The sequence below is a fragment of the Deltaproteobacteria bacterium genome (genome assembly GCA_016875225.1).
GTDB lineage: Bacteria > Myxococcota_A > UBA9160 > SZUA-336 > SZUA-336 > VGRW01.
This window is the reverse complement of the sequence record VGRW01000017.1, coordinates 1-56,484: the sequence shown is the minus strand read 5'-3', so window position 1 is coordinate 56,484 and position 56,484 is coordinate 1. Positions and strand designations below refer to the sequence as shown.

General features: G+C 70.8%; 49 protein-coding genes, 1 tRNA gene and 1 pseudogene. 26 read left to right on the top strand and 25 right to left on the bottom strand.

Annotated elements, in window-relative coordinates; genetic code table 11:
- Positions 1-310: 310 nt before the first annotated feature.
- The 6 genes and pseudogenes from FJ108_06670 to FJ108_06645 all read right to left on the bottom strand — a co-directional run bounded on the left by FJ108_06670 (position 311) and on the right by FJ108_06645 (position 7,208).
- The gene (locus FJ108_06670; protein ID MBM4335582.1) at positions 311-1,291 is read right to left on the bottom strand and encodes a DUF748 domain-containing protein; all 981 of its coding nucleotides are present in this window, start codon (positions 1,289-1,291) and stop codon (positions 311-313) included.
- Positions 1,292-2,279: 988 nt separating this feature from the next.
- A pseudogene (locus FJ108_06665) lies at positions 2,280-3,200 on the bottom strand (DUF748 domain-containing protein).
- Positions 3,201-3,238: 38 nt separating this feature from the next.
- Positions 3,239-3,844 carry a hypothetical protein gene (locus tag FJ108_06660; protein MBM4335581.1) on the bottom strand — a complete coding sequence of 202 codons (606 nt, stop codon included), beginning with the start codon at positions 3,842-3,844 and terminating at the stop codon, positions 3,239-3,241.
- Between the two features lie 4 nt (positions 3,845-3,848).
- Complete coding sequence (locus tag FJ108_06655) at positions 3,849-4,895, bottom strand: LLM class F420-dependent oxidoreductase (GenBank protein MBM4335580.1); 1,047 nt, start codon at positions 4,893-4,895, stop codon at positions 3,849-3,851.
- 32 nt (positions 4,896-4,927) lie between these two features.
- Positions 4,928-6,085 carry a class I SAM-dependent rRNA methyltransferase gene (locus FJ108_06650; protein MBM4335579.1) on the bottom strand — a complete coding sequence of 386 codons (1,158 nt, stop codon included), beginning with the start codon at positions 6,083-6,085 and terminating at the stop codon, positions 4,928-4,930.
- A gap of 67 nt (positions 6,086-6,152) precedes the next feature.
- Positions 6,153-7,208, bottom strand: a complete 1,056-nt coding sequence (locus FJ108_06645; GenBank protein MBM4335578.1) for a hypothetical protein — start codon at positions 7,206-7,208, stop codon at positions 6,153-6,155.
- Positions 7,209-7,478: 270 nt separating this feature from the next.
- On the opposite strand from FJ108_06645, the gene FJ108_06640 reads away from it, so the two are divergent.
- Genes FJ108_06640 through FJ108_06630 form a run of 3 tightly spaced genes read left to right on the top strand, consistent with a single transcriptional unit; the run spans position 7,479 to position 12,163 of the window.
- On the top strand, positions 7,479-8,855 hold the full coding sequence (locus FJ108_06640; GenBank protein ID MBM4335577.1) for an MATE family efflux transporter: 1,377 nt from the start codon (positions 7,479-7,481) through the stop codon (positions 8,853-8,855).
- A 29-nt stretch (positions 8,856-8,884) separates the two neighbouring features.
- Positions 8,885-10,489: a Stp1/IreP family PP2C-type Ser/Thr phosphatase gene (locus FJ108_06635; protein MBM4335576.1), complete on the top strand. Its 1,605-nt coding sequence runs from the start codon at positions 8,885-8,887 to the stop codon at positions 10,487-10,489.
- A 33-nt stretch (positions 10,490-10,522) separates the two neighbouring features.
- Positions 10,523-12,163, top strand: a complete 1,641-nt coding sequence (locus FJ108_06630; protein MBM4335575.1) for a long-chain fatty acid--CoA ligase — start codon at positions 10,523-10,525, stop codon at positions 12,161-12,163.
- On the opposite strand, the gene FJ108_06625 is transcribed toward FJ108_06630, so the two are convergent.
- From FJ108_06625 to FJ108_06615, 3 genes are all read right to left on the bottom strand, one after another.
- Positions 12,160-12,831, bottom strand: coding sequence for a hypothetical protein (locus FJ108_06625; GenBank protein MBM4335574.1), 672 nt, complete (start codon positions 12,829-12,831; stop codon positions 12,160-12,162). The genes FJ108_06630 and FJ108_06625 overlap by 4 nt on opposite strands.
- 21 nt (positions 12,832-12,852) lie before the next feature.
- Positions 12,853-12,942: transfer RNA gene (locus FJ108_06620), tRNA-Ser, on the bottom strand.
- A gap of 10 nt (positions 12,943-12,952) precedes the next feature.
- On the bottom strand, positions 12,953-17,557 hold the full coding sequence (locus FJ108_06615; protein ID MBM4335573.1) for an NAD-glutamate dehydrogenase: 4,605 nt from the start codon (positions 17,555-17,557) through the stop codon (positions 12,953-12,955).
- Between the two features lie 413 nt (positions 17,558-17,970).
- On the opposite strand from FJ108_06615, the gene FJ108_06610 reads away from it, so the two are divergent.
- Genes FJ108_06610 through FJ108_06600 form a run of 3 tightly spaced genes read left to right on the top strand, consistent with a single transcriptional unit; the run spans position 17,971 to position 19,909 of the window.
- Positions 17,971-18,279 (top strand): hypothetical protein, encoded by a 309-nt coding sequence (locus FJ108_06610; protein ID MBM4335572.1) that lies wholly within the window; start codon positions 17,971-17,973, stop codon positions 18,277-18,279.
- Positions 18,276-19,220 (top strand): methionyl-tRNA formyltransferase, encoded by a 945-nt coding sequence (locus FJ108_06605; protein MBM4335571.1) that lies wholly within the window; start codon positions 18,276-18,278, stop codon positions 19,218-19,220. The genes FJ108_06610 and FJ108_06605 overlap by 4 nt, the downstream gene beginning before the upstream one ends.
- Positions 19,217-19,909 (top strand): ferredoxin, encoded by a 693-nt coding sequence (locus tag FJ108_06600; GenBank protein MBM4335570.1) that lies wholly within the window; start codon positions 19,217-19,219, stop codon positions 19,907-19,909. Before FJ108_06605 ends, FJ108_06600 begins: the two co-directional genes overlap by 4 nt.
- Here FJ108_06600 and ilvE read toward each other — a convergent pair.
- The 4 genes from ilvE to FJ108_06580 all read right to left on the bottom strand — a co-directional run bounded on the left by ilvE (position 19,897) and on the right by FJ108_06580 (position 23,480).
- On the bottom strand, positions 19,897-20,769 hold the full coding sequence (ilvE, locus tag FJ108_06595; GenBank protein MBM4335569.1) for a branched-chain-amino-acid transaminase: 873 nt from the start codon (positions 20,767-20,769) through the stop codon (positions 19,897-19,899). The two genes, FJ108_06600 and ilvE, sit on opposite strands and share 13 nt — an antisense overlap.
- Positions 20,766-21,557 (bottom strand): IclR family transcriptional regulator, encoded by a 792-nt coding sequence (locus FJ108_06590; GenBank protein ID MBM4335568.1) that lies wholly within the window; start codon positions 21,555-21,557, stop codon positions 20,766-20,768. Before FJ108_06590 ends, ilvE begins: the two co-directional genes overlap by 4 nt.
- Before the next feature lie 65 nt (positions 21,558-21,622).
- Positions 21,623-22,231, bottom strand: a complete 609-nt coding sequence (locus tag FJ108_06585; GenBank protein MBM4335567.1) for a class I SAM-dependent methyltransferase — start codon at positions 22,229-22,231, stop codon at positions 21,623-21,625.
- A gap of 16 nt (positions 22,232-22,247) precedes the next feature.
- Positions 22,248-23,480 (bottom strand): hypothetical protein, encoded by a 1,233-nt coding sequence (locus tag FJ108_06580; GenBank protein MBM4335566.1) that lies wholly within the window; start codon positions 23,478-23,480, stop codon positions 22,248-22,250.
- A gap of 403 nt (positions 23,481-23,883) precedes the next feature.
- Between FJ108_06580 and FJ108_06575 the strand changes: the two genes are divergently transcribed.
- The 5 genes from FJ108_06575 (at position 23,884) to purU (ending at position 29,609) form a co-directional block, all read left to right on the top strand.
- Entirely contained in the window at positions 23,884-25,974 is a 2,091-nt protein-coding gene (locus tag FJ108_06575) for a bifunctional aldolase/short-chain dehydrogenase (protein ID MBM4335565.1), read from the top strand.
- A gap of 65 nt (positions 25,975-26,039) precedes the next feature.
- Positions 26,040-27,296, top strand: coding sequence for a spore maturation protein (locus FJ108_06570; protein MBM4335564.1), 1,257 nt, complete (start codon positions 26,040-26,042; stop codon positions 27,294-27,296).
- Between the two features lie 30 nt (positions 27,297-27,326).
- Entirely contained in the window at positions 27,327-27,854 is a 528-nt protein-coding gene (locus FJ108_06565; protein ID MBM4335563.1) for a TIGR04211 family SH3 domain-containing protein, read from the top strand.
- Between the two features lie 46 nt (positions 27,855-27,900).
- Positions 27,901-28,755 (top strand): ATP-binding protein, encoded by an 855-nt coding sequence (locus tag FJ108_06560; GenBank protein ID MBM4335562.1) that lies wholly within the window; start codon positions 27,901-27,903, stop codon positions 28,753-28,755.
- The gene (gene purU / locus FJ108_06555) at positions 28,752-29,609 is read left to right on the top strand and encodes a formyltetrahydrofolate deformylase (protein ID MBM4335561.1); all 858 of its coding nucleotides are present in this window, start codon (positions 28,752-28,754) and stop codon (positions 29,607-29,609) included. Before FJ108_06560 ends, purU begins: the two co-directional genes overlap by 4 nt.
- Positions 29,610-29,644: 35 nt before the next feature.
- Here the strand turns inward: purU and groL are convergent, their stop codons facing one another.
- Together groL and FJ108_06545 are read right to left on the bottom strand one after the other, a co-directional pair.
- Positions 29,645-31,327 (bottom strand): chaperonin GroEL, encoded by a 1,683-nt coding sequence (gene groL / locus FJ108_06550; protein MBM4335560.1) that lies wholly within the window; start codon positions 31,325-31,327, stop codon positions 29,645-29,647.
- 3 nt (positions 31,328-31,330) lie between these two features.
- Complete coding sequence (locus FJ108_06545; GenBank protein MBM4335559.1) at positions 31,331-31,624, bottom strand: co-chaperone GroES; 294 nt, start codon at positions 31,622-31,624, stop codon at positions 31,331-31,333.
- Positions 31,625-31,795: 171 nt separating this feature from the next.
- Here FJ108_06545 and FJ108_06540 point away from each other — a divergent pair, with 171 nt between their 5' ends.
- Complete coding sequence (locus tag FJ108_06540; GenBank protein MBM4335558.1) at positions 31,796-32,578, top strand: hypothetical protein; 783 nt, start codon at positions 31,796-31,798, stop codon at positions 32,576-32,578.
- Here the strand turns inward: FJ108_06540 and FJ108_06535 are convergent.
- Positions 32,575-34,371 carry an acyl-CoA dehydrogenase gene (locus tag FJ108_06535; protein MBM4335557.1) on the bottom strand — a complete coding sequence of 599 codons (1,797 nt, stop codon included), beginning with the start codon at positions 34,369-34,371 and terminating at the stop codon, positions 32,575-32,577. The genes FJ108_06540 and FJ108_06535 overlap by 4 nt on opposite strands.
- On the opposite strand from FJ108_06535, the gene gspH reads away from it, so the two are divergent.
- Genes gspH through FJ108_06510 form a run of 5 tightly spaced genes read left to right on the top strand, consistent with a single transcriptional unit; the run spans position 34,370 to position 40,669 of the window.
- Positions 34,370-35,044, top strand: a complete 675-nt coding sequence (gspH, locus tag FJ108_06530; protein MBM4335556.1) for a type II secretion system protein GspH — start codon at positions 34,370-34,372, stop codon at positions 35,042-35,044. The two genes, FJ108_06535 and gspH, sit on opposite strands and share 2 nt — an antisense overlap.
- The gene (locus FJ108_06525) at positions 35,019-35,480 is read left to right on the top strand and encodes a prepilin-type N-terminal cleavage/methylation domain-containing protein (GenBank protein ID MBM4335555.1); all 462 of its coding nucleotides are present in this window, start codon (positions 35,019-35,021) and stop codon (positions 35,478-35,480) included. The genes gspH and FJ108_06525 overlap by 26 nt, the downstream gene beginning before the upstream one ends.
- A gap of 1 nt (position 35,481) precedes the next feature.
- Positions 35,482-36,516 (top strand): prepilin-type N-terminal cleavage/methylation domain-containing protein, encoded by a 1,035-nt coding sequence (locus FJ108_06520; GenBank protein ID MBM4335554.1) that lies wholly within the window; start codon positions 35,482-35,484, stop codon positions 36,514-36,516.
- A complete protein-coding gene (locus tag FJ108_06515; GenBank protein ID MBM4335553.1) occupies positions 36,516-37,049 on the top strand; it encodes a hypothetical protein in 534 nt (177 codons plus the stop codon). The genes FJ108_06520 and FJ108_06515 overlap by 1 nt, the downstream gene beginning before the upstream one ends.
- Positions 37,046-40,669 carry a hypothetical protein gene (locus FJ108_06510; GenBank protein MBM4335552.1) on the top strand — a complete coding sequence of 1,208 codons (3,624 nt, stop codon included), beginning with the start codon at positions 37,046-37,048 and terminating at the stop codon, positions 40,667-40,669. The genes FJ108_06515 and FJ108_06510 overlap by 4 nt, the downstream gene beginning before the upstream one ends.
- A 67-nt stretch (positions 40,670-40,736) precedes the next feature.
- On the opposite strand, the gene pyrF is transcribed toward FJ108_06510, so the two are convergent.
- A complete protein-coding gene (gene pyrF, locus FJ108_06505) occupies positions 40,737-41,417 on the bottom strand; it encodes an orotidine-5'-phosphate decarboxylase (GenBank protein MBM4335551.1) in 681 nt (226 codons plus the stop codon).
- Between the two features lie 34 nt (positions 41,418-41,451).
- Entirely contained in the window at positions 41,452-41,973 is a 522-nt protein-coding gene (locus FJ108_06500) for a PilZ domain-containing protein (protein MBM4335550.1), read from the bottom strand.
- Here FJ108_06500 and metF point away from each other — a divergent pair.
- Positions 41,873-42,724, top strand: coding sequence for a methylenetetrahydrofolate reductase [NAD(P)H] (gene metF, locus FJ108_06495; protein ID MBM4335549.1), 852 nt, complete (start codon positions 41,873-41,875; stop codon positions 42,722-42,724). The two genes, FJ108_06500 and metF, sit on opposite strands and share 101 nt — an antisense overlap.
- 12 nt (positions 42,725-42,736) lie before the next feature.
- Here the strand turns inward: metF and FJ108_06490 are convergent, their stop codons facing one another.
- Genes FJ108_06490 through FJ108_06480 form a run of 3 tightly spaced genes read right to left on the bottom strand, consistent with a single transcriptional unit; the run spans position 42,737 to position 44,838 of the window.
- A complete protein-coding gene (locus FJ108_06490; GenBank protein ID MBM4335548.1) occupies positions 42,737-43,525 on the bottom strand; it encodes a PAC2 family protein in 789 nt (262 codons plus the stop codon).
- A gap of 33 nt (positions 43,526-43,558) precedes the next feature.
- The gene (locus tag FJ108_06485) at positions 43,559-44,584 is read right to left on the bottom strand and encodes a diguanylate cyclase (GenBank protein ID MBM4335547.1); all 1,026 of its coding nucleotides are present in this window, start codon (positions 44,582-44,584) and stop codon (positions 43,559-43,561) included.
- A complete protein-coding gene (locus tag FJ108_06480; GenBank protein MBM4335546.1) occupies positions 44,527-44,838 on the bottom strand; it encodes an Hpt domain-containing protein in 312 nt (103 codons plus the stop codon). Before FJ108_06480 ends, FJ108_06485 begins: the two co-directional genes overlap by 58 nt.
- A gap of 125 nt (positions 44,839-44,963) precedes the next feature.
- Between FJ108_06480 and FJ108_06475 the strand changes: the two genes are divergently transcribed.
- From FJ108_06475 to FJ108_06455, 5 genes are read left to right on the top strand one after another with little or no spacing between them, the layout of a single operon-like run.
- The gene (locus FJ108_06475; GenBank protein MBM4335545.1) at positions 44,964-45,440 is read left to right on the top strand and encodes a hypothetical protein; all 477 of its coding nucleotides are present in this window, start codon (positions 44,964-44,966) and stop codon (positions 45,438-45,440) included.
- A gap of 9 nt (positions 45,441-45,449) precedes the next feature.
- Positions 45,450-46,205, top strand: coding sequence for an SDR family oxidoreductase (locus FJ108_06470; GenBank protein ID MBM4335544.1), 756 nt, complete (start codon positions 45,450-45,452; stop codon positions 46,203-46,205).
- Between the two features lie 54 nt (positions 46,206-46,259).
- Positions 46,260-47,762: a hypothetical protein gene (locus FJ108_06465; protein ID MBM4335543.1), complete on the top strand. Its 1,503-nt coding sequence runs from the start codon at positions 46,260-46,262 to the stop codon at positions 47,760-47,762.
- 2 nt (positions 47,763-47,764) lie between these two features.
- Positions 47,765-48,664 (top strand): succinate--CoA ligase subunit alpha, encoded by a 900-nt coding sequence (locus FJ108_06460; GenBank protein ID MBM4335542.1) that lies wholly within the window; start codon positions 47,765-47,767, stop codon positions 48,662-48,664.
- Between the two features lie 5 nt (positions 48,665-48,669).
- On the top strand, positions 48,670-48,915 hold the full coding sequence (locus tag FJ108_06455) for a hypothetical protein (GenBank protein ID MBM4335541.1): 246 nt from the start codon (positions 48,670-48,672) through the stop codon (positions 48,913-48,915).
- Between the two features lie 16 nt (positions 48,916-48,931).
- Here FJ108_06455 and FJ108_06450 read toward each other — a convergent pair whose 3' ends face one another.
- Together FJ108_06450 and tkt are read right to left on the bottom strand one after the other, a co-directional pair.
- The gene (locus FJ108_06450; GenBank protein MBM4335540.1) at positions 48,932-50,437 is read right to left on the bottom strand and encodes a hypothetical protein; all 1,506 of its coding nucleotides are present in this window, start codon (positions 50,435-50,437) and stop codon (positions 48,932-48,934) included.
- The gene (gene tkt, locus FJ108_06445) at positions 50,197-52,203 is read right to left on the bottom strand and encodes a transketolase (protein ID MBM4335539.1); all 2,007 of its coding nucleotides are present in this window, start codon (positions 52,201-52,203) and stop codon (positions 50,197-50,199) included. Before tkt ends, FJ108_06450 begins: the two co-directional genes overlap by 241 nt.
- Before the next feature lie 146 nt (positions 52,204-52,349).
- Between tkt and FJ108_06440 the strand changes: the two genes are divergently transcribed.
- Both FJ108_06440 and FJ108_06435 read left to right on the top strand, forming a co-directional pair.
- Positions 52,350-52,916 carry a diguanylate cyclase gene (locus FJ108_06440; protein ID MBM4335538.1) on the top strand — a complete coding sequence of 189 codons (567 nt, stop codon included), beginning with the start codon at positions 52,350-52,352 and terminating at the stop codon, positions 52,914-52,916.
- Positions 52,840-53,715, top strand: coding sequence for a histidinol phosphatase (locus FJ108_06435; GenBank protein ID MBM4335537.1), 876 nt, complete (start codon positions 52,840-52,842; stop codon positions 53,713-53,715). The genes FJ108_06440 and FJ108_06435 overlap by 77 nt, the downstream gene beginning before the upstream one ends.
- Here the strand turns inward: FJ108_06435 and FJ108_06430 are convergent.
- Positions 53,695-53,931, bottom strand: a complete 237-nt coding sequence (locus FJ108_06430; protein ID MBM4335536.1) for a hypothetical protein — start codon at positions 53,929-53,931, stop codon at positions 53,695-53,697. The two genes, FJ108_06435 and FJ108_06430, sit on opposite strands and share 21 nt — an antisense overlap.
- A gap of 63 nt (positions 53,932-53,994) precedes the next feature.
- Between FJ108_06430 and FJ108_06425 the strand changes: the two genes are divergently transcribed.
- Positions 53,995-55,425: a DUF1329 domain-containing protein gene (locus tag FJ108_06425; protein MBM4335535.1), complete on the top strand. Its 1,431-nt coding sequence runs from the start codon at positions 53,995-53,997 to the stop codon at positions 55,423-55,425.
- A 27-nt stretch (positions 55,426-55,452) separates the two neighbouring features.
- On the opposite strand, the gene FJ108_06420 is transcribed toward FJ108_06425, so the two are convergent.
- On the bottom strand, positions 55,453-56,367 hold the full coding sequence (locus FJ108_06420) for an LLM class flavin-dependent oxidoreductase (protein ID MBM4335534.1): 915 nt from the start codon (positions 56,365-56,367) through the stop codon (positions 55,453-55,455).
- Positions 56,368-56,484 lie beyond the last annotated feature (117 nt).

The following is a 56,484-nucleotide window of genomic DNA, read 5'->3' as shown; positions in this document are numbered from 1 at the left end:
TTTTCTTCTCGTGCGGGAGGGCCGCAGTCGGACTCATCGGCCTAGCGCGAGGAGATCCGGATCACCGGAAGCGGAGGCTTCACGGCCACCGCACCGCGCATTCGCGCTAGTTCGGCGCAGATCCGCGACAGCTCCACGAACGCGGCGACGCGCTCGGCATCCGTCGCTCCGGCCCACTCTCTCGCGCGCGCTCGTGCGTTCTCCGCGGCAGAGGCGCGGGCGAGTCTCTCGAGCAAGAGAGCGTGAGATCGAGATGGAGCTTGCGGGCTCGAGGGCGTCGACACACGCCGAGCTTAGCGCGCGGGCGCGGCTAGCGCTTCGGCGCGCCGAGCGCGATGGCGACGCCGGGCTTCGCGAGCGGGGGCTCGGTGCTCGGCGGGCCGATCACGAGCTGCCGTTCGGCGATGCCGTGCTCGCGCACGAGCAGGCCGTGCACCGCCGCGGCGCGCGTCGCGGCGAGCGTCTGGAGCGCCGCGGCGTCGATCGCGCTCGCGGCGACCTTCTCCTCGAGCCAGGTCTCCTGCTCCGGCTCGAGCGCCGGAGCCGGCTGGCCCGCGAGCTTCGCGCCGAGGTGGTTTCGCACGGCCCGGCGCGTGCCGATCTCGCCGAGCTGACCCAGAGCGCGCACGCCCGAGGTCGCCTCGAGCTCGGCCAGGAGCGCGCGCTCGCGGAGCACGCGCAGATCGCTCTCGGACGTGCCACCGGAAAGTGTCAGAGCGATTCCGGGCGAGCCGGAGAGCAGGCCGGCGATCTGCTCGATGCGCTCGGCGCCTTCGGGCGCGAGCTCCGAGTTCCCCGCCACGAAGACGACCGGCTCGGGCGCCAGGCTCTGAACCTTGCCGTCGGCCGTGATCGCGCCGAGGAGCGCGAGCGGCGAGGCGAGCGCGCCCATCAACGCGCTGCGCAGCGCCTGACCCGCGATGCTTCCCAGCCCGAGCTTCATGCCGCCGCGGTCGCCGTCGACCGGCACCGCGAGCGTGATGTTCCCGTCGAGGTCCTTCAGAAGCCCGAGCGCGACCGAGAGCGGGATCCCGAAGTTCTGCTGGAACAGCGACTCGCCCTCGGAGCCGCCCATTTCGAGCTTCGAGACCACGACGTCGGTCGACGTCCTGTACGCGTCCTTCTCGATCTTCGCCTTGGACTCGAGCGACAGCGCGCCATCCGCGAGGCCGTAGCCCGTCGGAGTCACGTACGGATTGAACTGCGCAAGCCCCAGCTTCACGAGCTTCGCGTCGATCACCGAGTTGCCGGGCCGGATGCTCCCCTGCAGGTCGAGCTTCGCCCCGTTCATTCCGAGCAGGGCGAGGGTCAGATTCTCGACGCGCGGCCCCGGCCAGCGGACGCCGCGCGCGCGCGTCGAGGCGGTCGATCCGGGTGGCGAAGAACGGCTTCACGGTGCGATCGCCGAAGCGCAATTTCGCGCGATCGATCCGGGCATCGGCGAGCTCGACCGCGACCTCCGTCGTCGGTCCCGCCTGCTCCGGCGCGGGCTCTACGGGCGCGGGCGCGCCCGGCTCGACGGCCGCGCTTCCGAAGGACGGAAGCACGATCCCGTCCGCCGTGCGCGTGATGGTGAACGCCGGCTCGACCCATCGGACCCGATCGAGCTTCACGCCGATCGTGCGCGCGGCCGAGCCATCCGTCGCTCCGATCAGCCCGGGCACGGACAGATCGCGGATGCCGAGCTCGAAGTCCTTCCACGCGACGCCGAACTCCTTCGCGGTCTTCTCCTCGCCGACGTCGAGACCGGCCAGACCCAGCGTTCCCGAGACGTGCAGATCCTTGGCCAGCCCGATCGAGAGCTCGGCGCGGGCCTTCCCCTGGCGCAGCAGTCCCACCGCCGGCGCTTTGATCCGCGAGAGCAGCGGCGCGAGCGCGAGCTCTCGGATCGCGAGCTTTCCGTCGAATGCGAGCGGATCGATCGCGAGCGTTCCGTCGACGGCGAGCGATCCTTCACCCTGCGCCACCCGCAGTGCGATCGGCCAGCGACTGCCCGGCTCGCTCGAGAGCTCGCCGATCTCGGCGTCCACGCCGATCGGCAGCGGCTCGGCGCCGCCCTCGAGCTCGACGACCGCGCGCTCGAGCCGCGCCTTGCGCACGCCCCAGGTCCACGGCTTCGCGGGCTCGGCCGCCTCCGCGGCCGCTGCCTCCGCGCCCGCGGGCCTCGCGATCGCGGGCACCGGCTCCTTGGACTTCGCGTCCACCACCAATTGCGCGCCGACCAGCGCGACCTCGGCGACGGCCGCGCTCTGCTTCTCGACGTCGATCGCGTCGAGCGCGACCCGCAGCTTCTCGAAGCCGAGCGCCGGCCGGTCGAGACCCGGAACGCGCACCGAGACTTCGGAGAGCGACACCGCGCCGCCGATCTGGTGCACGCCACCCGGCTCGAAGTGGTGCTCGATCGACGCGTCGAGCTTTCCCGAGAGGTCGCTCCAGCCGAACATCGTGAGGTACACGCGCACCTTGTCGATCGGCAGGTTCGCCAGCGTCACCGTCGAGACGGCGCCCGGCCCTGCGGCATGCTGCGTGACCTGTGAGTCGAGCCCGACCGATCCCTCGCCGATCTGCGCCACGATCGAGATCCGCCCCGGCACCTGTCCGGTGGGGTCGATGCGCAGCGCGATCTGCTTCGCCGAGAGATCCTTCACCGCCAGGTCGAAGCGGTGCGGCTCCACGCCGACGGTGTGATCCTGGAAGTGGATCTGCCCGTCACGGAACGCCACGTCGTCGGCGGCGAACGACCAGCCGAGCGGCTCCGCATTCTCGGGCTCCGGCTCGGGCTCCGGCGGCGTTTCGCTCGGCACCGGCCGCGGCAAGACCATGCCTTCCTTCATCCGGTCGAGCCGGACCACGAAGCCCTCGAGCTCGAACTCCTCGACCTCGATCGTCTTGGTGAAGAGCGCAAGCCAGCTGATCTGCGTCCACAGGCGCTTCGCCTCGAAGAGCGCGGGCGCACTCGATGGCAGCTCGTCCGTGTAGACCCCGAGCCCGCGCAGCGTGACACCGCCGCGGATCAGCGAGAGGTCGAGATCCTCGAGCGCGACCCGGCCGACCAGCGCCTGGTCGGCCTGAGAGACGATCACGGAGCGCAGCACGTAGGGCAGAGCGACGCGCACGATCGCGAGCAGGACGACGACCGCGAGCAGCAGCTGGACCCGCCGCTGCCGCAGCGCTCGAGCCAGGGATTCGCGGTCGACCATCGCCACGGGCGTAGCATAGCCGCCGCGCGGCGGTCGGCTCACGGTCGAGCGAGATCAGGGGAAGGCGATTCGCACCAGTCCGGCCGCGCGCGCGACCGACCTGCGGCCGGCGCCGACTCGCCGAGATTTCGCCGCCTCGTCGTCTCGCGCGGCGGCTCCAGCCGGAAGAACCAGGTAGCAAGCGCGTCGGGGTCGGCGCGCGTCCCTGGCTCGAGCTCTCCGAGCGCGAGCGCGAGCGGCTCGAGCTCCGCGGGATCGGTCACGCGAACCGCGCGCAGCGGGTAGAGCTTGCCGCTAACTCGCAGCAGCACGCGCTCGTCCGCCGTCACCAGTGCAGGCCAGGTCTTGCGCGCGCCGAGCAGCGCCGGCACGTACAGCCTGCCGTCGCGAACGACGTAGCCGACGGTGATCGAGCGCGGCTCGCCCGGCCACACCTGCAGCTCGACGCGCCCGCCGAAGTCGTCGTTGGGCGGCAGCAGCGCTCCCCAGTCCCGCACCGGCACGCGGACCACGTCTCCGGTCATCGCGCCGCCTGGAAACGGTCCGATCGGACCATCGTGCCAGCGGGCGGCGACGCCGATCGCGACGAGCAGCAGCACGCCCGCGGCGAGCCAGAGCGCGAGCCAGCGAGCGAGCCGGAACAAGCCGCTAGGCCGGCGCGCGGAGTCCGGCGATCTCGGCCATGAGCTCGAGCGTGCCCGGGGCGTCGCCGTTGATCGTGAGCCCCGTTACGGGGATCTGCGTCCACTCCTTGAAGCGCTCGCGAATCCGCGCGACCGGACCGACCAGCGCGCCGTCGTCGACGAATTCGTCGGGCACGGCGTCGGCGGCCTCGGCCTTGCGCCCGGCCAGGTACAGCTCCTGGATCCGCGCGGCCGCGTCGGCGTAGCCGCGGCGCACCATCATCTGGTTGTGGAAGTTGATGTTGCGGTGACCCATTCCGCCGACGTAGAGCGCGACGCGCGGCTTGATCCGCGCGAGCGCCCCGCGCACGTCGTCGGTCAGGATCACCGTCGACGAGGCCTGGATCTCGAAGTCCTTCCAGGATTTGCCGTTGCCCGCGCGCGCGAAGCCGGCCTCGACCCAGCCCTGGTAGAGCTTCCAGTTGCCGGGCACGAGCCCCAGCGGCAGCCAGCCGTCGGCGATCTCCGCGGTCATCTTCACGTTCGCCTCGGTGCCCGTGCCCAGCCAGATCGGAAGCTTCGGATTCGGGTGCAGGATCGACATCAGCGGCTTGCCGATCCCCATCGCGCCCGGCCCGGTGTAGGGCAGCGAGATCTCCTTTCCCGCGTGCGTGACCGGCGCCTTGCGCTCGAAGATCTTGCGCATGATCGCGACGTAGTCGCGGATGCGCGCGTTCGGCTTGCCCCAGGGCTGGCCGTACCAGCCCTCGACGATCTGCGGCCCCGAGACGCCGAGCCCGCAGATGAACCGGTTTCCGCCGGCGAGCTGGTCGACCGTGGCCGCCGCCATCGCGGTCGCGGCGGGCGTGCGGGCGGCGAGCTGGATGATCCCGGTGCCGAGCCGGATCCGCGAGGTCTTGCCGGCCAGGTAGGCGAGCGGCGTGATCGCGTCGGACCCGTAGGCCTCGGCGGTCCAGACCGAGTCGTAGCCGAGCCTCTCCGCGAGCTGGATCCGCTCGACGGGGATCCGGATGTCCGCGCCCGAGTAGCCGATGCCGATGCCGAGCTTCATGTCTCGCCTCCGTTCGCCGGGTGTGGCGCCCATCATCTCGCAGCGCGAAGCCAGATGCACTTCAGGTAGGCGCCCTCGCGGAAGCGCACCGGATGGTCCGGGCCGTGCGCGGTTCGCTGCCATTCCGCGAGCTCCCGGCCGGCGCGCTTGGCACCCGCGCGGATCGCCCCGGCCAGCGCGTCGGCGTCGATCCGGGCCGAGCAGGACGCCATGACCAGAATGCCCTGCGGCGCGAGCACGCCGCAGGCGAGCTCCGCGAGTCTCGCGTACCCGGAGAGCGCCGAGCCGACCTCGGACTTCGCCTTCGCGAACGCGGGCGGGTCGACCACCACCAGATCGAAGCGGCGGCGCTCGATTGCGAAGCGGGCCAGCGCGCCGAACGCGTCCTCGCAGACGCATTCGTGTGTCGCCCGCGCGATCTCGGGCAGATCCGCGTTCAGGGCGAAGTTCTCGCGCGCTTCCGCGAGCGCGGCCGGGCTCGAGTCGAGCGAGACCACGCTCGTCGCGCCGCCTCGCGCCGCGTAGAGCGAGAAGCCGCCGGTGTACGAGAACGCGTTCAGCACCGTCCTTCCGCGCGAGAGCCCGCCCACGCGCGCGCGGTTCTCGCGCTGGTCGAGGAAGAAACCGGTCTTCTGACCGCGCACCGGATCGCAGCGGAAGCGAAGCCCGTTCTCGCGGAAGACCAGCGGGGTCGAGAGCGGCGGCCCTTCGAGGATCGCCCCGTCCTCGAGCCCGGCTCGCTCGCGACACGCGGTTTCGATCGCGCGCGCCAGCCGCAGCACCACGCGCTCGGGCGCGAGAGTCGCGGCGATGGCGGCGCGCACCTCGGCCAGGTGCGGCAGCCACGCCGCGGTGTAGAGCTTCAGTACCAGCGTCGCCTCGTAGCGGTCGAGCACGAGACCGGGGAGCCCGTCGCTCTCGCCGTTCACGACGCGGTAGCCCGTCGTGCCTTCGTCGGGAAGCGCGGCGCGAATCTCGCTCGCGACGCGCAGGCGCTCGGCGAAGAACTCGCGGTCGATCGACCGCGGCTTGCCGCGGTGGAGAACGCGGATCCGGATCGGCGAGTCGGGGTCCCAGAGGCCGAGCGCGAGGAGCTTGCGCTTGTGATCGAAGATCACCGCGAGATCCCCTGCCGCTCCGGAGCGCGACGCCGCGCGGATGCTCTCGGCGTAGAGCCAGGGGTGTTCCATGCGCACCAGCCGCTCGGCGGAATGCGTGAGCCGGACGGTGACGGAAGGTGGGCCCAAGCCCGCGAAGCTAGACGGGCGTGAGCGCCTTCGCGAGCGCCTCGAGCGAGTCGCATTCGGGCAGGTCGCGCAGCCGGCACAGCTCGTCGACGTACGCTCGATCGTGTCGGCGGTACCAGTGGGCCAGCGTCTCGGGGTCGGCCGGCGATTCCGGCGCCTGGTCGAAGGCCCAGAAGGAGTTCGCCGTCTCGGGCGCGAGCTTTGCCGTGAGCTGCGTCCAGTCCGCGCCCGGCGCGCCAGACGAGTCGGTCGCGAAGTCGGTGTCGGCCAGATCGCGAAGCGCGATCGCGCCGGTCGGGCGCAGGTGCCGGTCGAGCTGCACGAGGATGTTCTGCGGGTTGGGCGTCTGGTACTGCAGCCCGTAGCGCGCGAGCAGCTTCGCCTTCGCGCGGCCGATCGGCTCGGCGTACGCTTCGCCCCAGAAGCCGGCGAACGATTCGCCCGCGGCCGACGCGATCGCAGCTCCCGCGAACGGGATGCTGAACGCCGGCAGGTAGAAGTGACCGTCGAGAAGCCGGCCGAGATCTCGGACCAGAAATCCGCTCTCGGAGCCCGGCACCGAGATTCCGATCGACTCCGTGAGCAGGATCAGCTCGGGATCGCGCCCGAGCCGCTCGTCGACCGCGCGCACGTGCTCGGCGAAGAGCAGCGCCTCGCGCACTTCTTCGCGCAGAAGCGTCTTCTCGGGCTGGACCACGTCCGCGTGGGGGTGGTCCGTCGCGAGCTTGATCGCGAAGGGAAGCCCACCGGCGCCGTCCCAGATCACGAGCGTCCGCGACGACGTGAAGCGCGCGCGCCAGCGCTCCGCGGCCGGGGCGTCGTGGAAGGCCACGCTCGGGTCTCGGTTCAGCGGGTGCTTCGGAAACCGCACGTGATCCCCCGAGAGGATCCGCTCGGCCAGCGCGCGCGGCACCGGACCGGCGCTCTGCACCGCCACGCGTCTGCGCTCGACGTGAGCGACCTCGAGATCGACGTACTGCGTCGTCGTGCGGAAGCCGGAGAAGTTGCTCTGCTCCTCCCAGAGGAGCCACTGCGCGAACTGCTGCGCGAAGGGGTGGGGGGCCACTTCCCCTCACGCTTCGGCAGGCGGCCCCGGGAAGTAGAAGAACGTTGCTTCGCGGCGTGCCGCGCGATAAGCTCGGCCGTCGATTCGAGGCAGGGAGTGGCACCGATGATGAACACCAACGCCGTCGCGTGCCCCTGCGCGCCAATGACGCGCATCCGCGCACCCAGGACAAACGCGCCCGCCTCAGACTGACTCGACCCTGGAAGGGGATTCACCGAAGGCCGCGGGCGCGAAAGCGACCGCGGCCTTCGGCTTTCCAGACAGGTTCAAATGATGTCCGTACCAGCAGAGACTTCGAGCCGCACCACCGAGATCGGCGCCCGCAGCGGGAGCGTCGGCGAAGTCGCGTTCCTCGCCTTCCCGGTCGTCTTGCAGACCATCTCCGAGACCATCATGCAGCTGGTCGACTCGGCGATGGTCGGCCGGCTCGGGGCCACCGAGCTCGGCGCGATCGGGTTCGCCGGCATCTGGATCTGGACGCTCTTCGTTCCGTTCACCGGCATGGGGCAGGGCGTTCAGGCGTTCGTGTCGCGCCACGACGGCGCGGAGGAGCAGGCGCGCTGCGGCCCGTGGATCTGGCAGGCGATCTGGCTGCTGGTTCCGGCGATGACCGTCTGGATGTTCGCCGTCGCCGTGCTCCTGCCGCTCTTGATCGGATGGATCGGCCCGTCGCCCGAGCTCGCGGCCGCGGCGATAGATTACGGCTACGCGCGCCTTCCGGGCGGGCCGGCGGTGGTCGCGAATTTCGTGCTGATGAGCTTCTTCCGCGGCGTCGGAGACACGCGAACCCCGCTCTACGCCGTGCTCGGCGGGATCGCGGTCAACGTGGTGCTCGCGTACGCGCTGATCTTCGGCGAGCTCGGCATGCCGGAGCTCGGCGTCGCAGGTGCCGGCTACGCGATCTCCGCGGGGAGCTGGACGATCCTGGCCATCCAGGCCGCGGCCGTGCTGCGCCGCACGATGCGCCTGCGCTATCACACCGCTCCGTGTCGACCCGAGCGCGACGCCATGCTGCGCTTCCTGCGCACCAGCGCGCCGATCGGGGGACAGTGGCTGCTCGACATGACGACGTTCGCGATCTTCGCCTCGGTGGTCGCCCGGATGGGCGACGTCTCGATGGCCGCGAGCCAGGCCATGTTGCAGCTGCTGTCCGTCTCGTTCATGCAGGCCTTCGCGATCTCGATCGCGGCGGGCACGCTGGTCGGGCGCTACATCGGCGGACGCGATCTCGAGGCGGCGCAGCGCAGCTACGGCTCGGCGCAGATGCTCGCGCTCGGGCTCGCGCTGCTCGTGGCGATCCTGTTCGTCGGCGTGCCCGAGGCGCTGCTCGGGATCTTCTCGCGCGACGCGAACGTGCTGGAGCTCGCGCGCCCGCTGCTCTTGCTCGGAGCGTTCTTCCAGGTGATCGACGCGGTGGGCATCGTCGCCAGCGGCTCGCTGCGCGGCGCGGGCGACACCCGCTGGCCGTTTGCCGTGCAGGCCACGCTCGCCTGGGCGCTCCGGTTGCCAGCCGTGTACGTCGCCGCCATCTGGCTCGAGGGAGGCGTGTTCGGCGCCTGGGTGGGCGAGCTCGTCTACGTGCTCGTGCTCTCGCTCGCCCTCGTGCTGCGCTTCCGCGCCGGGCACTGGCGGTCGATCCGCATCTGATCTCGGCCGCACCGGTCGATAAGGTGCGCATGCAGGGCATCGACGCGCTCGGCGCGCCCGAGGCCGAGACGATCGCGATCGCGTCGCTCTCGGACGCGGGACGGGTGCGCGCGGAGAACCAGGACTCGGTCGCGGTCTTCGAGAACACCTCGCGCGAGCGGATTCTGATCGTCGCCGACGGAATGGGCGGGCATCGCGGCGGCGAGACCGCGAGCCGGATCTGCCTCGAGACGGTCGAGCGGGTGTTCCGCGAGCCGCACGGAACGCCCGAGGAGCGGCTGTGCCGCAGCCTCGAGCTCGCGAACGAGGAGGTGTACGCGCACGCGCTCTCCAATTCCGAGCTGCGCGGAATGGGCACGACCGCGGTCGCCGTCATGCTCGCGCCCGACGGCGGCGCCTGGCTCGCATGGGTCGGCGACAGCCGCTGCTACCGGCTTCGCGGTCGCAATCTCGAGGCGCTCTCGCGCGACCACTCGCTGATGAGCGAGTGGATCTCTCTCGGCGTGATCACGAGCGACGCCGCCCGGACGCACCCGCGCCGGCACGAGCTGATGCGCGCGGTCGGACAGGCGCCGGACGTCTCGGTCGAGCACGTCGCGATCGAGCTCCGCCCCGGCGATCGCCTGCTGCTCTGCTCCGACGGTCTGCACGGATACGTGGAAGAGCGAGCGATCGCGCGAGCGCTCGCTTCTGGAGACCCTCGCTCCGCCGCAGCCGCTCTGGTCGACGCCGCGAACGAAGCGGGGGGACCGGACAACGTGTCCGTCGTCGTCGCGGTGGTTGCCGATGCGATTGCCGAGGCACCGCTGGTCGAGGCCGAGCCCGCAGCAGAGTCCGAGACGTCCTTCGCGGACCTCACGGGCGAGCCCGCGCCCGAGCCGGACTTCGTGCCGCCCCCCGTCCAGCAGATCCAGATCCCGCGCATGACGCCGGTGCAGTCGCGGCGCTCGTTCGACCCGCTCTCGCTCCTCGTCGGCGGCTTCGCGGCGCTCGTGGTCGCTGGCATCGGCCTCGGCATCTGGACCTACACGGCGAAGAGCCCTGCGATCGCGACCAGCGGCGCACCAGTGCCGCGCCCCGCGCTGGTCCGATCGCCGGTTCCCGCTCCGGCTCCCACTCCAGCACCCACTCCCGCACCCGCACCGGTGGCGAAGCCGGCCGCGACGCCCATCGCAAAGCCGGTCGCAAAGCCCGCCCCAAAGCCGGTCGAGAAGCCAGCGGCCCCCAAGCTCGAGATCGCGCCGCGACCGCCGGAGATCCCCGCCGCGCCCGCGCCTCTCGCCGACGCGCCGGAGCCGAGCTTCGCCGGCTTCGAGCTCACGCCGCCCGTCGAGAGATTCCTCACCGAGTGGCTCGCAGCGCTCGAGACCAGCGACCGCGCGCGCCTGGAGGCGCTCGGCTTCAGTGACGAGCCCGCGGAGTTCGCGGGCCGTCCCGGAACGCGCGACGGCTTCCGGCTCGTCGCGGCCGAGATCGACGAGGAGCGCTCGCAGCCGGGGCGCGTTTATCTGCGGCTCGTGGTGAGCTACGCGTTCCGCGACGAGAACGGCCGCTTCCGCACCCAGGACGAGCAGCGCCTGATCCTGAACGATGCCGGGGGACGCCTGCGTTTCGAAGGTCGCTGGCGCCAGTAGACAGCGCCGCCCCCGCGCGCCGAGAATGCGCCCATGACCATGCAGCGCACTCCTCTGCTCATGTCCCGTCTTCTCGATCGCGGCGCGCGGCTCTCGCCCGACGAGGAGATCGTCACCGCGACCGCGAACGGAAGGCATCGGCAGAGCTACGCGCAGACGCGCGCTCGCGCCTGTCAGCTCGCAAGCGCCCTGCGACGCCACGGCATCGGGATCGGCGACCGGGTCGCCACGTTCATGTGGAACGGCCGCCGCCACCTCGAGGCGTATCAAGCGCTGCCGTCGATGGGCGCGGTGCTGCACACGCTGAACATCCGGCTCTCTCCGCGCGAGCTCGAGTACATCGTGAATCACGCGGCCGATCGCGTGCTGCTCGTCGACGCCGACCTGCTGCCGCTGCTGGAGCCGCTTCGCGGCAAGCTCGCCAGCGTCGAGCGGATCGTGGTCGGCTGCGAGGCCGGCGGCTTCCAGACCACGCTCCCGAACGCCGTCGACTGGGAGGACTTCATCGGTTCGGAGCCCGCGGACTGCCGCTGGCCCGAGCTCGACGAGAACGCGCCGATGGGCCTCTGCTACACCAGCGGCACGACCGGAAATCCCAAGGGCGTGATGTACACGCACCGCTCGACCTACCTGCACACGATGGCGCAGTCGATGACCGACGCGATGGCGCTCTCCGCGACCGACAGCGTCTGCGGAATCGTCCCCATGTTCCACGCCATGGGCTGGGGCCTTCCGTTCAGCGCCACGATGCTCGGCGCGAAGCAGGTCATGCCGCACCGCTTCATGGATCCGAAGTCGCTGCTCGACCTGATCGCGGCGGAACAGGTCACGATTTCCGCGGGTGTGCCGACGATCTGGCAGGGCGCGCGCGCGGCGCTCGAGGCCGAGCCCGAGCGCTGGGACCTTTCGCAGCTCCAGCGCCTCACCTGCGGCGGCTCGGCGCCGCCCGTCTCGCTGATGCGCTGGTTCTGGGACCGGCTCGGCGTCGAGATGATCCAGGGCTGGGGAATGACCGAGACGAACCCGCTCGGCACGCTCTCGCGCCGCATCGCCAAGCGCAAACACCGCGAGCTCCCGCTCGACGCCCAGTTCGAGAACATCGCGAAGGCGGGGCTGCTCATGCCGGGCCTGGAGATCGAGATCGTCGACGACGACTGGAAGGCGCTTCCGCACGACGGCCGCGCGACCGGGAACCTGCTGATCCGCGGGCCGTGGATATGCTCCGAGTATTTCAACGACCCGCAGCCCGAGAAGTTCCACGACGGCTGGCTGGTGACGGGCGACGTCGCGAAGATCGATCCCGAGGAGTACTTGATCATCGCGGATCGCTCGAAGGATCTGATCAAGTCCGGCGGCGAGTGGATCTCGTCGGTCGACCTCGAGAACCACATCGTGTCGCTTCCCGGTGTCGCAACCGCCGCGGTCGTCGCGCAGCCGCACCCGAAGTGGGACGAGCGTCCGGTCGCGCTGGTCGTGCGGCGCGCCGGAGCCGAGCTCAGCGCCGAAGACGTGACCGCACACTGCGCGAGCGGCTTCGCGAAGTGGCAGCTCCCCGACGAGGTGCTCTTCGTCGACTCCGTACCGCTCACCTCGACCGGCAAGCTCGACAAGAAAGCCATCCGCGCGAGGCTCGAGTCCGAGGGCTACCGGCTTCCGGATCTGCGCAAGACCTAGAACAGATATTCGCTCATCGGGTGTGACTCGACGCGGTCGAGGTCCAGGAACTCGCGGCAGCTCGCGATCATCCGGCCGAGATTCTCCGTGAGCCGCTGCTTCGATCCGCCGGCCTTGTACCAGGCCATCGGGTCGCCGACGGCGTCGGCGTCGAAGCCCTCCTCGACGATGCCGCGCCACGCCGGCGCTCCGGGCGTGAGCGCGCGCACGACGACGTTGCGCACGTAGGCGTAGCTGGCCTGAACCTCGAGCGCGACGCGCCGGTGCTCTTCGAGCCAGTACTCGAGCCACGCGTCGTACGGCTGTCCGATTCTGGGCGCGATGCAGGCGATCATGTTGATCCCCGGCGTGCGCCGCGACGGCGAAGCCGGGTGCGTTCGGTTCGAGAGCGCGACGGACTCGAGCACGGAGTACCCGGCCAGACTGCTCGCGGTGTTCGCGAGCGCGCGCTCGATCGCCCGCCGGTCGAGTGCGCTCTCGAGCCAGAACGACACGACGGCCCCGAGCGTGGGATCGAGCCGGGTGATCCGCGAGCCGAGCTTCGGCGCAACGTGCTCGTCCGAAACGTTCACGGCGACGCGGCGAGCGCCCAGCGCGAAGAGCTCGCCCGCGATCGCCGCGGGGCTCGCCGACACGTCTCCGAAGAGCGCGTAGACCAGCTTCTCCACTCAGGCGGTCCGCGGGTCGGATGGCGGAGAGAGAGGGATTTGAACCCCCGGTACCCGTGAGGGTACAACGGTTTTCGAGACCGCCCCGTTCAACCGCTCCGGCATCTCTCCGCGGCGAACCCTAGCACAGGCGTCGGATTCGCTGCGAGAGCACGAGCAGCGGAGCGAGTCCGCGTTCCCCGGCCTCGATCTCGGCGGCGAGCCGCGCGATCGCGTCGAGCTCGGCGCGGCGCGAACCGCGCTCGGCACTCGGGCTGGCGAGCTCGCGCTCGCAGAGCTCGCAGAGCACGCGGGTCATGTCGAGCGCGAGCGACGCGGCGCCGACCCGGCTCCACGAATCGCGCGCATCGACGCTGGCCAGGCGATCCAGGAGCCATGCGATCCGCGTTCGTTCTCCGAGCTCCGACCAGAGTTCGAGCGCGTTCGCGAGCGGCGCGCCGCTGCGAAGCGACGCCACGAGCGCGCCCAGCGCGCGGACCAGAAGCGGGAGCGCGTCCAGATCCGTTCGTCCCGGAGCGACGCGAGCGCGCAGCTCCGCGAGGGTCTCGCGCCGCCGCAGCAGCTCGTCGGGAGCGAGCAGCGCCCGGCGCTCGAGTCCGAGCGCGAGCGCCGCGGCCTCTCGAAGCGCGTCTTCCACGCAGAGTCGCGCGCGGAGCCGCTGCGCTTCCGTCGCGGAGCTCGCGTCGGCCGCTGCTCGCAGCGCATCGGCGTCGAGGAGTCGATCGGCCGTCCAGTAGGCGGCGAGCACCTCGCTCGCGTCCACGGCCAGCGTGCGCGAGAGCTCGGGAACCAGCGTGACTCCGGCATGGTCGACGACGCGATTCACCAGCACCAGTGCCTTGATCTCGCGGCGCAGTCGGTGTGACTCGAGCGCGGGCGCGAACGCGTCGCGAAGCCGCGGCGGGAAGTAGCTCTGCAGCAGCGGCGCAAGCTCCGGCTGGTCGATCACCTCCGAGCTCGCGAGCGCGCGCTTGGCGAGCAGCTTGCTGTAGCTGAGCAGGATCGCGAGATCCGGCCGCGTCCAGCTCGCGCCATGGCCGTCCTGTGGCAGACCCTCCAGCGCCGCGTCGAGCTCCGCGTGGCGCACCAGGTACTCGGCGGCGTCGGCGATCCGCTCCGGCGCATCGGCCGCGCGGTGCAGATCCAGCGACAGACACAGGCTCTGGCTCGCGTTGTGGGCCAGCACGTCCTCGGCCGCCTCGTCCACGCAGGCGCGCAGCACCGCGCTCCGCTCCGATGCAGCGAGCGATCCGTCGGCGACGCTGCCCGCGAGGAGGATCTTGTAGTTGACCTCGTGATCGGACATGTCGACGCCGCCGGAGTTGTGGATCGCGTCGGTGTCGATGCGAACCCCGGCCCGCGCGAGCTCCACGCGCGCGGCCTGCGTCAGGCCGAGATTTCCGCCCTCGACGACGATTCGCGCGCGAATCTCGTGAGCGTCGACGCGAACCGCGTCGTTCGCACGGTCTCCGGCGTCCGCGTGCGATTGGGCCGAGGCCTTCACGTACGTGCCGATTCCGCCGTTCCAGATCAGATCCACGGGCGCGCGCAGGACGCCGCGGATCAGCTCCTCGCCCGAGACGAGCTCCGCGTCGATCGAGAGCGCGCGGCGCGCCTGTGGCGAGAGCGCGATGCTCTTCGCCCCGCGCTCGTAGACGCCGCCCCCCGCGCTGATGCGCTCGCTCGCGTAGTCGGCCCAGGAGGAGCGCGGCAGCTCGAACAGTCGTTTTCGCTCCCGCCACGCGGCGTCCGGATCCGGATCCGGATCGACGAAGACGTGGCGGTGATCGAACGCCGCGAGAAGCTTCGCGCGCCGCAGCAGCAGGAGTCCGTTTCCGAACACGTCGCCCGACATGTCGCCGATTCCCACGGCCGAGAAGTCCTCGCGATCCGGGTCCCGACCGAGCTCCGCGAAGTGGCGCCGCGCGCAGATCCAGGCGCCGCGCGCGGTGATCGCGCAGAGCTTGTGGTCGTACCCGTTGCTCCCGCCGCTGGCGAACGCGTCGCCAAGCCAGAAGCCCGCCTCCAGCGCGACACGGTTCGCGACGTCGGAGAGGTGCGCCGTGCCCTTGTCCGCGGCCACGACCAGATACGGATCGTCGCCGTCGTGGCGCACGACCCGGTCGGGACCGATCACGCGGTCGGCGCGGACGTCGTCGGTGAGCCGGAGCAGAGCGGAGACGAAGCGTGGGTAGATCCGATCCGCCTCGGCGCGCGCGCCCGGCGCGTCGGACGCGATCCGCCTGAGCGCGAAACCGCCCTTCGCGCCGACCGGGACGATCAGTCCGTTCTTCACCCGCTGCGTCTTCCAGAGCGAGAGGATCTCCGTGCGCAGGTCCTGCAGCCGATCGCTCCAGCGCAGCCCGCCACGCGCGACCCTTCCGCCGCGCAGATGGATGCCGATGAACTCGCTCGAGTGCACGAAGATCTCGCAGAGCGGAACCGGAGCGGGAATGCCCGGGATCGCGCGCGAGTCGAGCTTCAGCGCGAGCTCGTGCGGATCCGCCGGAGCAGCGGCCGTGAAGAAGCTGGTTCGCAGCGTCGCGCGGATCAGCGACTCGAGCACGCCGAAGACGCGATCCTCCGCGGCGCTTCGGATCGGCGCGCGCGCCGCGGCCAGTGCGCTCGCGGCGCCGGCGAGCGCGGGCTCGCGCTCCGCCGCCAGGCTCGGGTCGAAGCGAGCCTGGAACAGCGCGGCAAGCGCGCGCGTCGCTTCCGGGTGTCGCGCCAGCGCGTCGCAGCCGAGCGCCCACGCGGGCGCCTGACCGATCTGCCGCGCGTACTCCAGGTAGGCGCGAAGCACGTCCACCGCGCGCCAATCGAGACCCGCGCCGCGCACGAGCCGATTCAGCTCGTCGCTCGCCACCCGGCCGGAGAGCGCCGCGCGCAGGCCGTCGAGAACGCGCGCCTCGACGGCACCCGACGCGTCTTCCGCGCCGGTCATCGGCTCGATCCGGAACGCCACCACCCAGAGCGACGGCAGCGGCGGCGCGGCGATCTCGGTGAGCGTCGCGTCGACGACGTGCACCCCGAAGCGGTGCACGACGGGAAGCACGTCGGTCAGGTACGGCCGCTCGCGCAGATACAGCTTCAGCCGTTGGGTGCGCGGGTCGCCGTAGGCGGTGGCCAGGTCGAGCCCGATCTCGACGCCCGACTCGCCCGCGCGCAGCCGTTCGAGGTGGCCCGTGTCCAGCGCGGCTTCTTCGGGCGACGTGACCACGCGGTACGAATCCGGAAACGCGCGCGCGTAGTGCTCGGCGAGGCGGAACGCGCGCTCGTCGGGCCAGCTCTGCGCGAGCGCTTCCTCGAAGCGATCCTGCCAGCGCTCGACCAGGTCGCGAACCTCGGCTTCGAGGCCGTCGAGCGCGCCCGGCGCCAGGTCCGATTCGCAGGCGCAGAAGAAGTGCACGAGCGCCAGGTCCTCGTCGAGGAACGAGGTGCGGTGATCGATCTGGCTCGCGGCGTGACGGGATTCGAGCAGGCGGTCGATCTCGCCGCGAAAGCGCTCCTCGTAGGCGCGCCGTGGCAGCACCACGGAAACGAAGAAGGAGCGGTTCTCCGGATCGGACACGCTCACGACCTCGACCCGTGAGAGCTCGGCCGCGGAAACGACGCTCGCGACGACCCGCCGCACGTCTTCGAGCTGCGCGGGCAGAAGGAATTCGAGCGGCAGGCAGTCGTACGCTTCGAGCGCGAGCTTGTGCGTGTGCGACCCGGGCTCGGCTCCGAGCGCTTCGACGACGCGCGCGCGTCGCGCCGCGAGGATTCCCAGCGCCGAAGGCCGCATCCGCATCGCCCGGTTCGTGAGCAGGCCGACGAACCGCCCGAAGCCGATCACCCGCGCGCGCTCGTCGAGGAGCTTCACCGAAACCGAGTCGAGCCTGCCGAGCCGGTGGACCGTCGAGTCGCTTCGCGTCTTGTCGAAGAAGATCACGCGCTCGTCTTCGAGGCGCGAAGCCACGAGCGCGGGCACCGGCGTCTTCGCCTCCGCGTCGTCGAAGCGGGAATCGTCGAGCTCGGCGAGGATTCCGAGCGCGCTCGAAGGCTCGAGCGTGACGCGGTAGCCGCCCGGCTCGCGCTGCACCGCGTAGCGCCGATAGCCCATGAAGAGGAATCCCTCCCCCTCGAGCCAGCGGAACATCTCCGCCAGGTTTCGCGCGCGCTCGCAAGCTCCGGACAGGGCGTCGGCGCAGGCCTCGATCCGCGCTGCGTGCTCGCGCAGGCGTGCGAGCATCGGCGCATGGTCGCCGACCACCCGGCGCGCGTCGGCGAGCGCGTGCGCGAGCTCCGATTCGAGCCGCGCGCACTCGCTCGCGTCGTCCAGCGCGTGGATCTCGGCGTAGACGTACGACTCGCGCGTCCGCGGCACCGACTCGCGCCCCAGGCTCTCGACGCCGCCGTCGAGGTCCCGCTCGATCGCGAGCAGCGGGTGCAGGAGCACGAGCTCGTGCTGCCCGCTCCTGCGAAGCACCAGCCGCACGGTGTCGACGATGAAGGGCTGGTCGGCCGCGAGGATCTCGATCGCGGTGCGGCCCGCCCGCAGGCCGGCGGGCGACGTGACCCGCAAGCGCGCCTCGCCCGGGGGACGCAGCTCGGCGAAGTCCGCCGCGTTCTGGGCCAGCTCGACGATGCCGTCGCGCCCGCGCCTGCGCAGCTCGCGCGGGTCGAGCGCCCGCTCGAGCTCGGCGAGGACGAGGTCGTAGAGCGCATCTTTCCCGGCGGCCACCGCCGGCTCTCATCGGCCGGAGGCGCGGGGGAAGTGGAGCGCACAAGTCACGCCGCGTGCCAGTGATAGACTGCGCCGCCATGAAAGCCGAGCTGCTACGCGCGATCTATGCCTGGGACCAGCTGCGCTTCGCCATCTGGCGGCAGAGATTCGGTACGCGGCTCGAGCTCGGCGCCGCGGTCTCGCCGAACCTGCGCCTCACTGATCTTCGCATCGAGCCGGGCGCGCGCGTCTCGGTCGGCCCGGGCTACGCGACCGAGCGGCGGCGCGTGAACCACGTCTGGGTACAGTCGGGTGGATCGCTTCTGCTCGGGCCGCGCGTCTGGCTGCGCACCGAGTGCGGCCCGAACTTCGTCACCGTGGCCGAGGGCGCGCGCATCGAGCTCGGCGCTCGCTGCCTGGTGAATGGGGCGATGCTGCACGCGAACGTCGGCATTCGCATGGGCGACGACTCGATGATCGGCTTCGGCTCGCGCGTGCTGGACTCGGACTTCCACAACCTCGACGTGCACACCCCCGAACGCAGCAGCCCGGTGACGATCGGCGAGCGCGTCTGGATCGCGTCGGACGTGACTGTGCTGCAGGGCGTGACCATCGGCGACGACGTCGTGGTCGGCGCGCGCTCGGTCGTGACTCGCGACATTCCGCCGGGAGTGCTCGCGCTCGGTCACCCCGCGCGTCCGGTCCGGTCGATCGGGCCGCGTGCTAGGCTGCCCGGATGAGCCTGCGCATTGCGCTCTTCGGCCAGGCCGCGTTCGGCCGCGAGACGCTCGAGCGGGTGCGCGCGAACGGCCACGAGGTCGTCGGCGTATTCGCGCCACCCGACGCCGGCCGCCCCGACGCGCTGGCCGAGCGCGCCGCCGAGCTCGGCATCGCGCTGGTGCGGCGGCGCTTCTTCCGCAAGAAGAGCGGTGAGCCGATCGAGGCCGCGCTCGCCGAGCACCGCGCGCTCGGCGCCGACCTGAATCTGCTCGCGTCGGTGCAGGTCTTCCTGCCGCGCGAGATCACCGACGATCCGCGGCACAAGAGCTTGTGCTTCCACCCCTCGCTCCTGCCGCGCTTTCGCGGCGGCGCGGCGCTGCAGTACCAGATCATTCTCGGCGAGCGCGAGACGGGCGTGACGATCTTCGTTCCCGACGACGGCGTCGACACCGGGCCGATCGTCCTGCAGAAGGGCGGCGTCGGGATCTCGCCGACGGAGACGACCTCGACGCTCTTCTTCGAGAAGCTGCAGCCGTTGGGGATCGAAGCGATGGTCGAGGCCACCGAGCTGGTCGCCAGCGGTCGCGCGAAGCCGCGCGCCCAGGACGAGCGGCTCGCGACCGCGCACGGGCTGGTCGACGACACGGTGGCGGCGATCGATCTGGCCGCGCCCGCAGCCGAGATCGACCGGCTCGTGCGCGGCTGCGATCCGCAGCCCGGCGCCTGGCTGCGCTTCGCCGGGCAACGCGTTCGCCTCTTCGACGCCGCGCTGCTTCCCGAGCGCGCTTCGGCCGCGGCGGGAACCGTGATCGACTGCGGCGACGCAGGGCTGTCGATCGCGCTTCGCGGCGGCGCGCTGCGCGTGAAGCGGGTGCGCGCCGACGGCGGCAAGGAGGCGGCCGCGGACTTCGCGAAGCGCGTCGGGCTCGAGGCGGGGCGAAGCTTCGAGAGCGGGGCTTGAGCCTCGAACGGGCTCTGGCCGAGCTCGCCGACGCCGGGCTCGGGCTCGCCGGAGCGCTTGCGATCGCGGAGTACGACTCGCTCGTGCCCGAGCCGTGGCGATCTTCGCAGCTCGCGCCCGGCGCGCGCGGCGCGCTCGTGGTCGGAAACGCGGGGCGCGAGCTCTGGGAGCGCTTCGCCGCCTCGCCCGAGCGTGCGCTCGAGATCGACCCGCTCGACGCGTACACGCGCCGGGTGCTCGCGCGGTCCGCGGCGCTCTGCGAGCCTGCGGCCGTGGTCGGCTTCTACGCCGACCGACGCGACGGTGTGTACCTGCCGCTGGTCGCGCTGGCGCGGCGCGCGGGCTTCGGCGCTCCCGGCCGCGTCGGCGTGCTGATCCATCCCAGGTACGGACCCTGGATCGGGATTCGCGCCGTGCTGCTCGTGGTCGAGAGCTTCGAGCCGCGCGAGCCCGCGCCCTGGTCACCCTGCGACGGCTGCGCGGCTCCCTGCGCGAGCGCCTGTCACGGGGGGCTCGTCGGCGCGGGCGGCGTCGACGCGCAGGCGTGTTACCGGATTCGCCTCACGCTTCCCGAATGCGCCCTGGCCTGCGACGCCCGCCGCGCCTGCGTGGTGGGCCGGGAGCACGCCTACTCGGCCGAGCAGACCGCCCACCACTCGCGCATCCGAAGCGCGCCTCAGTCGAGGTAGATCGGGCCGTCGCTCCTGGCGACCTCCGCGAAGGCGGCGGCGAGCTTCTCGGTGACCGGGCCCGGCGCCCGGACTCCGATCTCGGCGCCGTCGAGCGAGCGCACGGCGACGATTCGCGCGCCCGTCCCCGACAGGAAGACCTCGTCGGCGGAGAGCAGGTCCATTCGCGTCAGGCTGCGCTCCTCGGCCGGGATCCCGAGCCCGGCCGCGAGCTCCATGACACATCCGCGTGTCACGCCTTCGAGCGCCCCGTCCGTCGCGGGCGGGGTCAGCAGCTTCCCGCGGCGGAACGCGAACACGTTCGCCACCGCGGCCTCGGCCACGTTTCCGACCGAGTTCAGGATCAGCGCCTCGTCGGCGCCGCGCAGCCTGGCCTCGCGCTTGGCCAGCACGCTGTTCAGGTAGTTCAGGCTCTTCACGCGGGGATCGAGCACGTCGGGCCCGGGTCGCCGCACGCTCACGGTCACCATCGAGACCCCGGTCGCGAGAAGCTGCGCCGGGAAGAGCTCGATCTCGCAGGCGATGCAGATCACCCGCGGGCTCGGACAGCGCGTCGGGTCCACGCCCATCGCGCCGTCGCCGCGCGTGACGAGCAGGCGCACGTAGCCGTCGGGCCGTCCCCAGGCGCGAGCCGTCGCGAGCACGATCTCGCGAACGCCGGCGATTCCGCCCGGCAGCTCGAGGCCGATCGCCCGGCCCGAGTGGCGCAGTCGCGCGAGGTGCGAGTCGAGCCTGAACACGCGTCCGCCGGCGAGCCGGATGCCCTCGAAGATCCCGTCGCCGTAGAGCAGCCCGTGATCCGTGACCGGGACGCGCGCCTCGCTCCCGTCGACGACGCGGCCGTCGATCCACACCTTCATGTGTCACCTCCTGCGCGCTTGCGCGCGGGCATCCGGCGCCCTCCCGAAAGGCGCGTCTCGATCTCGGCGGCCGCCGCGAGCACGCCTTCGCGAAACGCGATCTCGCTCGCGCCCGAGAAGTGCGGGCTCGGCGCGGCGAGCGCGATCGCGCCGAAGAGCCGCTCGCCGAGTCGGATCGGGGCGGCCACGCCCGAGAGCCCGGGAATCCACTCGTCGCGCATCTCGGCGATTCCGCTCGCGCGCACGCGCTCGATCTCGCGCGAGAGCGCGCGCGGTTCGACCAGAGTCGCGGGCGTGAAGCGCGCGATCTCCGATCGCACGGGAAGCAGATCGCCGGGCGCGAAGGCGAGATAGAGCTTGCCGATCGCGGTCGCGTGCGCGGGAATCTCGCTGCCGACGCGCGGAGCGGCGCGCAGGAAGCCCGAGCCCTCCTGCTTGTCGACCACGTAGAGCCGCCCGGCGCGCGCGGCCGAAAGGAAGATCGTCTCGCCGAGCGCCTCCGCCGTCCGCTCCAGCACCGGCCGCGCGGCCTCGACCAGCGGTTCGCGCTCCAGCACGCCGAGCCCGAGCGCGACCAGCGCGATCCCCGGGCGGTAGCGCCCCAGCGCGTCGCGCTCGACCAGCCCGCGCCGCGAGAGCGACGCGAGCAGCCGGTGCGCGGTCGACTTCGGAAGCGCGAGCGCCCGGCCGAGCTCGGAGACGCCGCGCGGAGCGGGCTGCTCGTGCAGGTGGAACAGCAGCTCGAGGGCCTTGTCGATGGTTCCGCTGAAGTCGCTCGATCGTTCCATTATTCAGAACGCCGTGTCTGATTCTGGAACGCAGGCTACGCCCGAAGGCGCGCAGCTGCAAGCGGCTAGCTCGTCGCGACTCCGCGGTACATCTCGGCGAGGAAGCGGGGGCCGTCGGCCTTGAAGCGCTCGAGCTTCTCGAATTCGAAGCCCGCCTCCAGGATCAGCGCGTCGATCCTCCGGTTCACGTTGCAGCCGACGCCGATCACGTTCTGGATCGGATTCCAGCGGTCCTGGAAGCGCGCGACGCGCGCGTCGTCGCTGCGGCCGTGCTCGATGAAGAGCAGACGCGCGCCGGGCTTGAGCACCCGGCGGACCTCGCGAAGCGCCGCGACCGGATCGGGGATGGTGCAGAGCGTCCAGGTCACCGTCGCGCAGTCGAAGCGCCCCGCGTCGAACGGCAGCCCGCCGTCGGCGCGCAGCCGGTGCCGCTCGACCGGAAACGGCGCGGCCGCGACCCGGGCCGCGACCCGCTCCTGCAGCGCGTCCATCGGATCGATCGCGGAGAGCGAGCGGACCGACGCCGGGTAGTGCGGAAGGTTCAGTCCGGTTCCGAAGCCGATCTCGAGCACGTCGCCCGAGGCCGGCGCGAGCACGCCGCCGCGAAGCGGCTGCATGCCGCGCATCACGAAGTCGAGGACGTGCGGAAAGACGTGGCGCTCGTAGAACCCCATGACGACGAGGGTCAGTCTACAGCAGGCCGCGCTCGCGCATTCCCAGCGCGAGCAGGGGCAGGGCGGACGTGTCCGCGAGCATCGCCTCGGGCTGATCCTTCCCGACGTCGTACTCGTGCTGGAACCCGCGCGCGAGCGCGAGCGCCTCGAGCTGTGCGCGTGCGACGCGCGCGTCGGCCGGGCGTTCCGCGCGCGAGAGCACAAGGTGCGCCCAGAAGTGCGCGAGCGGCGAGGCCGCGTCGGGCCGATCGCCTCGGGAATCGAGGTCGTCGCGCTCGCCGCGCATGGGCGGGGCGTGGAAGACGCCGCGCGAGCTCCAGAGCGCGGACGCCGAGGGGCGCAGGTGGCGATCGACCAGACGCCGCGGCGTGCCCTCCTCGGCCAGCGTTCGCGTCGCGGCGGGAAGCAACCCCCCGGCCGTCACCGAGCGGAGCGCGCTCTGCCGGCCGCGATTCCAGCCGGCGTAGATCTCATGCTCCTCCCACCAGAGACGCGAGTGGATGCCCTCGGCGATCATCTCGGAGCGGATCCGCAGCTTCTGACACGAAGTCGTGTCGCCGAGCTTCTCCCAGGCGCGCGAGCACTCTTCGAGCGCGAGCAGCAGCCAGCCGCAGAAGACGGGGTCCTCGATCACGAACGGGTGACCCGCGCGCAGCGCGTGCTCGGGGTCGAGCCGGCAGGCCGCAGCGGAGCGGAACAGCGTCGCGCTGTCGTCGCGCCACTCGTCGTCGTCCTCGCAGTCCAGCAGCGATTCGAAGAGCGCCGAACGCGGAACGCCGCTCTCCAGCGGGTGCAGGATCACCGGCAGCGGCGTGTCGGGGGGCAGCCGTGCGCCCCAGATCGCGTCGAGCTCGCGCGTGGCGAGCTCGAGCAGATCGCGGCTTCCCTCCGCGTCGGCGAGCGCGAGACAGGCGACCGCGAACGCGGCGACCGGCGGCGCGATCAGCTGCGAGCGCGCGTCCTCGCCGAAGACCGCGCCGACTTCGCGCATGCGCGCGCTGCGCTCCGCCTCGTCGGCGACGCGCTCGGCCGCGAGCAGGCCGTCGTCGCGCTGACAGCCTTCGTACAGGGCGCGAAGCTCCGCGAGCGCGGCGGCGGCGTCGATGTGGCGCAACGAGAGCGCGAGATGCGCGGACGTCCACGACGACATCACCGCCGGGCCGTCGACGGTCGCGACGTGGAATCGCAGTCCGCCGTCCTCGCGTTCCAGGCTCGGGAGCAGATCCCGGCAGCGCTGCTCGAACTCCAATTCTGCGGCTCCCGTGGTCTGCGTTCGGATCGATTCGGGCGAGAAAAACCCCGAAGGTGCTGCGCCCGCCGTGGCGGTCGCCCGCTCAGTGACCAAGCGGACCCTCGGGGTTCGGGTGGTTCCTGGGCCATGCCAGGTCCGCCACCAGGTTTCTAGGCGGACCTAGATGGAAACCACCTCTGCCGTCACTGTGCTTGATTGAAACACTTTTGGACCACCTCCTAACGCGGCGCGTGAACGTCGCGCGGGACCCAGCTCCCGCCCCGATCGCCGCCCGCTCATCGACGGCACTGACCAGGCCGAGCGAACACCCTTGGCAGGGCGCGCTCGGAGCCGACTCGCGCAGGGTATCGGCGGCCCGGTGCGGGGGCAAGGCAAGCCCTCTCTGCTAGGTTTTCGCGCAATGGAGAGCCGCTTCGGTCCTGAGGAGCTCGCGCGCTACCGGGAGCGCTACTCCGAGCAGGGCGAAGCCCTCGCCGACCGCGTCTACACGTCTCGGCTGATCGGCGCCGAGCCGGACCTGGTGCTGCACGGCGGTGGCAACACCTCGGTCAAGACGAGCGCGCGCGATCTCTTCGGGCGCGACGTCCGCGTGCTGCACGTGAAGGGCTCGGGGAGCGACCTGGCGCGGATCGAGCCCGCGGGCCTGCCGGCGCTCCTGCTCCAGCCGCTGCTCGAGCTGCGCGCGCTCGGCGCGCTCTCCGACGAAAACATGGTCGCGCAGCAGCGCCGTGCGCTCGTCGACCCGACCGCGCCGACGCCGAGCATCGAGACGCTGCTCCACGCCTTCCTGCCCGCGGCCTTCGTCGATCACTCGCACGCCGACGCGATCCTCGCGCTCACGAACCAGCCCGACGGCGCCTCCCGCGTGCGCGCGCTGTTCGGCTCGCGGGTCGGATGGGTTCCCTGGGCGATGCCCGGCTTCGCGCTCGCCAAGTCCGCCGTCGAGATCTTCGAGAAGGATCCGGACGTCGTGGGCCTGGTGCTCGAGAAGCACGGCCTGGTCACGTTCGGAGACGACGCGAAGACCAGCTACGAGCGGCACATCGAGCTGGTCGGGCGAGCGCGCAGTTTCATCGACGGCCAGACCGAGGGCCGCCGGCCGCTCGACGCGCGGCCGGTCGTGGCCATGCGCGAGTGGAAGGAGATCGCCTCGGTCGTTCGCGGTGCGCTCGCCGTTCGCACCGGCGATCTCGAGCGCCCGTTCCGCCGCTTCGTGCTCGAGAAGCGCAGCTCCGACGAGATCCTGCACTTCGCCGCGGCCGAGCAGGGGCCGGAGCTGGCCGCGAGCGCGCCGATCACGCCCGATCACGTGATCCGCACGAAGGGCCGCTATCTGTTCATCGAGCGGCCGCCGTACGGGAATCTCGAGGCGCTCGCGACGCGGCTTCGCGAGGAGATCGAGGAGTACCGCAGCTCCTACGCGAAGTATTTCGACCGGAACGTCGCGGCCAAGCGCGTGGAGCGCACCATGCTCGATCCGACGCCGCGAGTGCTCGTGCTGCCGGGCATCGGCCTGGTCGCCGCGGGCGCGACGCGACGGGACGCGCGGATCGCGGCCGACATCGCCGAGCACACCGTGCGCACGAAGATCTGGGCGGCGTCGATCGGCCGCTACGAGGGGCTCTCGGAGGGCGAGCTCTTCGACATGGAGTACTGGAGCCTCGAGCAGGCGAAGCTGCGCCGCGACGCCCAAGCCAAGCTCGAAGGCCAGGTGGCGCTGGTGACCGGCGGCGCGGGCGCGATCGGCGAGGGCGTCGCGCGCGAGCTGCTCCGCGCCGGGGCGAACGTCGTGCTCGTCGACGTGGACGAGGCGCGGCTGGCGGCCGCGACCGAGCGGATCGGCGACGAGCGCTGCCTTGGCGTGCGCTGCGACGTCACCGACGAGGGCGACGTCCGCGACGCGTTCCTGCACGCGGCCGAGCGCTTCGGCGGCGTGGACGTCGTGGTCGTGAACGCGGGGGTCGCGCGCGTCGGGGCGCTTGCGGATCTCGCACTCTCCGACTTCGAGGCCGCGGTCGACGTCAACCTGAAGGGCGCGTTCCTCACCCTCCGCGAGGCACTGTTCCAGCTGCGCCGGCAGGCGACGGGCGGAAACATCGTGCTGGTCTCGACCAAGAACGTGTTCGCGCCCGGAATCGAGTTCGGCGCCTACAGCGCCTCGAAGGCCGGCGCGCACCAGCTCGGCCGCGTCGCCGCGCTCGAGGGTGCAGCGATCGGCGTGCGCGTGAACCTGGTGAACGCGGACGCGGTCTTCGGCGAGGCCGAGAACCGCTCGGGTCTGTGGCAGGAGGTCGGTCCCGGCCGCGCGGCCGCGCGCGGGATCGCGCCCGAGGAGCTCGAGGAGTTCTACCGCAACCGCAATCTGCTGAAGGCGCGCGTCACGGCGGGGCACGTGGGCCGGGCGGTGGTCTTCTTCGCCTGCCAGGAGACTCCCACCACCGGTGCGGTGCTTCCCGTCGACGGCGGGCTTCCGGACGCCTTTCCCCGCTAGTGCTGAACGCGATCTTCATCGCGCTGATCGCAAGCTCGGTCCTGGTCGCGGCGTTTGCGGGCACGATGCCCGCCACGAACCAGGCGGCGCTCGACGCGGCGAAGAACGCGGTGATGGTGGTCGCGTTCGGCCTGATCGGGCCGATGGCGCTCTGGCTCGGCTTCATGCGGGTGCTGCGCGACGCGGGCTTCATGGCCTCGATCGCGCGCGCCCTCTCGCCGGTCATGCGCAGGCTGTTTCCGGACGTGCCGCCCGAGCACCCGGCGATGGGCGCGATGGTCCTGAACCTGGCCGCGAACGTGCTCGGGCTGGGCAACGCCGCGACGCCGTTCGGGCTGAAAGCCATGCGCGAGCTCGAGACCTTGAACGCGCGGCCGGGCGTGGCGAGCAACGCGATGGCGCTGTTCCTGGCGATCAACACCTCCGGCGTCGCCGTGCTCCCGCTCGGCGTGATCGCGATTCGCGCGAGCCTGGGCTCGGGCAATGCCGCCGGGATCGTGGTCCCGACCGTTCTCGCGACCGCCTGCTCGACGCTCGTCGCGGTGGGGGTGACGAAGCTGCTCCAGGGTCGCGCGGTCTTCGCGGTCGAGCGAGCCGCGCTCGGGGCGCCGGAGAACGCTGCCGCCCCGAGCGCCGCGGCGGCGATCCGCGGCATGGCCGAGGCCGAGGAGCTCGCGGGTGTTCGGGCGCGCGGCGAGCCGCTGCGCAAGCTCGTCTTCGCCGGCTTCCTGTCGTTGCTCGCCTTTGCACTCGTGCGGCAGCTCGCGTCGGGCGCTCCCGATTCGAGCGGACTCGAGGGCGTGAAGCAGGCGCTCGACACCTGGCTTCTGCCGGCGCTGATGGCGGCGATCGTCCTGTTCGGCTTCACGCGTCGCGTGAAGGTCTACGACTCGTTCATCGCCGGCGCGCGCGAGGGCTTCGAGATCGCGATCATGATCATCCCGTTCCTGGTCGCGATCCTCGTCGGTGTCGCCATGTTCCGGCACTCGGGCGCGCTCGGCGCTCTGACCCAGGCGGTGTCGCCGGTCACGTCGCTGCTCGGCTTTCCCGCCGAGGCACTCCCCATGGCGCTGATCCGGCCGCTCTCGGGGAGCGGCGCGATGGCGGTGATGACGGAGACCATGACGACGCACGGGCCGGACTCGTTCGTGGGCTACCTGGTCTCGGTCATCAACGGGAGCACCGAGACGACCTTCTACGTCCTGGCTCTGTACTTCGGGAGCGTCGGTGTGCGGGCGGCCCGCCACACCGTATTCGCGTGTCTGGCGGCCGACCTCACGGGCATCGCCGCCGCGCTCGTCTTCGCGAAAATCTTCTTCTAGCTGGAACCTGCCCGTTCGAGGTGGTAGAGAATGCGCGTGGCACGCTGGCTCGTCTGGGTCGTTCTCGTCGTCTGCACCGCGCGCATCGCCGCGGCGGAGTTCGTCGATGGCGAGGTGCGCGCCCACCTCCGCTCCGGGCCCGGGCTCGAGTACCGCATCCTGAAGATCCTGCCGGCGGGCTCGGCGGTCCGGACGCTCGAGCGAAGTGGCGACTGGGTCAGGGTGAGGCACGCGGACCTGGAGGGCTGGGTTCCGAGCGACTACGTCTCGGCCGAGCCGCCGGCGAGCACTCAGCTTCCGCAGCTGCGCGAGAAGCTTGTCGTGGCGGAGGCGCGCATCTCCGAGCTCGACCAGAAGCTGGTGGCGCAGAGTGCGGAGCTGGTCGAGCTCGCGACGCTGCGCGAGCGCAACCGCGTGCTCGAGGTGGACGCATCGAACGCGAGCGCGAACGCGCGCTGGAAGGCGCTCACCGCCGGTGCGGGAATCGTGCTGGTCGGAATCCTGATCGGCCTGATCGCGCCGCGCGGCGGCGGAACGCGAAGCAAGCTCAAGCTCTGATCGCGGTGGCGCGGGACGCGACGTGAAACGCAGCTGGGACGCTCTCCTGCCCAGGATCGAGCGCGTGCTCGAGCGGCTCGAGGACGCGCTCTCGCGCGCCGATGCGCCCGCCGCGGGCGCCGACGAGGAGAAGGCGCTCGCGTACCGCTTTCGCGCCGGCGCACTGCGGCCGATCCTGCACCCGGACCTGTACCCGCTCGACGCGCTGCTCGGCGTGGAGCGCTCGGTCGCGAAGCTGCGCGCCAACGTCGCCGCGTTCGTGCGCGGCGAGCCCGCGCTCGACATGCTGCTCTACGGCGAGCGCGGCACGGGCAAGTCGTCGGCGGTTCGCGGGCTGCTCTGCGAGTTCGCGGAAGGCGGCTTCCGGCTGGTCGAGGTGCGCCGCGACGACCTGCTCGAGCTCGCGCCGCTCTGGGCTCTGATTCGCGGCCGGCGCGAGCGCTTCGGCGTGGTCTGCGACGATCTCTCCTTCGAGGAGGGCGACACGAGCTGGAAGCTGCTCAAGGCCGAGCTCGACGGCGGGCTCGAGAGCCGGCCTGCGAACGCGTTGATCATCGCGACCTCGAACCGGCGCCATCTGTTGACCGAGCGCCTGTCCGAGAATGCCGAGGCGCGAATGGATTCCGACGGACTCCTGCACCCGGGCGAGACGGCCGAAGAGAAGGTCTCGCTCTCGGATCGCTTCGGACTCGAGCTGCCGTTCTTCGCCTTCGACCAGGAGACCTATCTGCGCATCGTCCGCTTCCATGCGAAGTCACTTGGACTGGAAGGCCTCGTGCCCGCTGCCGAGCTAGAGGCGCTTGCGCTGCGCTTCGCGCTCGAGCGCGGCACGAGAAGCGGGCGCACCGCGCGTCAGGCGTGCATCGCGCTGCTCCAAACGCTCCCGAAAGACGCGACGTGAGTGCGACGACCACGGCGACGCTTCTGCTCTGCTGTCCGGATCGGAAGGGCCTGGTCGCGGCGATGGCGCAGCTCCTGCACGACCACGGCGCGAACATCCTCGAGGCGCAGCAGCACCTGGACCCCGAGCAGGGGATCTTCAGCCAGCGGATCCAATTCGACCTGGCCGAGCTCGACATCCCGCGCGATCAGCTCGAGGCTCTGCTCGGAATCGAGTGCGGCCGCTACCAGATGCGCTGGCGGATCTCCTACTCCGACCGTCCCAAGCGCGTCGCGATCTTCGTCTCGAAGTTCGAGCACTGCCTCTACGACCTCTTGATCCGGCACCGGCTCGGCGAGCTGCGCGGCGAGATCGCGCTGGTGGTCTCGAACCACCCGGATCTCGCTGGGGTCGCGTCGCAGTTCGGTGTCGCCTACCACGTCTTCGAGATCGACAAGCAGACGAAGGCGGCGCAGGAGCAGCGCGAGCTCGAGCTGCTGCGGCGCGAGAAGATCGATCTGGTCGTGCTCGCCCGCTACATGCAGGTGCTCTCGGAGCGCTTCATCTCGGAGTTCCCGGAGCGGATCATCAACATCCACCACAGCACGCTGCCCGCGTTCAGCGGCGCGCGCCCGTACCACCAGGCGTGGGAGCGAGGCGTGAAGCGCATCGGTGCCACGGCCCACTACGCGACGAGCGAGCTCGACGAGGGCCCGATCATCGAGCAGGACGTCGTCGCGGTCTCGCACCGGGACACGATCGGCGATCTGGTTCGGAAGGGCCGCGACGTGGAGCGCGTGGTGCTCGCACGCGCGGTGCTCGCGCACCTCGAGGACCGGATCCTCGCGCTCGGCCGGCGGGGGGTGGTGTTCTGAGCGGGCGGCGCGGTCGCCCGCGCCGCCCGGGCCTCTCAGAAGTCCATACCGCCGATACCGCCCATACCGCCCATGCCGCCCATGCCGCCCATACCGCCCATGCCACCCATGTCGGGGGCGCCGCCGCCGCCGGCGGCCGCCGGCTCGGGCCGGTCGACCACGGCGCACTCGGTGGTGAGCAGAAGGCCGGCGACGCTCGCGGCGTTCTGGAGCGCGGCGCGCACGACCTTGGTCGGGTCGATGATGCCGTCCTTCACCAGGTCCACGTACTGCTCGGTCGCGGCGTTGAAGCCGTGGTCTCCGGACTTCTCGCGAACGCGCGAGAGCACGACCGATCCGTCGTGCCCCGCGTTCATCGCGATCTGCCGCAGCGGCGCGGTCAGCGCCGTTCGCACGATCTCGGCGCCGAGCGCCTCGTCGCCTTCGAGCCCGAGATCGCCGAGCGCCTTCTCGGCGCGGACCAGCGCGACTCCGCCGCCCGCGACGATGCCCTCTTCGACGGCCGCGCGCGTGGCGTGGAGCGCGTCCTCGACGCGCGCCTTCTTCTCCTTCAGCTCCGCTTCGGTCGCGGCGCCGACGCGGATCACCGCGACGCCGCCGGCCAGCTTCGCCAGCCGCTCCTGCAGCTTCTCGCGGTCGTAGTCCGAGTCGGTGTCCTCGATCTGCTTGCGCAGCTGCGAGACGCGGCCCTCGATGTCGGCCTTCTTGCCGGCGCCGCCGATGATCGTGGTGTTCTCGCGGTCGAGCACCACGCGCTTGGCGCGGCCGAGGTCGGAGAGCGTCACGTTCTCGAGCTTGATGCCGAGGTCCTCGCTGATCGCGCGACCGCCGGTGAGGATCGCGATGTCCTCGAGCATCGCCTTGCGGCGATCCCCGAAGCCGGGCGCCTTGCAGGCGGCGACGTTCAGCGTGCCGCGCAGCTTGTTCACGACCAGGGTCGCGAGCGCCTCGCCCTCGACGTCCTCGGAGATGATGACGAGCGGCTTTCCGGAACGAGCGACCACCTCGAGCAGCGGAACCATGTCGCGCATGCTCGAGATCTTCTTCTCGTTGATCAGCAGGTAGGCGTCGTCGAAGACGCCCTCCATTCGCTCGCCGTCGGTCACGAAGTACGGGGAGAGATAGCCGCGGTCGAAGCGCATGCCGTCGACGGCATCGAGCTCGGTCGTCGCGCTCTTGCCCTCTTCGACGGTGATCACGCCTTCCTTGCCGACCTTGTCCATCGCCTCGGCGATCATCGTCCCGATCGACGCGTCGCCGTTCGACGAGACGGTGCCGACCTGCGTGATCTCGTCCTTGCCGCGCACCCGCCGCGAGTTCTTGGCCAGCTGCTCGACCACCGCGGCGACCGCCTTGTCGATGCCGCGCTTCAGCGACATCGGCGACGCGCCGGCGGCGACCAGCTTCAGGCCGGCCGCGTAGATCGCCTGCGCGAGCACGGTGGCCGTCGTCGTCCCGTCACCGGCCACGTCGGAGGTCTTCGAAGCGACCTCCTTCACCATCTGCGCGCCGAGATTCTCGAACTTGCTCGCGACCTCGACCGCCTTGGCGACGGTGACGCCGTCCTTGGTCGAGGTGGGCGCGCCCCAGCTCTTCTCGATCAGCACGTTGCGGCCACGCGGCCCCATCGTGACCTTCACCGCGTCGGCCAGGATGTCGACGCCGCGCTGCAGCGCGCGCCGGGCGGATTCGTCGAAGCGAAGCTCCTTGCTGGCCATGCGCTACTCCAGGATCGCGAGGACGTCGTCCTCGGAGATGATCAGGTGCTCTTCGCCGTCGAGGTTGACCTCGTTGCCCGAGTACTTCGAGAACAGCACGCGGTCGCCCTTCTTCACGTCCATGGCGATCAGGTTGCCCTTCTCGTCGCGCCGGCCGGGGCCCGCGGCGATCACCCGGCCCTCGGTCGGCTTCTCCTTGGCCGTGTCGGGGATGATGATCCCGCCCGCGGTCTTCTCCTCTTCCTTGATGCGCTGCACAATGATGCGGTTGTGGAGCGGACGAACCTTGCTTGCCATGGTTTCCCGGATCTCCCTGTCGTTGGGGGTGAAGTTGAGGGTGAGTTTGGGGGTCGGTCGGCGCGCGGTCGGACGGATCTCCACGTGACTGCGCGCGCGCCGCATCGTACGGGCGAAGGCCGGAGTGTCAAGTCGGCTCTGTGGCTCGCGATCGCGATCCTGACCCTCGGCGTGTCGGCTCTGGCCGGGGGTCTCGAGATCTACGAGCCCCGGAATCGGCCCGCGGAGGAGCTCGCGCCGCTGGTCGAGACCCTGCTCGAGGGGCAGGGCACGGCGGTGGCCGACCCGCACTCGGGAAAGCTCCTGATCTCGGGCGAGGCGGGGGCGGTGGCCCGGGCGCTCGACGCGCTTCGCGAGCTGGACCAGGCCGTGCGCCAGTACCGCGTCGAGTCGGAGACGTCGACGCGCGCCGCGCTCGAGGGGCAGTCCGCCGGCGTGTCCGGCTGGGTCGAGGCGGGCGGGGTGCGGATCGGCCGGGTCGTCGGCCCGGAGGGCGTGCGGATTCGCGCGAGCGCGGGTCGCTCCGGCTCGGACGAGCGGCTCGCCTCGAGCGTGGTGGTGATGGAGGGCCGCTCGGCAGAGATCTGGACCGGCGCCGACCACCCGGTCACCACGCGCACGATCCAGCGGGCGGGGCCGTACGCCCGCGTGACCGAGTCGACCGAGCTCGTGCCGGTGCGAAGCGGCTTCCGGGTACGCCCGCGAAGCGCGGGTCGGGACGCGATCGAGATCGAGATCACCCCGGTCGTGCAGGAGCTCGGACCCGACGGCTCCATCCGAGAGACCGGCGCGGCGACCCGGGTCCGCGTCTCGCCAGGAGAGACGATGGCGATCGGGGGAGTGACTGGCTCGGAGTCGACCTCGGGAATCGAGCTCCCGATCGGGGCCGTTCGCGAATCAGGCGCGAGCGACTCACTTCTCGTGGTTCGCGTCACGCCGCTCGACCGCTTCTAGCCTCCGAGCAGCGACTTTCCGACCACTCGGAGCTGCAGGATCGGCTTCACGCCCTCGAAGATCGGCAGCACCTGCGCGTCGACCACGTAGCGGCTGATCGCATACTCCTCGGCGTAGCCCCAGCCGCCGTGCAGGAGCTGGCCGTCCTGCGTGACCGCGACCGCCACGTCGCAGGCGAGCAGCTTCGCCTGCGCGGCGTAGGGCGAGGCCTTGCGCTCGTCCTCGTCCATCGCGGCCGCGGCCGCGTAGGTGATCGCGCGCGCGGCGGCGAGCTGAACCGCCATCCAGCCGAGCTTGTACTGCGTGAGCTGGTAGTCGATCAGCGGCTTGCCGAACTGCACGCGGTCGACCACGTACTCGGCGGTCTTCTCGAGTGCGGCCTGTGCCACGCCGCAGGCGCGCCCCGCGGTCTGGAGGCGACCGGCGCTGAACCCGCCCATCTGCAGGTAGAAGCCCCGGCCGATCTGCGCCTCGCCGCCGACCACGTTCTCGGCGGGCACGAACCAGCGCTCGAAGTTCAGCGTGAACGAGTGCATGCCCCGGTAGCCCGGCGTCGCATCGGCCTTGCCAGCGAGCTTGCCGCCGCCGGCTTGCGTGAACTCGAACTCGTGACCGAGAGCGCGCGGCTTGGGCACGATGAAGAGCGTCAGTCCGGCGTTGCCCTTCTTCATGTCGGGGTCTGTCCGCGCGAGCAGGGCCAGGATGTCGGCGCGGCCCGCGAACGTGCACCAGGCCTTCGGCCCGGTGATCGTCCAGCCGGCGACACCGTCCTGCGTCGCTCGCTCCGCGCGGCACTTCACGCCCGCCACGTCGCTGCCGACGTCGGGCTCCGTCACGCTGATGCCGACCATCAGCTCTCCCGACGCCAGCTTCGGCAGCCAGTGCAGCTTCTGCGCCTCGGTGCCGCCCGCGAGCAGCGCCTTGGTCAGGATCTCGGGCCGGGTGATCAGCGAGCCCGCGGCCGCGAGCGACCCGCGCGAGAGCTCCTCGGTGGTGATGCACATGGCGACGTTGCCCATCTCGACGCCGCCGTACTGCTCCGGCACCGAGAGCCCGAAGTAGCCCAGCTCCGCCATCTTCGACAGGAACTCCTCGGACACCAGCTCGTCGTTGCGGTGGATCCGCTCGGCGTGCGGCGCGACCTCGCTGTCGGTGAAGTCGCGCGCGGCGTCGCGTGCCAGCACGAGCATCTCGTCGAGCGGGCCGTCGTTGCGCCCCTTGGACTGGGCGACCGCGCGTCCGATCGCGCGCACGCGCTCGTCCGCCAGCGCCTCGCGCGCGAAGGTCTGCGTCTCGTCGCCCGGCAGGTCGGAGGCGCCGAGCCCGTGCTCGCCGCCGTTGTCGCGCACGAGCCTGGCGACCTCGGACGCGACGTGCCCGGCGAAGACCGCCGCCTGCTCCTGGTAGATCGCGCCGGCCGTGGCGGCGTACGCGGCCAGGTCCTGCGCCGCGCGCAGCTTCGTCGCCAGATCCGCAAGCCGTGCAACGGCGACCTGTTGCTCGTCGACGTCGCGCGCTCTTGCGCTGGCAATTGCGCGCGCGATCGGCGCTTCGAGCGCGGCGAGCGCCTTGCGGGTGCGGTCGAGAGAGAGGGGGGTCGGCACGACTTGCTCCTTGACCAGAGAGGGATCGGGCCCCCATTTGTGCAGGAAGCCCCGGAGGCGCGCAAGGTTTTCCGGATCGGCATTCCTTGCGCGGGTCCGCACGTCGGAATCCGCATGCCGCGCCCGCTTCGTGCCCCCGGAGCCGCGGCACGGCCGTTGCTCCTCTCTCCGCCCGGAGGCGAGGACCATGAAAAGATTTCGCGATCGACAGGGCTTCACGCTGATCGAGCTCATGGTCGTGGTGGCGATCATGGGCATCGTGGTCGCGGTCGCGATGCCCGCGATGACCAGCTACAAGCGCAAGGAAGACACCCGGCGCGCCGCCGTGAACGCGAGCGGCTGGCTGACCAACGCGCGCTCGCGCGCGATCGCGACCGGCCGGATGACGTTCCTGCTGCTCGCCGAGCCGATCAACGGCGTGGCGCCGTTCGCGCCCGGCCAGATCGCCGCCTTCGCGACCGATGACGACGGCGACAGCCGCGTCACGGCCGCCGACACGATCGTGCCGATCTTCCCGGACTCCGGACTGAGTCCGAGCATCTCCTTCTACGGAGTCACCAGCACTCCTCACGGCACCTACGCGATCCCGGCGGACGACCTGACCGGGACCGAGCCGGGAGTCGCGCTCGCGGTGCTCGCGGACGGGACGACGCTTCCCGACTCGGCGGAGCTCGGCGTTCCGGTCGCCGCCTTCTCGCCGCAGGGCGCGGCCGTCGCTATCGACACGCCCGCGGAGTGGGGCACCGGCGCCGGCGGGATCTACGTGACCGACAACAACGACGCCGTCCTGGCCGTGCTCCTGATGCCGCTCGGCTCGGTCAAGCTCCAAAAACTCGATGCAGCCGGCGGGGGGTGGCACTAGCATGAGGATTCACGGACGAGTCAGTGAGTCGAATCGGGAGTCCGGATTCACGCTCCTCGAGGTGATGATCGCCCTGGCGATCCTCGGCGTGGGCCTGCTCTCGATCGCGGTCGCGCAGCTCTCCGCGATCAAGGTCTCCGGTCGCAGCAAGTACCTGCAGCAGGCGATGTTCCTGGCGCGCGAGCAGATGGACGACATCGAGGCGCTGCCGCTGGGCTCCCCGCTGCTCCAGACCGCCGCGGTCACCGACGACCCGGCCAACCCGATCCAGGCGAGCAGCGACCCGGACGACCAGACCCGCTTCACGCGAAGCGTCACGGTGACGCCGAACTCGCCATCGGCGGGGCTCGCGCAGGTCTCCGTGACGGTGGTCTGGACCAACCAGCAGGGCGGACCTCGGCAGGTCCAGCTCAACTCCGTGAAGAGGATGAACTGAGATGCGCAGCGAACCGCGCGACTCCGCTGGCTTCTCGCTGATCGAGCTGATGGTCTCGGTGGCCGTGTTCGGGTTGATCACCGCGCAGCTTCTGGTGGTGTTCAGCAATCAGAAGCGCGTCTACTCGAGCAACGAGCGCGCCCTCGACGTACAGGAGCAGGCCCGGCTGACGCTGGACCTGGTCGCCTTCGACACGCGGATGGGCGGCTTCATGGTTCCGCGCTGGACCGCGGTGTCGAGCGTGGACGGCGGCACCGACGCCGCCGACCGCTTCTGCGTCTCGGACGCCTCGTACTTCGATTTCACCGGCGCGCCTTCGCCGCTCGACACCAAGGCCTTCCCGTTCGACGGCGCCCAGGTCACCGCGCTCACGGCGGACCACGTGACCGTGTCGAGCCTCGACATCGACGGGAGCGCGCCCGCGGTCGATTTCCTGATCCCGAGCTCCCCGGGCGCCGGAAACGGCGGCGGGATCATCATCTCGTCGCCGACCGAGACCTTCTGCGCGCGGATCACGCGGATCGTCGGAAGCGACATCTACTTCGAGGATCACGACACCGACGACACGGTCGAGTTCGGCGACGCGACCCAGTACATCACGGCGGGAGTCAGCGCGAACCTCCGCGCGGTTCCCGCCCAGGTCTACGAGCTCGAGCCGAACGCGCTCGAGCTGCGCCGGAACGGCCTGCTGCTCGCGACGGCGATCGAGGACCTGCAGGTCGAGTACTGGCTGGACAACGCGGGAGCTCCGAACGGCGTCCAGGACGGCGACGCCGAGTTCCCGGTCAACACGCTGAACACGCCCGATCCGCCCTCTGGCGCGATTCCCGCGGACATGTCGATGGTGCGCCGCGTGCGCGTCTCGGTCCTCGCCCGGACGGATCGCGAAGAGGCGGCCGACTCGGCGCACGGCCGGATCGGCGGACGGCCCGCGCTCGCCAACCGTCTGGCCGCAGCGGCGCCGGACCGCTTCCGGCGCCGCAGCTTCAGCTCGAGCATCCTGCCGCGCAATCTCGTCGCCGTTGGAGACATCTGATGAACCCATCTCGAGTCACTGAGTCCCGGTTGATGCCGCTTCGCGACGAGAGCGGAGCGGCGCTTCTGGTCGCCGTCGTCCTGCTGCTGCTGATGAGCGCGCTCGGGATCTCGGCGCTGCAGCACGCGCAGGACGAGGCATCGGCGAGCGGTAGCTCCCGAAGGAAAGACGCGACGCTCTACGCGGGGGAGGCCGGGCTCTCGATGGTCCAGGCGAACCTGCTCGCGAACTACAACGGCGGCACCACGCCGTCGTTCACCATCGACGAGCCGGCGCTCGTGAACGACGGCTTCGGAAATCCCATCGCGGTTCGCTCGGGTCGGCCCGAGAACGCCGTGGCCGAGTCGATCGGCGCCAACGGCGGAGCCGTCGAGGCTCCCGACGGATACATGCTGAACCTGGGCAGCGGCAACGCCCAGTCGTTCGGCGCCGTGCGCGCGGACATCGTCGCGACGGACGCCGGCAACGGAATGGTCCATTTGCAGGCTCAGTACCGACTTCATGAGGGCGGCGGCGGAGGACAATACCAGTGACCAAGAAGAACCTCGCACGAACGATCGCGCTCTTCGCGACACTCGCCTGCGCGCTCGGCGCGCACGCCCAGGGGGATCTCGACATCCTCCTGCGCCGCGTGCCGCCGGTCGTGATGATCCAGTTCGACACGTCCGGATCGATGCGGCAGATGGTCCTTCCCGAGAAGTACCGGACCGATCGCGGCAGCGCGAACCCGGAGTTCTGGTTCCACTGGCCGGTGAACAGCACCTCCACCCGCCCGGCGGTGTATCGCGACGTCTCCACCTCGCCCAACAACTGGGAGGACAGCGGCACCGGCAACGGCACCAGCACCGAGAACTATGAGCGCACCTGCCAGATCTTCCCGTCGAGCTCGAACAGCTCCTACTCGCAGGCGGTCTGCATGTCCGCGCTCAATCCGGCGTCGCAGCCCTCCTGCGCCGACGACGACAACTTCGGCAGCCAGATCAACAGCGGCGCCGTGATCAAGTGCTGGAACGTCCCGGGCGGCTGCACGAACGTGCCCTCGGGTCTGACCTGCTCGACGACCAACCGCGCGCGGCGGCGCGAGGGCGGCACCACGGTGAGCCAGCCCTTCACCACCGTCACCCTGCCCGACGTCTCCTACACGTCGACCTCGCTGTACTCGCCGAACTACCTGTTCTGGATCATGAACGAGATCTACAAGGGGAACACGCCGGTCAACTTCATCGCCCAGGACCGGCTGGCCGCCGCGAAGCAGGCGGTCACGGCGCTCGTGAACGAGATGAACGTCGATGGCCAGGACCCGAAGGTCAAGTTCGGGCTTGCGCGCTACGACGGCGTGAACAACAACGGCGGTTACGTGGTCGTTCCGGCGGACCTGAACAACAAGACCTCGCTTCTCGCGGCGGTCACGACGCTTCCAGCGTCCGGCTCGACGCCGCTCTCCGAAACGCTCGTCGACGTCGGCCGCTACCTGGCGGGCTCGAGCCTGCTCGGCAGCTACACCCAGTACAACCGCAACACCTCGGGCAGCACGGTGACGGCATCGTCCGCGCCGCAGAGCCCGGTCACCAGCCACTGCGACAAGATCTTCATCGTCGTCGTGACGGACGGCTTGCCGACCTCGGACGCGAACGATCACCACGGCACGGCCTTCACCAGCACGATCGGCGCGTACGTCGACGGAGACGGCGACTACACCGACGACGTCGCGGCCTATCTCTTCGACACCGATCTGCGTCCGACCATCGACGAGAAGCAGAACGCGATCACCTACACGGTGGGCTTCTCGCTCGACTCGCCGCTCCTGCAGCACGTCGCGGACCGCGGCGACGGCGAGTACTACTCCTCGAGCGACGCCGACGAGCTGGCCGCCGTGCTGAGCACCGCGGTCACCGACATCCTGCACCGCAATGCCACGCTCACCGCCGCGAACGTCCCCGCCAGCCGCACGCTGTTCGGCGACGGCTTCTACACCGCGTACTTCGCGCCGGGCGGGCGCCGCTCGCTCTGGCCGGGGCACCTTCAGGCGTTCCGCGTCGACGAGACGCTCACCGTGGTCGACGCGGCCAACCAGCCCGCGATCGATCCTCTCACCAACCTGTTCTACGAGCCCCGCAACCCCTATTGGGATGCGGCCGACACGCTGCTCGCGGACTTCGCCTCGCGCACGATCTACACCACCAAGTCCGGCGCGCGCGCGCCCTTCACCACCTCTGGCATCACCGCGAGCGACCTGGGCGTCCTGCTCTCGGAGGAGCCGCAGTACCCGCAGGATCCGACTGCGATCGACTTCACGACCGCCGAGCAGCTCGCCGACGCGGTGGTGAACTTCACGCACGGCTTCGACGCCTTCGACGAGGACGAGGACGGCTCGACCACGGACGTGCGCGAGTTCGTGCTCGGCGACATCTTCCACTCCAACCCGCTCGCGATCGGTCCGCCGCTCTCGTACCTGCGCAACGAGACGGGCTACGGTCCGGAGTCGCTCACCAACACGTTCATGTACACCTACAAGCACCGCGACCGCGTGATGTACGTCGGCGCCAACGACGGCATGCTGCACGCGTTCTCGGCGGGCAGCTTCGTCGATCCGAGCCCGAGCGTGACGGGCGACGAGTACTACACGGCGGGCGACGGCCGCGAGCGCTTCGCCTACATCCCCGCTGCGGTGCTGCCCAAGATCAAGGATCTGCCGAAGTGGGACCAGGGGAAGATCTACGCCGTCGACGGCGCCTCTGCGGCCGCGGACGTCTGGATCGACTACAACATGAACTCGGCGAAGGAGGGCACGGACTGGACGACGGTGTTGCTCACCCCGCTTCGCGAGGGCGGCGAGAGTCTTCTCGCGCTCGACGTGACCGACCCGACCGCGACCGCGGGCTACCACGGGCCCTACCCGCGCCTGATGTGGGAGTTCACGCACTCAAGGCTTGGCCAGACCTGGTCCAAGCCGATCTTCACCAAGCTGAAGATCCGCGCGGGCCTCGGAGTGGGCGATCGCTGCGGGATCGACAACGGCGACGGCGACTGCGTCGAGGAATGGGTCGCGATCTTCGGCGCCGGCTATTGGACGCAGGGTGACCCAAATCTTCTCAGCTACACCAACGATCCGAACTCCGCTTCGTACTCCACGAAGGGACGCGGCGTGTTCATCGTCCGGGTCAAGGACGGGACGATCCTCGGCCAGCTGGCCCAGGACCCGAACAGCGCCACCTACTCGAAGATGCGCTACGCGATCCCGGCCGAGCCCGCGGTCCTCGACCTGAACTTCGACGGGTTCGCCGACGTCGTGTACATCGGCGATCTCGGCGGTCAGCTCTGGAAGTGGGACCTCTCCGCGGTCGGCGTGCCGGTCTCCGGCGTGGTGCCGAACTCGATCTGGCCGGCCGGCGTGATGTTCGAGGCGCCGGTGGCCACCACGGCGGGCGGCGTGCTCCACTACCACAGCATCTTCCAGAGCGCTGCGGCGGCGTTCAACGATCGCGTGCTCACGCTGAGCTTCGCGAGCGGCGAGCGCGCCAACTTGGGCTATCGCGGTCAGGAGGACCCGAACGACCCGAACGACATCGTCGGCCTGTACGACGACAACAACCGCTTCTGGGTGCTGAAGGATCGCACGCCGACCGGGTCGGGCGCGTTCCCGGTTACGGCGCCGGCCTACGAGGAGCCGCTCTGGCCCGCGACGGTGCCGCTCTCCGGCCACGGCCAGCTCACCGACATGACCAATGCGGCCAGCGACCCGAACGCGACGGACGACGGCTACTTCTTCCGCGTGCCGGACGGCGAGAAGTTCATCACCAACCACCTGATCTTCGCCGGAAACGTGGCGACGGTCTCCTACACGCCGGACGAGCCCGGCGCGGCCGCCTCCGCGAACTGCTACATCGGCGGCAAGACGGCGGAGTGGGCCTGGTCGCTGGACGACGGCGCGGCGTCGCTCGTGGATCCCTCGGATGGCGTCTCGATGGTGCGCACGCGCGTGATCGGAAACGGCGCGCCCACCGATCCGCGCATCACGGTGTCGCGTGACTCGACCGGGAAGATCATCGTGCGGATCACCGCGCAGACGTCCACCGGCGAGGTGACCAATCCCGACGGCGGCGGTCTGACACTCGATCCGGTCGACATGATCTACTGGCGCCAGAACTTCTGACGCCACGGCTCGAGACGACGGGGCCGGGGATCCCTTCACGGGGGTCCCCGGCCTTTCTCGTTCCGGGCTAGCGCGAGGCGAGCGCGCGCGCGATCTCGTCGGCGATCCGGTTCGCTACGGCCGCCGGATCTTCGGCGCCTCGGATCGGCCGGCCGCAGACGACGTAGTCCGCGCCGGAGGCGATCGCCGCGGTCGGAGTGACCACGCGCGCCTGGTCGCCCGCGTCGCTTCCCGCGGGGCGCACGCCCGGGCAGACGATCGCAAGCCGCGGGCCGACCGCCTTGCGAACCGCCGCCGCCTCGGCGCCCGAGCAGACGATCCCGCCGCAGCCGGCCTCGCGCGCAAGGATCGCGAGCTCGCAGACCTCGTCCACCGACGCCTCGAGACTCGTGAGCCGAGTGACGCCGAGCACGCGCACGTCCGGCCCCGCGCCGCGCACCGCGGCCTCGAGCATCGCCTTGCCGCCGGAGGTGTGCACCGTGAGCATGGCCGGGCCGACGCCGCGAAGCACGCGGGCCGCCCCTTCGACGGTCGCCGGGATGTCGTGGAGCTTCACGTCGAGAAAGACACCGGCGCCGCTCGCTTCGCGCACGGCGCGGACCGCCTCCGGCCCCGCGGCCGAGAAGAGCTCGAGCCCCACCTTGAAGATCCCGACGCTGCCGCGCAGTCGCTCGACCCAGGGCAGGGCGAGCTCGAGTGAATCGACGTCGAGCGGGAAGATCAGCCGATCGCTGCCAGGGCACGCCATTCTCGCCTGCATAGCACAGGCGCGGCCCGCACTCCTAGGCCGGCTCGTCGTCCTTCTCGGCCTGCTCGATCGCCCAGCGCAGGAACAGCCGGAACTGCGGCGGCGGCTCGTGCAGGTTCACGCCGAACGCCGACTGGGTGCCGGCCGAGCCGAGCCGGTCGCTGCTCCAGCGCACCTCGCCGCGCAGGTCCACCAGAATGCCCGTCGTCGGCAGCTCGAACTGCAGCGCGATCGCCACGCCCGGGCGCGGAAGGTCGGAGGAGCGCACGCAGATTCCCGAGCGCGAGACGTTCTTCAGCTGGCCGAGCCCCTCCGTCCCCTCCGCCATGAAGCGGACCGGAACGCGCGAGGTGAGGACGCGTCGGCGTGCGCGCGCGGATGGGTTCACTCCGGATAGAATCGGAGCCGTCTCGAGTCGCCTTGAGGCGCGGAGCTCGCGCGCCGGTGGAGTGGACATGCGGATCGCGGATCGTTTCGGAAAGGGAGCGCCCGTGATCTCGTTCGAGTTCTTCCCGCCAAAGACGGACGCCGGCTTCGACTCTCTGTTTCGTACCATCGCCGAGCTCGAGGCGCTGTCTCCCTCGTTCGTCTCGGTCACCTGGGGCGCGGGGGGCTCCACCCGGCGCAAGACGGTGGAGCTGGTCACCCGCATCCAGGACGAGATCGGCCTCACCGCGATGGCGCACCTCTCCTGCGTCGGTTCGACGCGCGAGGAGCTGTCTGGCACGCTCGACCAGCTCGAATCCGCGGGAATCGAGAACGTGCTCGCGCTCGGCGGCGACCAGCCCGAGAACTACCAACCGCCACCGGACTCGCTGCGCTACGCAAACGAGCTGGTCGCACTGATACGGCCGCGCGGGCGCTTCTGCGTCGCTGCGGCGTGCTATCCGGAGACCCACCCCAAGGCGCGCAGCCGCGAGCACGACCTCGAGATGCTGGTCCAGAAAGTAAAGGCCGGCGTCGACTTCCTGATCACGCAGCTCTTCTTCGACGACGCGGACTACTTCGACTTCGTCGCGCGCGCGCGCGCGGCGGGGATCTCGGTGCCGATCGTGCCTGGAATCATGCCCGTCGTGAGCGCGGCCTCGATCCGCCGCATGACCACGCTCTGCGGCGCGCGCATTCCCGACGAGCTCGGCCGCGCGCTCGACGCGGCGGGCGCCGACGACGAGCGCACGCTCGAGGTCGGCGTCGAGTGGGCGACCGCGCAGTGCCGCGAGCTGCTGCGGCGCGGCGCGCCCGGGCTGCACTTCTACACGCTGAATCGCTCGCCCGCGACGCGGCGGGTCTTCGAGCAGCTGTTCTAGCGCGCGCGAGCGCTACTGCGAGAAGGCGCGGCGCTTGAGCTCGCGCACGTAAGCCGCGAGCTGCGGATCGGCGGCGATCGCCTCGGAGACCTCCTGGTCGAAGGTCGCGGCCGCGGTCTCGAGCGCCGACTTGTCGAGCGGAAAGCCCGTGACCGCCTCGACGCGCTGCAGGAGCGCCAGCGCCGCGCGCGTGTTCGGCTGCTCCTGCACGTAGTGCGGCAGGCGCGCCCAGAGAGAGAGCGTCGGCACGCCCGCGGTCTGCAGCTCGTCGCCGAGCACGCCGACGATTCCGGTCGGTCCCTCGTAGCTCGACGCCGCGAGCCCGAGTCGTTCGACGAGCGCAGCATCCGTGCTTCCGCCGATCACCTGGATCGGCTGCGAGTAGATGACCTCGTCGAGGAACGCGCCGAGCAGGATCACGAGCTTCGCGTCGACCCGTTCCAGGAGCTCGACGATCGCGGCCGAGAAGCCGCGCCAGCGCAGGTGTGGCTCGACGCCGAGTCCGACGACCAGATCGAAGTCGCTCGTCTCGGAGCGGATCGCGAAGAACTCCTGATCCGGCCAGCGGATCTGCCGTGCGCCGGCCTCGGAGAGCCGCACGTGCGGTCGCACGACGGTGTAGTCGACGAAATCCTCCATCGAGAGCGTCGCGAGCTTGCGCGCGCTGAACGTCTCGAGCAGGTGCGCGGCCGCGGTCGTCGCCGCCTCGCCGGCGTCGTTCCAGCCCGCGTACGCGAGGATCACGACCGGCTCGCGCGGATCGACGGGCGGGTGGAATCGAAGCGGGCTCGCCGCACTCACCGCGCAGAGCCTCGCACAAAGGCCCGGTCGCGGCTACGTCGCGCCGGAGCCGCCCAGAGCGTCGGGATCGCCGGTGGTCAGGATCAGCTCCCCGTCCCGGTACATGTGCACGCAGTTGCGTCCGGCGTCCTTCGAGGCATACAGGGCGAGGTCGGCCGCGCGGATCAGCTCCTCCGGCGTCAGCACTCCTCCGATGTCCTCGCTGCACGCGACGCCGAAGCTCGCGGTCACGCTCACGACCTCGGAGCGCGCCTCGCAGTGGCGATTCTCCGCCGACATGCGCAAGCGTTCCGAGACGTGCAGCGCGGCGCGCAGCGTCGTGTCGGTGAGCAGGATCGCGAACTCCTCGCCGCCGTAGCGCGCGACGATGTCGGAGCGCCGCGCGTACGCGCGCAGGCCCTCGGCGATGCCCTGCAGCACGATGTCGCCGAAGAGATGCCCGAGGCTGTCGTTCACCCGCTTGAAGTGATCCACGTCGGCCAGCACGAGCGTGAGCGGCCGCCCGTACCGGCGCGCGACGTTCAGCTCCGACTCCAGCCGGCGGTCCAGGTACGAGCGGTTCCAGAGGCCCGTCAGTCCGTCGAGGAACGACTGCTGCTCGAGGATGTCCTGCAGCCGCTTGGTGCGCAGCGCCGCGCGCACTCGCGCGCGCAGCTCGACCTGATCGAAGGGCTTGGTCACGTAGTCGACCGCGCCCAGGTCCAGACCGCGCACCTTCGACTCGGTGTCGGTCGTGCCGGTCAGGAAGATGATCGGGATGTTGCGCGTGGACGGGTGCTCCTTCAGCCGACGACACACCTCGAAGCCGTCCACGTTGGGAAGCCCGATGTCGAGCAGGATCACGTCCGGCTGGCTGGAGACCGCGCGCTCGATCCCGCGCTCGCCGTCGTCCTCGCCGATCACCTCGAGCCCTTCGGGTCGAAGCCGCGCGACCACGAGCTTGTGGATCGACTCGTTGTCGTCGATCACGAGCACGCGGTTCGGGTTGGGAACCTGCGGGTTCAATTCGTCTCCGGCACCACGACCGCGCGCAGGATCGCGCAGAGCTCTGCCACGCATTCCTTCGCAAGCGTCTCCGACGAGCCCGACTTCAGCGATTGCTCCAGGCGACCGGCCACCTCGGTGATCTGCGCGAAGCCGTAGCCCCCGCCGGCGCCCTTCAATTGGTGCGCGAGCGTCTGCAGATCGGAGTACGAGCGCGCCTCGAGCAGCGCCTCGAGCCTGGCCGCTCGCGCCGGCAGCTCGCGCGCAAAATCGCAGACGATCTCGAGCATGTCCGGATCGGATTCGTAGCTGCTTCGGATCGGATCCATCACAGAATCTCCGCGACTTCGACGCGCTGGGTGTGCCGGTGGGATCTCATCGGCCGCCGCCTCGGGCCGATTGATCGCGGTCCGTGGCTGGCCCGGAGGCGCTCGGCGGGTATGATCCCGGCCAGATGCGGTCCAACGAGATTTTCGCGCGGATGGGTCCCGAGGCGGCGCTGGCGTTCCTGACCGAGATCCACGAGCAGGCGCCCGGCGTCGAGCAGATCGCGCTCTCGGCGGCGTCGGGCGCGTTCCGGCTGCGCCCGGTGTTCCTGCGCAGGCAGCCGCGAAAGCGACAGGCGGAGTGGATGCGCCAGGCCCTGTCGCGCACGGCGATGGCGGCGGTGGCCGAGGAGGTGCTGGCCGAGTACTTCCTCGAGTACCACTCGGACCTGCTCGCCGAATGGCTCGACGCCCTCGGTCTCGAGCACGAGAAGGGCGTGCTCGCCACGAGCTCGCCCGAGTGCCCCAAGCCCGCCGATCTGGCCAAGACCGTGGCGGCGTTCCGCCAGGGCAAGGATCCGGAGCGGCGCGAGCTGCTGATGCGCGCGTTCGCGGCGCAGTCCTCGATCGAGTGGCCTGACCTCGAAGCGCTGCTCGCGAGCTAGGAGCAAGCGATGGATCTTGGACTCGCGGGCAAGGTCGTGGTGATCACCGGCGCGAGCCGCGGCATCGGACGCGCCGCCGCGCTGGGCTTCGCCGACGAAGGAGCGAAGCTCGCGATCTGCGCGCGCGGCGCCGCTGCGCTCGAAGCGACCGCGAAAGAGATCCGCGCGCTCGGCGCCAGCGTTCACGCCCGGACCGCCGACGTCGGCAAGGCCGCCGAGCTCGATGCCTTCCTCGAATCCGCGCGCGCGGAGTTCGGACGCATCGACGTGCTGGTGAACAACTCCTCGGGATTCGGCATCAGCGACGACGAGGCGGGCTGGAAGGTCTCGTTCGACGTCGACGTGATGGCGAGCGTGCGCGCGAGCTGGAAGGTCGTGCCCTGGATGACCGAGCAGGGCGGCGGCGTGATCGTTCACATCTCCTCCACGTCGGCGCTCGAAGCCGGAAGCCCGCCCTCGTACGCGGCCGCGAAGGCCGCGCTGATCAGTCACTCCAAGACTCTCGCGGTCGCGCTCGCGCCCGCGAAGATCCGCGTGCTCTCGATCGCGCCGGGCTCGATCGAGTTTCCCGGCGGCGTCTGGGAGCAGATCAAGAACGGAAATCGACCCTACTACGACGCGATCCGCGCCTCGATCCCGTGGGGACGGCTCGGCACGGCCGAAGAGGTCGCGAGCGCGATCGTCTTCGCGGCGTCACCGCGCGCGAGCTGGATCACCGGCGTGGTCATCTCGGTCGACGGCGGCCAGCACAAGGGCAACCTCTAGCCGCGCTACTCCTCGTCGGAGTCGCTCTCGTCGGCCGACGGCTCGACGAACCCGGTGTTCGAGCGCGCCAGCCCCGCCGCCATGTCCCGCTCGACGCGCGACCGGATGCGCTGGACCGGCGGCTCCGCCGGCGCCCCCGCCTCGCGCGCTCCGCCCGCGGCGAAGAGGCCGCCGAACGCCTCGTCCGTCCCCTTCGTGAAGATCTCCATTCCGATCCACACGCCGAGCACGATCAGCAGGATGCCGAGCACCTTCGCCATGGGTGTCTCCTCGCCTCTCGTATCGGCGTTTCGACAATTGCCCCTTTGGCGCCCGTGGAGTAAAAAGGCTCGGCCTCGGGAGGGACCCCTCTTGCGCTTCTACGAGTACGAATCGAAGCAGCTTCTCGCGCGACACGGCGTGGCATTGCCCAAGGGCTCCAGGCTCGCGCGCTCCGCGGACGAGGCGCGCCAGATCGCGGCTGGCATCGCCGGGCCGACGGTGCTGAAGAGTCAGGTGCTCTCCGGCGGGCGCATGAAGGCGGGCGGCGTGCTCTTCGCAGAGAACGCAGACCAGGCCGCGGCCGCCGCAGAGACGATCCTCCGGCTCGAGATCAACGGCCACAAGCCGCGCGGCGTGCTGGTCGAGAGCCGGCAGCCGGTGGCGCAGGAGTACTACCTCGGCGTCACCTGGGACGGGATCGCCAAGCGCCCGGTGATGATCCTCTCCGACATGGGCGGGATCGACGTGGAGGAGGTCGCCGAGAAGCACCCCGACCACATCGCCAAGCGCCACTTCTCGACGCTCCTGCCGTTCTCGGAGTACCGCGCCAAGCAGCTGGTCGCACAGCTCGCCAGCGGCTCCGACGTGAACGCGCTGGTGAGATTCGTCGCCCCGCTCGCGCGCATCTTCATGCAGTACGGGCTCACGCTCGCCGAGATCAATCCGCTGGCGAAGCTCGCCGACGGCAGCTTCGTCGCGCTCGACGCGCACGTCGACATGGAGGCGGAGGCGCGCTCGCAGCACGCGGCGCTGCTTCGCGAGCTCGGCATCGGCGACGACGAGACGCGCATGGCCCGCCCGCCGACGAAGTTCGAGCTCGATGGCGCCGCGATCAACGCGGCCGATCACCGCGGCGTGGCGGGAAACGTGACCGAATTCGACGGGACGCTGGGCTTGATCATCGGAGCCGGCGGGGGATCGCTCACGCTCTTCGACGCGGTGCGCAGCCACGGCGGCGACCCGGCCAACTACTGCGAGATCGGCGGGAATCCCAGCGTGGGGAAGGTCGCCGCGCTGACCAGGCTGATCCTCGCGAAGCCCGGCGTGAAGAAGATCGCGGTGATGATGAACGTCGTCTCGAACACCCGCGTCGACATGGTCGCGCGCGGCGTGATCAAGGGCGTGGTCGAGTCCGGCCACGATCCGGGCGAGAAGATCGCGATCTTCCGCATCCCCGGCTCGTGGGAGCAGGAGGGCTTCAAGCTGCTCGGCAAGTACGGCGTCGAGTTCTGCGACCGCAGCGTCTCCATGTACGAAGCCGCCGGGCGCGCCGTCGCCAAGATGAAGAGGGCCTGAGCGTGTCGATCCTGATCACCGCCGACACGACCTGCATCATCCAGGGAATCACGGGGCGCGAAGCGGTCTCGATGACCCGAGAGTGTCTCGACTACGGCACCCGGATCGTCGGCGGAGTCACTCCGGGGCGCGGCGGTCGCGACGTGCACGGAGTTCCGGTCTACGACACGGTCGAGCAGATCGCGAAGAAGACGCGCGTCGACGCGTCGGTGATCTCGGTCCCGCCGGCATTCGCGCGCGACGCCGCGTTCGAGGCGATCGAGGCGGGCGTGAAACTGCTCGTGATCGTGACCGAGAACATTCCGCGCTTCGAAGTCGCGCAGATGGTCGAGCTCGCCGAGCTTCGCGGCGCGCGGATCATCGGCCCGAACTGCCTGGGCGTGCTCTCGCCCGGCGAGGCGAAGATCGGCGGGCTCGGCGGGCGCGCGGTCGACGCGCGCAAGGCCTTCACCAAGGGCCGCATCGGCGTGATGTCGCGCTCGGGCGGAATGACCACCGAGATCTGCAACACGCTCTCGGCCGCGGGCCTCGGCCAGTCGACGGCGGTCTCGATCGGCGGCGACGCGATCATCGGCTCGAGCTACGCGGAGCTGATGCCGCTCTTCGAGGCCGACCCCGAGACCGAGGCTATCGCGATCTACTCCGAGCCGGGCGGCCGGATGGAGGCGGACCTCGCGCGCTGGGTGACCGACCACCGCTCTCGCCTGCCCGTGGTCGCGTTCATGGCCGGCCGCTTCATGGACGCGATGCCCGGCATGCGCTTCGGCCACGCCGGCACGATCGTCGAGGGCAAGGCCGACACCACGGCGGAGAAGATCGAGCGCATGCGCGCGGCGGGAATCGCCGTCGCGGAGCGCATCGAGGACATCCCGGCGCTGGTCTGGAAGCAGCTGGGGAGGTGAGTCGGATGGCGCTCTTCATCGCGGTCGACGTGGATCCCGAGCTCGCAAGCGACTCGGCGGCCTCGCGCAAGCTCGCCGAGGTCTGCCCGGTCGACATCTTCAAGGTATCGAGCAGCGGCGCGCTCGAGGTGATCGAGAAGAACCTCGACGAGTGCACGCTCTGCGAGCTCTGCCTGGCCGTCGGCAAGCCCGGACAGGTGGCGGTGCGCAAGCTCTACGACGACTCCGCTCGGCTGGAGCGACGCGCCTAGCTGCGACCGCTCGGGCTCAGCGCGCCGGGCTCGGACGCCCGAGCTCGGCGACGCCGAGCGGTGTAGCGACTGCGAGGTCCCAGAACTCCACGCGCAGCCGCTCCTTCGAGGCGACCAGCACCGCATAGCCGAAGCCCGCGCGCCCGCGGTCGTCGCCGTCGCCGGCGGCGAACGCCAGATGGTGCGCGACGGAGGGCCCGAGGTCGCGAAGCCCGATCGCGCGCGCGAGCCGGTTCATCCACAGGAAGTCGAGCCCGAAGCGCTTCACGCGCGAGTGCTTGGCGCCGGATCCGGAGACGATCTGCCAGCGCGCGCCCGGGTGCTCGAGCTCGATCAGCTGCAGGCTGTGGTCGTGACCGGCGAGCACGACGTCGACGGGCGCGTCCTCGAGCGCGCGGTACAGCTCGCGCCGGTAGCCGCGATTGCCCCAGCCGTAGAGCTGCTGGCCGCCGCCGCCCGTGGCCCACTCGATCGGGAGCGTGATCGGAGCCAGCAGCCCGCCGAGCAGCGCTGAGAAATCCTTGTGGAACGCGGCGCCTGGCTCCGCGCCGTTGTGCAGGCCGTAGCTCTCCAGCGGGTGGTGAAGCGCGAGCGCGAGCCACGCTTCCGGCCGCTCTTGCCGCAGTCTTGCCAGTTCCGTGTGGAGCGCAGCGCTTGCGCGCTCGCGGAACTCGCCGTCCACGATCATCGCCTGCGAGTCGGCGAGCACGACGATCACGGAGCCTGCGTCGAGCACGGCGATCGGGTTCGCGTCGTCGAGCTCGCAGCCGCGCGCGACGTAGCGCCACCCATCTCCGAGCGGGGGGATCTTCGCGCAGGCGTTCTCGGTCGCGAGCGGATCTCCGACGTGGTCGTGATTTCCCGCCAGCGCGACGACGGGATGGCCCGCGAGCTTGCGCGCGTACGGACCCAGGATCGCATCGAGCTGCCGGTCGGCCGGCCCCGGTCGCTCGCAGCCCTTCTTCGAGACCCGACCGCTCGCCGAGCGGCAGAAGCCGAGCAGGCCGTGGCGGTAGAACACGTCGCCGAGCACCAGGATCGGCGCCCCGGCCGAGCTCTCGAGCCGCCGCGCCATCGACGCGTGCAGGCGCGGGTCGCGGCCGTGGGGCTCGCCGATGTCGCCGATCGCGAGCAGCGTCACGGGCTCGGGTCCGGATTCCCGGGTGATCACGTCCTCGTCGCGGTAGACGCCGTCGAGCGAGGGCGAGAACGTCGCGCAGCCCGACAGCAGCACGATCGCGCTCGCCCCGAACGCGCTGCGCCAGGCGGCGGGCCGGGGGATCAGGAGAGGATTCCCTTCGCCACGCGATGGACGTTCTCGGCGCTGAAGCCGAACTCCTGGGCCAGGGCTTGGTACGACGCCGACGCGCCGAATCCGGTCATGCCGACGAAGCCGTCGCCGGGCCGCAGCCAGCTTCCGAGCCCGAGCGCCACGCCGGCCTCGACCAGAACCCGGCGCGGCGCGGCCGGCAGCACCGACTCGCGATACGCCTCGTCCTGCTCGGCGAACCGCTCCAGGCACGGCAGCGACACCACGCGCACGCGCCGTCCTTCTGCGGCGAGCCGTGCCGCGGCGCCGAGCGCGGGCGAAAGCTCCGATCCGGTCGCCGCGATCACGAGCTCGGGCGGCGCCGTGCCGGCCTCGCGAAGCGCGATCCAGCCGCCCCGCGCGGCCTGCGCCTCGACGCCGTCCTGATCGAGCACCGGCAGGTTCTGGCGCGAGAGCAGAAGCGCGGTCGGCCCGTGGGATCGGGCGAGCGCCGCTTGCCAGGCCGCGACCGTCTCGCGCGCATCCGCGGGCCGCCACACCTCGAGGTTCGGAATCGCGCGCAGGGCCGCGATCTGCTCGACGGGCTGATGCGTGGGGCCGTCCTCGCCGACGAAGATCGAGTCGTGCGAGAAGATGAACACGACCGGCTGCGACATCAGCGCCGCCAGGCGCAACGCCGGCCGCATGTAGTCACTGAAGACCAGGAACGTCCCGGTGTAGGGGCGGATCCCGCCGTGCAGGGCCAGACCGTTGGCGAGCGCCCCCATCGCGTGCTCGCGCACGCCGAAGTGCAGATTCCTGCCGACGAACTTCCCGCGCGAGATCGACGCCTCGCCGGCGATCGCGGTGTTGTTCGAGCCGGCCAGGTCCGCGGAGCCGCCGATCAGCGACGGAACGGACTTCGCCAGCGCGTTGATCAGCTTTCCCGACGCCTGCCGCGTGGCCATCGGCTTCTCGCCGCGCATCTGCGGCAGCCGCTGCGACAGGTCCGCCGGCAGCTCGCGTTCGACCATCGCGCGCCAGAGCACCGCGAGACCGGGATCCGCGAGCACGCGCGTGCGGCGCACCTCCCAGTCGCGTCGCAGCGCGGCGCCGCGCGAAGCGTTGGCCCGGAACACCTCGCGCGCAGGCTCTGGAACCTCGAACGGGCCGAGCGTCCAGCCGAGATTCGCGCGGGTCTGCTCGGTGGCCTCGCCGTCCTTGAACGATCCGTGCGCGTCGGAGCTGTCGACCGCCGGCGAGCCCTGACCGATGTGCGTGCGGCAGATGATCAGGTGCGGCTTCTCTTCGTCCTTCTGCGCGCGGAGCAGCGCGGCTCGGACCGCGTCGCGCGAGTGCCCGTCCGCGCGCTGCACCTCCCAACCGTACGACTCGTAGCGGCGCGCGACGTCCTCCGAGAACGAGAGGGACGTCGGGCCTTCGATCGTGATCGAGTTGTCGTCGTAGAGCACGATCAGCTTGCCCAGGCCCAGGTGCCCGGCGAGCGAGCTGGCCTCGTGCGCGACGCCCTCCATCAGATCGCCGTCGCTGGCGAGCACGTAGGTCCGGTGGTCGACCAGCTCCGCGCCGAAGCGCGCGGCCAGGATCCGCTCCGCGAGCGCCATCCCGACCGCGTTGCCCAGCCCCTGCCCGAGCGGGCCGGTCGTGGTCTCGACGCCGGGCGTCGCGCCGTACTCGGGGTGTCCGGGCGTTCGCGAGTGCAGCTGCCGGAACTTGCGGATCTCGTCGATCGGCAGGTCGTAGCCCGACAGGTGCAGGAGCGAGTACAAGAGCATCGAGCCGTGGCCCGCCGAGAGCACGAAGCGATCGCGATCGAACCAGTCGGGCCGCGCGGGGTCGTGCTTCAGGATCTCGGAGTAGAGCAGTACGCCGATCTCGGCGCAGCCGAGCGGCAGTCCGACGTGGCCGATCCCGGCCTGTCGCACCGCGTCGACGGTCAGCACGCGCACCGTCTTCGCAGCGAGATCAACGCCCTGTGCCGACGGCTCTGGCGCTAGAGGTGTGGAGGGATGGCTCAAAGCGCTCTCCTCTTGACGATGCGGCTGGCAGCGACACGCAGGGCTCCCGCACCTCGCGCGCACGTCGGTGTGGTTTAGCGCCTCTGCGGGGTTTCCGGCAAGCGCGAGACTCAATTCCCGTCGCAGCGCGTCCGATCGCCTCTGGTGTGAAGCCTTGGCAGCGAATCGTCGCGATGGAGTCGGAGAGCGACACCCGCGGAGCCTTCGACGACCTGCACCGATCGCTTGCCGCTGTGCTCGAACGCGAGCCGGGCTCGCCGCTGCTGGTGCGTGCGTCCTTCGAGACTCTGCTCGGCGCGTTCATCGCGCGTGCGCAGCAGCACCGCGGCGAGATGGCATTGGTGATCTTCGAGTTCGAGGGCGACAAGGCCGTTCGGGAGAGCGCTGGCGCGGCCGACTTCGAGCGCGCGATCGCGGATCTGGGCCGGGGGCTTCGCCGCCGCCTGCGCGCCTGCGACGAGATCGGCCGGCTCGGCGAGGCGCAGATCGCCGCCGTTCTGCCCGGCTGCGACGAGCCGTCGCTGAACCTGGTCGCGGAGCGGCTGCGGGTCGCGCTCGAGGGAACCGAGCTCTCGCTCGGATCGCTGCGCGTGTCACCGAGCCTGCTGATGGCCGCGATCCCCGCGCCGCTCGGCCCTGCGTCGAGCGCCGAGCGCGCGCTCGAAGAGCTCCATCGCGCGCTCGACCGGGCGCGCGGAGCCGGCGCAGCCTGAGCGCCGCGGCTCGTCTGCTAGTCTGCGGCTCGTGACGACCGCCGACTGGCTGCCGCTTCTCTCCGAGATCGCCGATCGCTCCGACGAGATCGCGCGGCGGCTGTTCCGCCGCGTCGACCTGCGCGTCGACGAGAAGCCGGACCGGAGCCTGGTCACGGAGGCGGACCGCGAGATCGAGACCGCCGCGCGAAAGCTCGTCTCGGAGCGGCAGCCCGAGCTCGGCGTCTTCGGCGAGGAGCAGGGCGAGCAGGCGGGTCGGGCGAGCTCGCGCCTGATCATCGATCCGATCGACGCCACCGCGAACTTCGTGCGCGGAATTCCCGTCTTCGCGACGCTGCTCGCGATCGAGATCGAGTCGGAGGTCGTGGCCGGCCTGGTCAGCGCGCCGGCGCTGGCCAGCCGTTGGCACGCTTCGCGCGGCGGCGGCGCCTGGCAGGGCGGGCGGCGCCTGCGCGTGTCGGGCGTTCGCGAGCTCGCGATCGCCCAGCTCTTCCACGGCAGCCTCGGCGGCTACGAAGGCGGCCGCACGCCGCCCGGCCTGCTTCGCCTCGCGCACGCGACGCACCGACAGCGCGGCTTCGGCGACTTCTGGCAGCACTGCCTGGTCGCCACCGGATCCGGCGAGATCGCCGTCGATCCGGTGGTCGCGCCCTGGGACATCGCCGCGTTGCAGATCCTGATCGAGGAGGCCGGCGGGAAGGCGACGACGCTCGCCGGCGAGCGATCGATCTACCGCGGCAGCCTGGTCACGACGAACGGCCTGTTGCACGCCGAGGCGCTAGCGCTGCTTGCGAGCTGAGACGAGCACCGCGCGTTCGATCTCTTGCCAGCGGCGCCGGAACCCCGTCGAGTCACAGACCGCGTAGCGCTCCGGCCGCGAGGACGAGACGACCATGAAGCAGATCTCGTCGGCGTCGTAGGAGAGGATTCGCGCGACGAGCACCTCGCCATCGCCCGCGTGAAGGCGCACCGGCTGGCCGGTCTCGAACGCGATCGCGATCTCGCTCGAAGGCATGCGCGTCTCTCCCCGTCCCAGGGTAGCGTGAGATCGCCGGTCGATCCGATACCCTGCGCGAAGATGAGCTGCAGCCGCGCCGCAGTCGCGTTCCTGGTGGTCCTGCTCGCGTTCGCGCCGGTGGCCAGCAGCTTCGAGGTTCCGCCCGAGGGCGCCTGCGCTGCCCGGCCCGTGCAGGAGGCGCCGGAGACCGGCCCAGGTGCCGAGGACGTGATTCCGCCCGCGTGGCGGCCGGGCGAGCTCGTCGACTTCGGGTCCGTCGAGCGCCTGCGCGGCTGGCTGCCGGACGAGGTCTGGGAGCGCCGCGACGCGTTCTTCTTCGAGGGCATGAAGCTCGAGGTCGGTCCGTGCTACCGGCGCTATCCGGTGCCCCCGTTCTTCGCCGAGGCGACCGCGGCGAACGCGGGAAAGGCCTCGCTCGATCGCGACGGGAACCTCGTCGGCTATTCCGGCAACGGGCTTCCGTTCGCACCGGAGAGCATCGCGGACGACTCCGCCGACGCGGGTCTGCGCTGGGCGTGGAACTACCGGTACCGCTACCTGGGCTCGGGATTTCGCGGCGATTTCCGCGTCACCGAGGTCACCGGCGGCGGTCGCGGCATCACCGGCTTCAATGGCAGCTTCTTCCTGATGCCACTGCACGGTGTACCCGGCGCGGCCGACGACGCCCGCGGCGAGCGCTTCGTGGCCGGCGGATCGTTCTCGGCTCCCGAGAGCGCGCGCGGCCTGGCCTGGCGGCAGTTCCAGAAGACCGCCGCGGAGAGCGACTACCGGGCGACCGACGACGTCTTCGTCTACCTCCCGGGCCAGCGCAAGGTGCGCCGCGCGCCGCCGCAACAGGTCGAAGGCGTCTACCTGCCGAGCTACACGCGCGGCCGCTCGGTCGGAAACGTCGGCATGACGGTGAGCGAGCAGATGGTCGACGTGGGAAATCCCGCGATGAGCGCGGCCGAGCCGATCCGGACCGGCTTCGTCGGGCTCGTGATCCGCCCCAACGCGTACACCTGGAAGCTCGAAGGCGTGCGCGACGTGCTCGCGCCCGCAAACGGGAGCGAGCGCGGGTATCCGAGCGATCCCGAGCGGAACTACGGCCCGAGCGGTCTGTCGCCGGCGTCCGACCGCTGGGAGCTGCGCCGCGCGCTGGTGCTCGCTGGAGAGCGCAAGGAACCCGAAGGGATGGTCCGCGCGGTCAGCGTCTGGATCGACGCGCTCACGCTTCAGCCGCTGTACTGGATCTCGCGCCGGAGCCGCGGCGCCGTGTACGAGGTGGGAATCTTCACCGGGCGGTTCAGCGCCGACGACCTGCTCGATCCGAAGTGGCAGGGAAGCGGAACCGGCTTCGGCGTGATGCTCCCGGTCGCGCAGAGCTTCTCGGTCGCGGGGCAGGGCGGCGGCTGGCTGCGCGAGTCATTCGCGCTGCGCAGCGACCCCCCCGACGCCGAAGCCACGCGCGACTACCTGTCGATCCAGGGAATCCAGCGCAAAGGCCGCTGAGCCCGGCCGGGACCGCGTCGTATCGCGCTAGCGCGCCAGACAGGCGAAGAGCTCCTCGAACGCCTTCATCTGGTTTCCTGCGGCCGACGACGGCACGAGGATCGGAGTTCGGATTCCCGCGTCGTACCAGGCCTCGAGTCCCTCGCGCACGCGCGAGGCGGGGCCGTAGAGCGTGACGTCCGAGAGCCACTCGTCCGTCATCAGCGAAGGCACGCGTTCGAAGTCCCGGGCCGTGACCGCGGCCTCGATCGCGTTCATCTCCTCGACATAGCCGGCTTCGCGCCAGTAGTTGCGGTAGTTCGGCATCGAGACGTAGCCGATCAGCGTCTTTCGATTCGTCGCCGCGGCGGCCGCGATGTCGTCGGAGATGCAGGTCGGAATCATGTTGCCGATGAAGAAGTCCGGATCGTTCGCCCGCGCGGGCGGCAGCGTTCCGAGAGACTCGCGCATGTGCGAGCGCGCGCCGTTCGCGAAGACCATTCCCTGCGCGATCTCGGCGGCCAGGGCGATCATCCGCTTGCGCAGCGTCGCGAGCACGATCGGGGGCTGCTCGCCCAGGCGCGGGTTCGCGCGCAGCGCGGCGACGAATCCGCGGATGTCTCCTAGCGGCGGGCCCGCCTTCACGCCCAGCCGATCGAGCGCCGGCCCGTGCGAGACACCCACGCCGAAGCGGAACCGCCCGCCGGAAAGCTCGTGAATCAGCGAGGCGGTCTGCGCGTAGTCTGTGGCATGGCGCACATAGATGTTCGCGATCGTCGTCCCGAACGGGATGCGCTCGGTCGCGAATGCGAGCGCCTCGCACAGACCGAGTCCGTCGCCGAAGCTCGGGCAGTAGATGCCGGCGAAACCCCGGCGCTCGATCTCGCGCGCGAGCTCGAGGGTGGCGCGCCGGCGACCCGGGACGGCGGCAAGACTCACGGCCGGAAGCGCTGCGGATGCCATGGAGATCCTCCTCGGCGCAGTCTACGCGCTCCGCACGGGCGGCGTCCCCGCGAGTCCGCGGAGTCGAGAGCAAGCCCAGTGTTGTCGGTCGGTTCGCTGGCCAGTTGCCCATCCCCC

Bases quoted from the DNA above. Each gene is read 5' to 3' on its own strand.
- FJ108_06670 (MBM4335582.1), bottom strand. From the start codon at position 1,291: ATGAACGGGGCGAAGCTCGACCTGCAGGGGAGCATCCGGCCCGGCAAC.
- FJ108_06655 (MBM4335580.1), bottom strand. From the start codon at position 4,895: ATGAAGCTCGGCATCGGCATCGGCTACTCGGGCGCGGACATCCGGATC.
- FJ108_06650 (MBM4335579.1), bottom strand. From the start codon at position 6,085: ATGGAACACCCCTGGCTCTACGCCGAGAGCATCCGCGCGGCGTCGCGC.
- FJ108_06640 (MBM4335577.1), top strand. From the start codon at position 7,479: ATGATGTCCGTACCAGCAGAGACTTCGAGCCGCACCACCGAGATCGGC.
- FJ108_06635 (MBM4335576.1), top strand. From the start codon at position 8,885: ATGCAGGGCATCGACGCGCTCGGCGCGCCCGAGGCCGAGACGATCGCG.
- FJ108_06630 (MBM4335575.1), top strand. From the start codon at position 10,523: ATGACCATGCAGCGCACTCCTCTGCTCATGTCCCGTCTTCTCGATCGC.
- FJ108_06610 (MBM4335572.1), top strand. From the start codon at position 17,971: ATGCTGCACGCGAACGTCGGCATTCGCATGGGCGACGACTCGATGATC.
- FJ108_06605 (MBM4335571.1), top strand. From the start codon at position 18,276: ATGAGCCTGCGCATTGCGCTCTTCGGCCAGGCCGCGTTCGGCCGCGAG.
- ilvE (MBM4335569.1), bottom strand. From the start codon at position 20,769: ATGAAGGTGTGGATCGACGGCCGCGTCGTCGACGGGAGCGAGGCGCGC.
- FJ108_06590 (MBM4335568.1), bottom strand. From the start codon at position 21,557: ATGGAACGATCGAGCGACTTCAGCGGAACCATCGACAAGGCCCTCGAG.
- FJ108_06585 (MBM4335567.1), bottom strand. From the start codon at position 22,231: ATGGGGTTCTACGAGCGCCACGTCTTTCCGCACGTCCTCGACTTCGTG.
- FJ108_06575 (MBM4335565.1), top strand. From the start codon at position 23,884: ATGGAGAGCCGCTTCGGTCCTGAGGAGCTCGCGCGCTACCGGGAGCGC.
- FJ108_06570 (MBM4335564.1), top strand. From the start codon at position 26,040: ATGCCCGCCACGAACCAGGCGGCGCTCGACGCGGCGAAGAACGCGGTG.
- FJ108_06565 (MBM4335563.1), top strand. From the start codon at position 27,327: ATGCGCGTGGCACGCTGGCTCGTCTGGGTCGTTCTCGTCGTCTGCACC.
- groL (MBM4335560.1), bottom strand. From the start codon at position 31,327: ATGGCCAGCAAGGAGCTTCGCTTCGACGAATCCGCCCGGCGCGCGCTG.
- FJ108_06545 (MBM4335559.1), bottom strand. From the start codon at position 31,624: ATGGCAAGCAAGGTTCGTCCGCTCCACAACCGCATCATTGTGCAGCGC.
- gspH (MBM4335556.1), top strand. From the start codon at position 34,370: ATGAAAAGATTTCGCGATCGACAGGGCTTCACGCTGATCGAGCTCATG.
- FJ108_06535 (MBM4335557.1), bottom strand. From the start codon at position 34,371: ATGGTCCTCGCCTCCGGGCGGAGAGAGGAGCAACGGCCGTGCCGCGGC.
- FJ108_06525 (MBM4335555.1), top strand. From the start codon at position 35,019: ATGCAGCCGGCGGGGGGTGGCACTAGCATGAGGATTCACGGACGAGTC.
- FJ108_06520 (MBM4335554.1), top strand. From the start codon at position 35,482: ATGCGCAGCGAACCGCGCGACTCCGCTGGCTTCTCGCTGATCGAGCTG.
- FJ108_06515 (MBM4335553.1), top strand. From the start codon at position 36,516: ATGAACCCATCTCGAGTCACTGAGTCCCGGTTGATGCCGCTTCGCGAC.
- pyrF (MBM4335551.1), bottom strand. From the start codon at position 41,417: ATGGCGTGCCCTGGCAGCGATCGGCTGATCTTCCCGCTCGACGTCGAT.
- metF (MBM4335549.1), top strand. From the start codon at position 41,873: ATGCGGATCGCGGATCGTTTCGGAAAGGGAGCGCCCGTGATCTCGTTC.
- FJ108_06500 (MBM4335550.1), bottom strand. From the start codon at position 41,973: ATGGTACGAAACAGAGAGTCGAAGCCGGCGTCCGTCTTTGGCGGGAAG.
- FJ108_06485 (MBM4335547.1), bottom strand. From the start codon at position 44,584: ATGCGTGGCAGAGCTCTGCGCGATCCTGCGCGCGGTCGTGGTGCCGGA.
- FJ108_06480 (MBM4335546.1), bottom strand. From the start codon at position 44,838: ATGGATCCGATCCGAAGCAGCTACGAATCCGATCCGGACATGCTCGAG.
- FJ108_06475 (MBM4335545.1), top strand. From the start codon at position 44,964: ATGCGGTCCAACGAGATTTTCGCGCGGATGGGTCCCGAGGCGGCGCTG.
- FJ108_06470 (MBM4335544.1), top strand. From the start codon at position 45,450: ATGGATCTTGGACTCGCGGGCAAGGTCGTGGTGATCACCGGCGCGAGC.
- FJ108_06455 (MBM4335541.1), top strand. From the start codon at position 48,670: ATGGCGCTCTTCATCGCGGTCGACGTGGATCCCGAGCTCGCAAGCGAC.
- FJ108_06430 (MBM4335536.1), bottom strand. From the start codon at position 53,931: ATGCCTTCGAGCGAGATCGCGATCGCGTTCGAGACCGGCCAGCCGGTG.
- FJ108_06425 (MBM4335535.1), top strand. From the start codon at position 53,995: ATGAGCTGCAGCCGCGCCGCAGTCGCGTTCCTGGTGGTCCTGCTCGCG.
- FJ108_06420 (MBM4335534.1), bottom strand. From the start codon at position 56,367: ATGGCATCCGCAGCGCTTCCGGCCGTGAGTCTTGCCGCCGTCCCGGGT.